The 44094-nt window shown below is 65.3% G+C and carries 35 protein-coding genes and 2 pseudogenes; 21 read left to right on the top strand and 16 right to left on the bottom strand.

Features of this window, described 5'->3' with window-relative positions:
- Positions 1-228: 228 nt before the first annotated feature.
- Positions 229-1347, bottom strand: a complete 1119-nt coding sequence (gene hppD, locus I6F28_RS35550) for a 4-hydroxyphenylpyruvate dioxygenase (protein ID WP_225129939.1) — start codon at positions 1345-1347, stop codon at positions 229-231.
- A 122-nt stretch (positions 1348-1469) separates the two neighbouring features.
- Here hppD and I6F28_RS35545 point away from each other — a divergent pair, with 122 nt between their 5' ends.
- Both I6F28_RS35545 and I6F28_RS35540 read left to right on the top strand, forming a co-directional pair.
- Entirely contained in the window at positions 1470-1949 is a 480-nt protein-coding gene (locus tag I6F28_RS35545) for an Lrp/AsnC family transcriptional regulator (RefSeq protein ID WP_036016121.1), read from the top strand.
- Between the two features lie 74 nt (positions 1950-2023).
- Positions 2024-2335 (top strand): DUF1272 domain-containing protein, encoded by a 312-nt coding sequence (locus I6F28_RS35540; protein WP_057030263.1) that lies wholly within the window; start codon positions 2024-2026, stop codon positions 2333-2335.
- 9 nt (positions 2336-2344) lie between these two features.
- Here the strand turns inward: I6F28_RS35540 and fahA are convergent, their stop codons facing one another.
- The 5 genes from fahA to I6F28_RS35515 all read right to left on the bottom strand — a co-directional run bounded on the left by fahA (position 2345) and on the right by I6F28_RS35515 (position 7958).
- Entirely contained in the window at positions 2345-3613 is a 1269-nt protein-coding gene (gene fahA, locus I6F28_RS35535; protein WP_225143625.1) for a fumarylacetoacetase, read from the bottom strand.
- 140 nt (positions 3614-3753) lie between these two features.
- The gene (gene hmgA, locus I6F28_RS35530) at positions 3754-5100 is read right to left on the bottom strand and encodes a homogentisate 1,2-dioxygenase (RefSeq protein WP_225143623.1); all 1347 of its coding nucleotides are present in this window, start codon (positions 5098-5100) and stop codon (positions 3754-3756) included.
- Positions 5101-5102: 2 nt separating this feature from the next.
- Complete coding sequence (locus I6F28_RS35525; protein ID WP_225143621.1) at positions 5103-6059, bottom strand: MBL fold metallo-hydrolase; 957 nt, start codon at positions 6057-6059, stop codon at positions 5103-5105.
- 22 nt (positions 6060-6081) lie between these two features.
- On the bottom strand, positions 6082-6306 hold the full coding sequence (locus I6F28_RS35520; RefSeq protein WP_025032749.1) for a DUF2783 domain-containing protein: 225 nt from the start codon (positions 6304-6306) through the stop codon (positions 6082-6084).
- Positions 6307-6314: 8 nt separating this feature from the next.
- On the bottom strand, positions 6315-7958 hold the full coding sequence (locus I6F28_RS35515) for an FAD-dependent oxidoreductase (RefSeq protein WP_225143620.1): 1644 nt from the start codon (positions 7956-7958) through the stop codon (positions 6315-6317).
- A 110-nt stretch (positions 7959-8068) separates the two neighbouring features.
- On the opposite strand from I6F28_RS35515, the gene I6F28_RS35510 reads away from it, so the two are divergent.
- From I6F28_RS35510 to I6F28_RS35500, 3 genes and pseudogenes are all read left to right on the top strand, one after another.
- Complete coding sequence (locus I6F28_RS35510) at positions 8069-8611, top strand: MarR family winged helix-turn-helix transcriptional regulator (RefSeq protein WP_225143618.1); 543 nt, start codon at positions 8069-8071, stop codon at positions 8609-8611.
- Between the two features lie 88 nt (positions 8612-8699).
- On the top strand, positions 8700-9419 hold the full coding sequence (locus tag I6F28_RS35505; RefSeq protein WP_036016344.1) for a class I SAM-dependent methyltransferase: 720 nt from the start codon (positions 8700-8702) through the stop codon (positions 9417-9419).
- 37 nt (positions 9420-9456) lie between these two features.
- Positions 9457-9621: pseudogene (locus I6F28_RS35500) on the top strand (MarR family winged helix-turn-helix transcriptional regulator); the annotation flags it as partial.
- A gap of 120 nt (positions 9622-9741) precedes the next feature.
- Here I6F28_RS35500 and I6F28_RS35495 read toward each other — a convergent pair.
- A complete protein-coding gene (locus I6F28_RS35495) occupies positions 9742-10548 on the bottom strand; it encodes an N-acyl homoserine lactonase family protein (RefSeq protein WP_036015983.1) in 807 nt (268 codons plus the stop codon).
- Between the two features lie 347 nt (positions 10549-10895).
- Here I6F28_RS35495 and I6F28_RS35490 point away from each other — a divergent pair, with 347 nt between their 5' ends.
- From I6F28_RS35490 to I6F28_RS35470, 5 genes are all read left to right on the top strand, one after another.
- On the top strand, positions 10896-12464 hold the full coding sequence (locus tag I6F28_RS35490) for a caspase family protein (protein WP_225143616.1): 1569 nt from the start codon (positions 10896-10898) through the stop codon (positions 12462-12464).
- A 147-nt stretch (positions 12465-12611) separates the two neighbouring features.
- Positions 12612-13283, top strand: a complete 672-nt coding sequence (locus I6F28_RS35485) for an OmpA family protein (protein ID WP_036015976.1) — start codon at positions 12612-12614, stop codon at positions 13281-13283.
- A 158-nt stretch (positions 13284-13441) separates the two neighbouring features.
- Positions 13442-14371: an RND family efflux transporter gene (locus I6F28_RS35480; RefSeq protein WP_036015974.1), complete on the top strand. Its 930-nt coding sequence runs from the start codon at positions 13442-13444 to the stop codon at positions 14369-14371.
- Positions 14371-17517: an efflux RND transporter permease subunit gene (locus I6F28_RS35475; RefSeq protein WP_036015972.1), complete on the top strand. Its 3147-nt coding sequence runs from the start codon at positions 14371-14373 to the stop codon at positions 17515-17517. Before I6F28_RS35480 ends, I6F28_RS35475 begins: the two co-directional genes overlap by 1 nt.
- Positions 17518-17578: 61 nt before the next feature.
- Positions 17579-17818: a DUF433 domain-containing protein gene (locus tag I6F28_RS35470; protein WP_036015970.1), complete on the top strand. Its 240-nt coding sequence runs from the start codon at positions 17579-17581 to the stop codon at positions 17816-17818.
- An 11-nt stretch (positions 17819-17829) separates the two neighbouring features.
- Here I6F28_RS35470 and I6F28_RS35465 read toward each other — a convergent pair whose 3' ends face one another.
- Positions 17830-18504: a Crp/Fnr family transcriptional regulator gene (locus I6F28_RS35465; RefSeq protein WP_036044931.1), complete on the bottom strand. Its 675-nt coding sequence runs from the start codon at positions 18502-18504 to the stop codon at positions 17830-17832.
- 250 nt (positions 18505-18754) lie between these two features.
- Here I6F28_RS35465 and I6F28_RS35460 point away from each other — a divergent pair, with 250 nt between their 5' ends.
- From I6F28_RS35460 to I6F28_RS35450, 3 genes are all read left to right on the top strand, one after another.
- Positions 18755-20815, top strand: a complete 2061-nt coding sequence (locus tag I6F28_RS35460) for an AsmA family protein (RefSeq protein ID WP_225143614.1) — start codon at positions 18755-18757, stop codon at positions 20813-20815.
- A gap of 192 nt (positions 20816-21007) precedes the next feature.
- Positions 21008-23455, top strand: a complete 2448-nt coding sequence (locus I6F28_RS35455) for an adenylate/guanylate cyclase domain-containing protein (protein WP_225132175.1) — start codon at positions 21008-21010, stop codon at positions 23453-23455.
- Positions 23456-23673: 218 nt separating this feature from the next.
- A complete protein-coding gene (locus I6F28_RS35450; protein WP_036015956.1) occupies positions 23674-24540 on the top strand; it encodes a hypothetical protein in 867 nt (288 codons plus the stop codon).
- Positions 24541-24683: 143 nt separating this feature from the next.
- Here I6F28_RS35450 and I6F28_RS35445 read toward each other — a convergent pair whose 3' ends face one another.
- From I6F28_RS35445 to I6F28_RS35435, 3 genes are all read right to left on the bottom strand, one after another.
- Positions 24684-24920, bottom strand: a complete 237-nt coding sequence (locus tag I6F28_RS35445; RefSeq protein ID WP_036015962.1) for an AbrB/MazE/SpoVT family DNA-binding domain-containing protein — start codon at positions 24918-24920, stop codon at positions 24684-24686.
- Between the two features lie 74 nt (positions 24921-24994).
- The gene (locus I6F28_RS35440) at positions 24995-26287 is read right to left on the bottom strand and encodes a Spy/CpxP family protein refolding chaperone (RefSeq protein WP_225114579.1); all 1293 of its coding nucleotides are present in this window, start codon (positions 26285-26287) and stop codon (positions 24995-24997) included.
- Positions 26288-26463: 176 nt separating this feature from the next.
- Positions 26464-27537: a LysM peptidoglycan-binding domain-containing protein gene (locus I6F28_RS35435; RefSeq protein ID WP_225143612.1), complete on the bottom strand. Its 1074-nt coding sequence runs from the start codon at positions 27535-27537 to the stop codon at positions 26464-26466.
- Between the two features lie 180 nt (positions 27538-27717).
- On the opposite strand from I6F28_RS35435, the gene I6F28_RS35430 reads away from it, so the two are divergent.
- The 3 genes from I6F28_RS35430 (at position 27718) to I6F28_RS35420 (ending at position 34991) form a co-directional block, all read left to right on the top strand.
- Positions 27718-28410, top strand: coding sequence for a TolB-like translocation protein (locus I6F28_RS35430; RefSeq protein ID WP_225143610.1), 693 nt, complete (start codon positions 27718-27720; stop codon positions 28408-28410).
- A gap of 138 nt (positions 28411-28548) precedes the next feature.
- Positions 28549-31212, top strand: a complete 2664-nt coding sequence (locus I6F28_RS35425; RefSeq protein WP_225143608.1) for a bifunctional diguanylate cyclase/phosphodiesterase — start codon at positions 28549-28551, stop codon at positions 31210-31212.
- Between the two features lie 314 nt (positions 31213-31526).
- On the top strand, positions 31527-34991 hold the full coding sequence (locus I6F28_RS35420; protein WP_225143606.1) for an ATP-binding protein: 3465 nt from the start codon (positions 31527-31529) through the stop codon (positions 34989-34991).
- Here the strand turns inward: I6F28_RS35420 and I6F28_RS35415 are convergent.
- The 4 genes and pseudogenes from I6F28_RS35415 to I6F28_RS35405 all read right to left on the bottom strand — a co-directional run bounded on the left by I6F28_RS35415 (position 34966) and on the right by I6F28_RS35405 (position 37866).
- Entirely contained in the window at positions 34966-37146 is a 2181-nt protein-coding gene (locus I6F28_RS35415; RefSeq protein WP_036015932.1) for a PAS domain-containing sensor histidine kinase, read from the bottom strand. The two genes, I6F28_RS35420 and I6F28_RS35415, sit on opposite strands and share 26 nt — an antisense overlap.
- A 115-nt stretch (positions 37147-37261) precedes the next feature.
- A pseudogene (locus I6F28_RS37960) lies at positions 37262-37438 on the bottom strand (hypothetical protein); the annotation flags it as partial.
- 28 nt (positions 37439-37466) lie between these two features.
- Positions 37467-37589, bottom strand: a complete 123-nt coding sequence (locus tag I6F28_RS37570; RefSeq protein ID WP_260345449.1) for a hypothetical protein — start codon at positions 37587-37589, stop codon at positions 37467-37469.
- 100 nt (positions 37590-37689) lie between these two features.
- Positions 37690-37866 (bottom strand): hypothetical protein, encoded by a 177-nt coding sequence (locus I6F28_RS35405; protein ID WP_156447317.1) that lies wholly within the window; start codon positions 37864-37866, stop codon positions 37690-37692.
- 148 nt (positions 37867-38014) lie between these two features.
- On the opposite strand from I6F28_RS35405, the gene I6F28_RS37565 reads away from it, so the two are divergent.
- The 4 genes from I6F28_RS37565 to I6F28_RS35390 all read left to right on the top strand — a co-directional run bounded on the left by I6F28_RS37565 (position 38015) and on the right by I6F28_RS35390 (position 40761).
- Entirely contained in the window at positions 38015-38146 is a 132-nt protein-coding gene (locus I6F28_RS37565; protein ID WP_260345447.1) for a hypothetical protein, read from the top strand.
- Between the two features lie 141 nt (positions 38147-38287).
- Positions 38288-39415 (top strand): lactonase family protein, encoded by a 1128-nt coding sequence (locus I6F28_RS35400; RefSeq protein WP_225143626.1) that lies wholly within the window; start codon positions 38288-38290, stop codon positions 39413-39415.
- Positions 39416-39483: 68 nt separating this feature from the next.
- A complete protein-coding gene (locus I6F28_RS35395; RefSeq protein WP_167361671.1) occupies positions 39484-39654 on the top strand; it encodes a hypothetical protein in 171 nt (56 codons plus the stop codon).
- 213 nt (positions 39655-39867) lie between these two features.
- Positions 39868-40761 (top strand): efflux RND transporter periplasmic adaptor subunit, encoded by an 894-nt coding sequence (locus tag I6F28_RS35390; protein WP_036015950.1) that lies wholly within the window; start codon positions 39868-39870, stop codon positions 40759-40761.
- A gap of 123 nt (positions 40762-40884) precedes the next feature.
- Here I6F28_RS35390 and I6F28_RS35385 read toward each other — a convergent pair whose 3' ends face one another.
- Positions 40885-41733, bottom strand: coding sequence for a caspase family protein (locus I6F28_RS35385; RefSeq protein WP_036015927.1), 849 nt, complete (start codon positions 41731-41733; stop codon positions 40885-40887).
- Positions 41734-42153: 420 nt separating this feature from the next.
- Here I6F28_RS35385 and I6F28_RS35380 point away from each other — a divergent pair, with 420 nt between their 5' ends.
- Entirely contained in the window at positions 42154-43881 is a 1728-nt protein-coding gene (locus I6F28_RS35380; protein ID WP_036030586.1) for a hypothetical protein, read from the top strand.
- The last annotated feature ends 213 nt before the right edge of the window (positions 43882-44094 follow it).

The raw sequence follows: 44094 nt of genomic DNA, 5'->3' as shown, positions 1-44094 counted from the left end.
GGCAGCCACAAACTGCTCTGGGTGGGCTCGATCCGATCGCCAGCGGCCTGCCGGGGTTGCAGCCCCGGCAGGCCATTCCTCTCGGAACACCCCAATCAATATCCGATTGCGCTATTACAAGGGTGGGCAAAGGCGCGAAGCGCCGTGCCCACGTCTTCGCATCAATTGGGCAGGACGTGGGCACGCTTCGCTTTGCCCACCCTACAGCAGTGTGCGTGACGGCCGCGCCTACGCCGCGTCCCCCACCTTCAACACGCCGCGCCGGATCTGGTCCTCCTCGATCGATTCGAACAGGGCCTTGAAATTGCCCTCGCCAAAGCCGTCGTCGCCCTTGCGCTGAATGAACTCGAAGAAGATCGGGCCGATTGCGTTGGCCGAGAAGATCTGCAGCAGCACCTTGGTCTGGCCGCCATCGACCACGCCCTCGCCGTCGATCAGGATGCCGTTCTTCTTGAGCCGGGCGACATCCTCTCCGTGCTTGGGCAGGCGCGTATCGATCTTCTCGAAATAAGTGTCGGGCGGCGACGGCATGAACGGCAGGCCGGCCTCGCGCAGCCCTTCGATGGTGCGATAGATATCGCGGCAGCCGCAGGCGATGTGCTGGATGCCCTCGCCGCGATAGGTCTCCAGATATTCCTCGATCTGGCCGGACTCGCCGGCGTCCTCGTTGATCGGAATGCGGATCTTGCCGTCGGGGCTGGTCAGCGCGCGCGAGAACAGGCCGGAGGCGCGGCCCTCGATGTCGAAGAAGCGGATCTGGCGGAAGTTGAACAGCTTCTCGTAGAACCCGGCCCAGACATTCATGCGGCCGCGATGGACGTTGTGGGTGAGATGGTCGAGATAGAACAGGCCGGCGCCATGCGGCTTGGGATCGCGCGCGCCCAGCCATTCGAACTCGGCGTCATAGGCCGAGCCCTTGGCACCGTAACGATCGACCAGATAAAGCAGGCTGCCGCCGATGCCCTTGATCGCGGGCACATCGAGCGTCTTCTGCGCCGACGACACATCGGCCGGCTCGGCGCCGAGCGCAATCGCACGGTCATAGGCCGCCTTGGCATCGACGACGCGAAAGGCCATGGACGGCGCACAAGGGCCGTGGGCGGCGACGAACTCATAGCCGTGCGTGCCGGGCTCCTCGTTGACGAGATAGTTGATGTCGCCCTGGCGATAGACCGTGATCTTCTTGGTTCTGTGGCGCGCGACCGGCGCATAGCCCATCAGCTTGAACAAAGCGTGCAAGTCTTGCGGATTGGGATGGGCGTATTCGACGAACTCGAAGCCGTCGGTGCCCATCGGGTTGTCGGCAGTGATCGTGGCCGGCGGTGCATCGTGCGGAAACGGTCCCATGGTGTTCTCCCGAATGGCTGCTGACAGGGAACTATCCTTCATGGGCCACGCAATGAGCGTGCAAACGAGACGGGCTTTGGCTATTCTATGCACGATCCGCGCATGAAACGGATGAAAGACGCATGATTTCTGTTGACGCCTTCGACCTCAGGATTCTCGGCGCGCTCCAGGACGATGGCCGCCTCACCAACCAGGAGCTCGCCGAGCTCGCGGGCCTGTCAGCCTCGCAATGCTCGCGGCGGCGGATGCGGCTGGAGGAGGAGAAGGTGATCGCGGGCTACCACGCCGACCTCTCCAGCGAGGCGCTCGGCTTCGGCGTGATCGCCTTCATCCAGGTGGGACTGGCGACCCACTCGCCGGACAATTCCAAGCGTTTTCGCGCGCTGGTGAACCGGATCGATGAGATCCAGGAGGCGTATTCGCTGACGGGCGATGCCGACTATGTGCTCAAGGCCGTGCTGCGCGATCTCAAGGGCCTGTCCAACCTCGTCAATGACGTGCTGATGCCGCACCAGAGCGTGGCGCATGTGCGCTCCTCGATCGTGCTTGATAGGCTGAAGGAGAGCTCGAAGCTGCCGCTGAAGGAGATCAAGCCCGGCTGAAATCGAGGGAACTATGGCATTCGCGCTGGCAACGCGATCTGCGATGATCGCAGCTCCAGTTGCGGAGATTCAACATGGCGCTCCAGCTGCGACCGAACTGCGAATATTGCGATTGCGACCTGCCGCCCGACGCGACCAATGCGCGGATCTGCTCCTATGAATGCACGTTCTGCGCGGACTGCGTCGAGACCAAGCTGTTCAATGTCTGCCCGAATTGCGGCGGCGGCTTCGCCCCGCGGCCGATCAGGCCGGCGCAGGAATGGCGGCCGGGCGTGTGCACGGCCAGGCAGGCGCCGTCCGACAAGCGGGTGCATCTGAAGTACAGCCTGGAGGATGTCGCGGCGCATTGCGCGCGGGTGCGCGACGTGCCGCCGGAGAAACGGTGATTTGGCCCGCTACTCCGCCGCCACGATCGTTCCCTCGACCTCGCCGAAGCCGACGCGGTAGCCGTTGCCCTGGCACCAGCCGCGCATCACGAGGCTGTCGCCGTCCTCCAGGAACGAGCGCCTGGCGCCGCCGGGCAGCTCGACCGGCTCGGTGCCGTTCCAGCTGATCTCGAGCAGGCTGCCGCGCTGGTTCTTCTCAGGACCGGAGATGGTGCCGGAGCCTAAGAGATCGCCGACATTCATGGCGCAGCCCGAGGAGGCGTGGTGCATCAATTGCTGCACCGAGGACCAATACATGTATTTGAAGTTGGTGCGGCTGATGCTGGCGGGCGCATTGGCGCCGGCGGCGTGCAAGGAGACGTCGAGCGCGACATCGTAATTCTGCGGCTTGGTCTGCTTGAGATAATCGAGCGGGACCGGCTGCTGCTCGGGCCCGTTCAGGCGGAACGGCTCCAGCGCCTCGCGCGTCACCACCCAGGGGCTGATCGAGGTCGCAAACGCCTTGGCCAGGAACGGACCGAGCGGCACATACTCCCATTGCTGGATGTCGCGCGCGCTCCAGTCGTTGAGCAGCACGAAGCCGAAGATCATCTCCTCGGCCTGGCTCTCGGTGAGCATGCCGCCCATCGGCGACGGCTGGCCGATCACGACACCCATCTCCAGCTCGAAATCGAGCCGCTTGCACGGCGCAAAGCTCGGCAGCTCCACATTCGGCGGCTTCAGCTGCCCGCGCGGCCGCTTCACCCTGGTGCCGGAGACGACCACTGTGGAGGCGCGGCCGTTATAGGCGATCGGCATGTGCAGCCAGTTCGGCTGCAGCGCATTGTCCTTGCCGCGGAACATCACGCCGACATTGGTGGCGTGCTCCTTGGAGGAATAGAAATCGGTGTAGCCGGAGACGGCGAAGGGCAGGTGGAGCTTCGCGTCGCGCATGAGAACGAAAGCGCGCGAGCGCAACTGCTCGTTATCGCGAAGCTCCGGATTGTCGTGCCGCAAGAGCTCGCTGATGCGCGCGCGGGTTTTCGACCAAACCTTTGGACCCAGATGCATCAGGGCGTTCAGTCCTCCTGCAAATGTGCCCGGATCGCCCGCACTGATCAGGCCATCTTGCTCGAGCTCCCAGAGATCGAGCACGTAGTCGCCGATCGCTACGCCGAGGCGCGGGGCACGGCCATCCTTGGTCGAGAACACGCCATAGGGCAGATTTTGGATCGGGAAGTCCGAGCCCGGATCGACGGCGATGAAGGAGCGGAGGCTGGGGTCGTTGGGGTGGGGCATTGGTTCCTGCCGAATGTTTATTCACAGTTTCTCCGCCGTCATTCCGGGGCGCGCGGAGCGCGAGCCCGGAATCCATATTCACAATCGTGGTTATGGATTCCGGGCCTGCGCCTTCGGCGCATCCCGGAATGACCAAGTAACTACGGCTTGCCTGGATCGAACCGCTTCTCCAACCCCTTCCAACAATCCGCGTAATCGGCCTGGAGCGTGGCGGCGTTCGCCGCATGCGCGGTGACGCGCTGCGGGTAGCGGGTCTCGAACATGAAGGCCATGGTGCCGGTCAGCTTCACCGGCTTCAATTCGCCGTTGCTGGCGTGCTCGAAGGCGTCGCGGTCGGGGCCGTGCGGCAGCATGCAATTGTGCAGCGAGATGCCGCCGGGGACGAAGCCCTGCGGCTTGGCGTCGTAGACGCCGTAGATCAGGCCCATGAACTCGCTCATGATGTTCATGTGATACCAGGGCGGCCGGAAGGTATTTTCCGCGACCATCCAGCGCTCCGGGAAGATCACGAAGTCGATATTCGCGGTGCCCGCCGTCTCCGACGGCGAGGTCAACACCGTGAAGATCGAGGGATCGGGATGGTCGAAGCCGATCGCGCCGACGGGAGAGAAGGTACGCAGATCATACTTGTACGGCGCGTAATTGCCGTGCCAGGCCACGACGTCGATCGGCGAATGCGGCAACGTGGTCTTGAACAGCGAGCCGCCCCATTTCACGTAGAGCTCGGTCGGCGTATCCTTGTCCTCGTAGTTTGCCACCGGCGTCAGGAAGTCGCGCGCATTGGCGAGGCAATTGGCGCCGATCGGCCCGCGCTCCGGCAGCGTGAAGGCGCCGCCGTAATTTTCGCAGAGATAGCCGCGCGCCGGGCCGTTCGGAATCTCGACGCGGAACTTGACGCCGCGCGGGATCACCACGATCTCGCCGGGCTCTGCATCGATGCGGCCGAACTCGGTGACGAGGCGCAGATTGCCCTGCTGGAGCACGAACATCAGCTCGCCGTCGGCATCGTAGAAATGCTGATCCACCATCGACTTGGTGATGAGGTAGACATGCGCGGCCATGCCGGCCTGCGTATTCACATCCCCCGCCGTCGTCATGGTCCGCACGCCCTGAATGAAGGTGACCTCCTCCTTCGGCAGCGGCGTCGGATCCCAGCGCAGCTGCGCGATCGGCAGGTCGTATTCATGGCACGGCGCCGAACGCCACAGCCCGGCGTCGACCTTCTCGAAGCGGCCGGAATGCTTCACTGAGGGGCGGATGCGGTAGAGCCAGGAGCGCTCATTGCTGCCGCGCGGCGCGGTGAAGGGCGAGCCCGAGAGCTGCTCGGCATAGAGTCCGTAGGCGCAGCGCTGCGGCGAGTTGCGCCCGATCGGCAGCGCGCCCGGCAGCGCCTCGGTTTCGAAAGAGTTGCCGAAGCCGGACATGTAGCCCGGCGTCACCTGGGCCGAGCTGCGGATGATCTGATCAGGCGAGGTATTGATGTTCATGACTATCCTCCTCCTTGCAAGGCGGCCCACATTTCCTGATCGCGCTTGTCGGTCCAGATCACGGGGTCGTCGATACCGGACGCTTCGTCGTAAGCGCGCGACACGTTGAACGGCAGACAGTGCTCGTAAATGGCAAAGCTCGAGAATTTCGGATCCATCACCTCGCGCGTCGCCGCCATCGATTCCTTAAGCGTGTGGCCCCTGGCGACCGAGATTTCGGCCGCGCCATAGAGCGAGGTGACGAAGTCGCGCGTCATCGCGATCGCCTCGCGCACCGTGGCGGTGCCCTTCAGCGCATCGCCGCGGCCCGGCGCGATCGCCTTCGGATTGAAGTTGCGGATCTCGTTCAGCGTCATCGGCCATTCTCGCAGATGCGCATCGCCGCAATAGCAGGCCGAGTGATACTCGATGAGGTCGCCCGAGAACATCACCTCTGCATCCGGCACCCAGCCGACGATGTCGCCCGAGGTGTGGCCGGCGCCGAGCTGCATCAGGCGCACCTCGCGCTTGCCGAGATAGATCGTCATCTCGCCTTCGAAGGTCAGCGTCGGCCAGGTCAGGCCGGGAATGCTCTCCGCATCCTGGAACAGGCGCGGAAAGCGCCCGTACTCGGAATCCCAATCCTGCTGGCCGCGCTCCGCAATCAGCCGATGAGTCTCCTGCGAGGCGACGATACTTTGGGCGTGATAGGCGGAGGCGCCCAGCACGCGCACGGCGTGATAATGCGACAGCACGACATATTTGATCGGCTTGTCGGTCACCGTGCGGACCCGCTCGATCACCTTGTTCGCCATGGCCGGCGTCGCCTGCGCGTCGAACACGAGGCAGCCATCGTCGCCGACGATCACGCCGGTGTTGGGATCGCCCTCGGCGGTGAAGGCATAGAGATCGGTGCCGATCTCGGAGAAGGTGATCTTCTTCTCGGAGAGATCGCCGGTGGATGCGAAGTTCTTCGCCATCAATTCGTCCTTCAGGTCAGGGTTATTGTTGTTGCTGTTGCTGCTGCTGGCCGTCGATCATGCGGCGCTTGGCGAGTCCGATCGCCTCGCGCAGCACGTCGATGTCGCCGATATGGTTGGCGAGGATGAGCACCAGAGCCGCGTCGAAATCGGCGCTCTGCTCCTCGGTCAGGCCGCGATGCGCCTCGACGATGGCGCGGAAGGCATCGTCAGGGCGCGCGAAGTTCGAACTGGTGGAGAGCGGCATGCCAGACCTCAATACAAACCTTCGGCTCGCGCCAGCGCCGCCGCGATCGCCGAACGCGTCGGATGACGGAAGCGCGCCGCGACATAACCGTCGGGCCTCAGCAGGTAGGCGGCACCCGGCACGGCGCCGTAGCGCTTTGCGATTAGGCCCGAGGGATCGGCAAATTCACCGTCGGCGCCAATGCGGATGCCCTTGATACCATCAGGCGCATCGATCGGCGCGCCATTGCTGAACGACAGCAGAGTGAAATCCGTTCCACCTTTGCGGAAGGCATCCGTCAGATAGATCGGCTCGCCGGCGGACGTTGCGGCGGGCGCGTCGAGCATCGAACCGCCGGGCGGGGGTCCACCGCGCCACGCATCCGCATCAAGCGAGGACAGCGGCGTATCGTAGCTGCACGGCACCGACAGCCGACCGCCATTGACCATGCGCTTGCCGAATTCGGTCTCCTTGGCGAGCGACAGCACCGCCTTGCGCAGCCGTGCCTCCTGATGCGAGTTCGGCGCCATGAAGTCGGTCGAGCGGGTGGATTCGCGGATGTTCTCGTCGGCCGCCATGCTGCGCTCGACATGGTAGCTCTCGAGCAGGCTCGCAGGCGATTTGCCGCGCAGCACGCGGTCGAGCTTCCAGGACAGATTCTCTGCGTCTTCGAGTCCCGAGTTCGCGCCACGCGCGCCGAAGGGCGAGACCTGATGCGCGGAATCGCCGGCGAAGATGACGCGGCCATGGATGAAGCGGTCCATCCGCCGGCATTGGAATTTGTAGAGCGAAATCCACTCGAACTCGAACTTGTCATGGCCGAGCATGCGCGCGATCCGCGGCCGCACGTTTTCCGGCTTCTTCTCGAGGACCGGATCGGCATAGCGATTGAGCTGGAGATCGATGCGCCAGACATCGTCGGGCTGCCGGTGCAGCAGCGCCGAACGCCCGGCATGGAACGGCGGATCGAACCAGAACCAGCGCTCGGTCGGAAATTCCGCGGTCATCTTGACGTCGGCGATCAGGAACTGATCCTCGAAGACCTGGCCGGCGAATTCCGCCCCGACCATCTGCCGCAGCGAGGAGCGCGCGCCGTCGCAGGCGACGACATAGCGCGCATTCAGGCGGTAGGCGCCCTCGGGCGTCTCGATCGTCAGCAGCGCGGATTCGTTGCGCTGCTCGAGCGCTGTCACCTTGTTGCGCCAGCGCAGGTCGATCTCCGGCAGCTCGTTGATGCGATCAACCAGATAGGCCTCGGCGTAATATTGCTGGAGATTGATGAAGGCCGGCCGCTTGTGACCGTCTTCGGGCAGGAGATTGAACTGATAGAGCTGCGACGCGCCATGGAAGATCCGCCCCACACTCCACACCACGCCCTTCTCGACCATGCGGTCGCCGACCCCGAGCCGGTCCCAATATTCCAGCGAGCGTTTCGAGAAGCAGATCGCGCGCGAACCCTCGCCGATGCGGTCGGCATCATCGAGCAGCACGACGCGCTGGCCGCGCTGGGCAAGATCGATCGCCAGCGACAAGCCGACCGGGCCCGCACCGACGATCACGACCGGATGCTCCGCAGGGCTCGAGGCGAGGCGGTCCTGATCGGGATGACGGCGGTAGCCGAACTGGGTCTTGGCTTGAGCGGTCTTGGCTTGAGGGGTATTGGCCGGCGCCATACACGAACCTCGGCTCTGGTCAGGACAGGATCGATCTGCTAGATAGTCTCACGTGCAACTATTTTGGACCGGAGCCGGCCGGCCGTCAACTAGAATTCGGAGCGCTCTCCTTGGCGAGGACATCCAGCGACATCGCGCTCAAAGCGCGCGCGGCCGACGAGGCTTCGGCGCGGCCAAAGCCGCGGCTCGATTTGTTCAAGTTCGTGCCGTTCCGCCTCAATCGGCTCGCCGCGGAGGTCAGTTCCGCGCTGTCGGTCGAGTATCAGGAACGCCACGGCCTCGACATTCCGGCCTGGCGCGTCATCGCCACGCTCGGCTTCCGCAATGATGCCTGCAGCGCGCAATACATTTCGCAATGCACCCGCACGCACAAATCCACCATCAGCCGCGCAGTGACGGCGCTGCTCAGCGACGGCCTGATCGAGCGGGTCGAGAACGAAGCCGACCGCCGCGAATTCCGCCTGCAACTGACCAGGAAGGGCCGCGCGCTCTACGAGGAGCTGTTCCCGCAATTGCTGCGGCGAGAGGACGAGATCCTCGCCTGCCTCTCGGCGCAGGAGCGCAAGCAGCTCTCGGCCCTGCTCGGCAAGATCGAGCAGAGCCTCGATCTGATCCAGACCAGCGAAGAGGCGGATGCGAAGCAGGCGTATTAGGGCGCCCCCCATAAGGCGCAGACGTCAGCTTTTGGGAGCCCGGTTGAGAAAGCTTGGTAGGACCGTGACGGCAGCGAGGTATATAGCGATGCTCCTTGTGGCGTTTGCCGCAACTCGCGCATACGCCGCTGACATAGGTTATCTGGCTCCCCCTGGAGTCGCGGCAAACGAGTTTCCCTCACCGCAGCGTCCTGTCGCACGGATCGTCAGCCCGCGCCGCTCCGCCGAAGAGCGCCGCGACGCCCTGAATGAGGCCGGTCAAATCGCACGCGCTCTTGAACTGAAACCAGGGATGACTGTCGGCGACATTGGAGCAGGCAGTGGCTATCACACGGTCAGGCTCTCGCACCTCGTCGGATCCGCCGGCTCTGTCGTTGCCCAGGACGTCACGCGGGACTATCTCGTCGAACTCGCCAGGCGAACAAAACTTCTGAAGTTGACAAACGTGCAATTCGCGCTCGGCGAACCACACGACCCGCGTCTGCCCGCTTCCTCGCTGGACGCCGCAATCCTTGTGCATATGTATCACGAGATAGCCCAACCCTATGCCTTTCTCTACAATCTTGCGTCCGCCTTGAAGCAAGGTGCGCGGGTCGGAATTGTCGATCTTGAGCTTCCGACGTCGAAGCATGGCACGCCAATTGAGCTCTTGCGGTGCGAGTTGACCGCCGTCGACTATCGCGAGATCGCCACATATAAGCTCGCAGGGGGCGGAGGATACCTGGCGGTATTCTCTCCTCCGGAGCTAGCGGCTCGAAAATCTCCCCACGATATCGTTGCTTGCGGGGATCCTGCCGGTGCTCGTTGACATCGCGCCCGCCTCCCGTCTCAACCCATCCGACGAACTCTACGAGGAGCTGTTCCCGCAATTGCTGCGGCGAGAGGACGAGATCCTCGCCTGCCTGTCGGCGCAGGAGCGCAAGCAGCTCTCGGCCCTGCTCGGCAAGATCGAGCAGAGCCTCGATCTGATCCAGACCAGCGAAGAGGCGGATGCGAAGCAGGCGTATTAGCCACCGCTGTCATTCCGGGGCGCCGCGCAGCGGTGAGCCCGGAATCCATCGCGACATCAGCTGCGTCGACAGATGGATTCCGGGTTCGCGCTTCGCGCGCCCCGGAATGACGCTACGGTGTCACTTTACAAACGACCGCGACGGCGGCAGATGCAGCGCCCAGGCATCGACCTCATCGCTGGCGCGCGGATAGATCTCCGTCACGATCGGATCGTGGCCGGGGATGAACCTGTCGGGATGACCGGCGAGGCGCTCGATCGTGTCCCAGCCTTGCGCCATGTCGCCGACATTGTAAACGATTGGGAACGGGCTCTTGCGCTGCAGATTGGCGTAATAATGCGCGGCATCTGAGGCCAGCACCACGGCGCCGCGCGCGGTCTCGACCTTCACCACCTGCAAGCCGTCGGAATGGCCGCCGACGCGGTGCACGGTCACGCCGGGAGCAACCTCGCCATCGCCGGAATAGAAGGTGACGCGCTCGCCATAGACGTGGCGCACCATCAGCGTGACATGCTCGACCGAGAACGGGTGGCGCAGCAGGCCGTTGCACATGCAGCGTCCGGTCGCGTAGGCCATCTCGCGCTCCTGCAGATGGAAGCGCGCGTTGGGAAAGCGGTCGAGATTGCCGGCATGGTCGTAATGCAGATGTGTCACGATGACGTCACGAATGGCTGACGCCGCGACGCCGAAACGCTCTAGCGCATCGACGGGATTGAGCGTGAGCTTGCGCGCCCGCGCGCTCGCCTCCTCGGCGTTGAAGCCGGTATCGACCAGAATGTCGCGGCCGTGCCCTCGAATCAGCCAGACGAAATAATCGAGGTCCTGCGCCGCGCTGTCATGCGGGTCGGGCAGGAGGAAGTTCATGTGGGGGGTGCGCGGCGACATCGTCGCATAGCGCAGGGCGTAGATCTCGTAGACGTTTCCCATGGGCTCGCTTTTTTTAGAGTTGGATCTTGGACGATCGCGCACACCAAGCCACCACCGGCAGGAAAGGTCAAACCCGGAGGCGAGGCTGCAATGTGAGATCGATCACGTCTTCACCCGCCCTGGCCGCGCTAAGGTCCGCCGGACAGCATCGAGGTACCGAGAACCGTCATGATAACCCCATCCATCCCTCTCGCGGCATGCCCATCCGCTGCGGTCCATCATCGGGATAAGGTCGAATCTCCAAGCGGTTGACGCCCTCCGTCCCCGGTTTGATAATGAGGTAAGCGTAAGTTAAGGTCGCCGCGGCGCAAGCTGGAACGGCGCCTTTTGGCTGGACCGCGCTGATTATGAAAATTCGCTTCTTTTTTCTTCTGCCCTTGCTGATCTCGCTCGTCCCGACGGCCCCCTCGCTTGCGGCCGGCGACCGTTTTGCGCTGGTCATCGGCAACGCCAAATATCCGGATGCGGATGCCCCGCTGAAGGAACCGATCAACGATGCGCGCGCCGTCGCCGACGAGCTCAAGCGCGACGGTTTTTCGGTCGAGCTCGGCGAGAATCTGACCGGCGACGCCATGCGCCGCGCCTTCGACAAGCTCTACGGCAAGATCAAGCCGGGCTCGGTCGCGCTGGTGTTCTTCTCGGGTTTCGGCATCCAGTCCGCGCGCCAGAGCTACCTGCTGCCGGTGGATGCGCAGATCTGGACCGAGTCCGACGTGCGCCGCGATGGTTTCAGCCTCGAGACGGTCCTCGGCGAGCTCAACACCCGCGGCGCCGGCGTCAAGATCGCGCTGGTCGATGCGTCCAGGCGCAACCCGTTCGAGCGCCGGTTCCGCAGCTTCTCAGCGGGCCTGACCCCGGTGATCGCCCCGAACGGCACGCTGGTGATGTACTCGGCGGCGCTGGCCTCGGTGGTCTCGGACGCCGGCGGCGACCGCAGCCTGTTCGTCCAGGAGCTGCTGAAGGAAATCCGCGTTCCCGACCTGATGGCCGAGGAGACGCTGAACCGCACCAAGATGGGCGTCACCCGCGCCTCGCGCGGCGAGCAGGTGCCGTGGATTTCCTCGTCATTGGCCGAAGATTTCTCGTTCATTCCGGGCGCCGGCGGATCGCGTCCGGCAACGCCGCCGCCCGCGCCTCCTGCTGCGCCGGCCGTCGTCGCCAACAACCCGCCGGCCGCCCCTCCCGCACCGCCGACACCACCACCACCGCCGAAGCCGGCCGACAGCGCGGCTGCGGCTCCCGCTCCTGCGCCTCCGCCACCTGCGGCTCCAGTCGCGGCGCCGGCACCGGCGCCCGCGCCTGCTCCCACCCCGAGGCCGCAGATCGAGGCCGCCCTGCCCCCGCCGCCACCGCCGGTGAAGCCGGTTGATCCCGTTCCTGCGCCGAGCACGGACGGTGGGCCGAGCGCTGCCGCCCTGGCTGACGATCCCACGATCAAGAGCCTGACTGCCAAGATTGCCGCCAACCCTGACGACGTGAACGCGCTGTACCGCCGCGGCCAGGTTTATGCCAGCAAGGGCGCCTACAGCCTCGCCATCAAGGATTTCGACGACACCCTCCGGATCAATTCGAAGGACGTCGAGGCCCTCAACAACCGCTGCTGGACCCGCACCGTGGTCGGCGACCTCCAGGCCGCGCTGAAGGATTGCAACGAGGCGCTGCGGCTGCGGCCGAACTTCGTCGATGCACTGGACAGCCGCGGGCTCGTCAATCTGAAGTCAGGCGCGGTGAAGAATGCGATCGCCGATTTCGACGCGGCCCTGAAGATCAACCCGCGCCTGACGTCCTCGCTCTACGGACGCGGCCTTGCCAAGCAACGCAACGGCTCGGCCCAGGAGGGGGCGCTGGACATCGCCAATGCCAAGGCGATGGATCCGAACATCGTTCAGGAATTCGCAAGCTACGGAGTGCGCTAGTATTTGTTTGAGTTGGGCCCCCGTCCAAGGCTCGAACCTTGAACAGCCCTGGGAAGACCAATGGGCGGATGCCGCAACAGGCCTTTTCGGGGGCGTGTTGCTTGAATTTTGAGAGCACGTGAGCTGGCTGCGCAGGAGGGACTGGGAATGAGATCGGCTGCAAATTGGCTTACCGCGATTCTGTCCATCATCACCGTCGGCGCCGCGCTGTCACTGCCGACCTCGGCTGCATATGCGGGCGATGACGGCAACAGCAAGAACGTCACCGAGGACGAGATCGTCCGCGCGCTGGCGCCGGCGCCGAAGAAGCCCTTGACGCGCGGCCTCTCGATCGGCCCGCAGACCGCCCCTGCACCGAGCGCGACCGACTCCAAGCTGATCCAGTCGGTGCGCGGCCGCTCGACGCGTTCGCTGTCGTCGACCGAGCGCGAGGAAATCGCCTTGGCCGCCAAGGACAAGCCGAACATCGATCTCGAGATCACGTTCGACTACAACTCCGCCAATATCAGCGCCAAGTCGCTGCCCTCGGTGCAGGCGCTCGGCCGCGCCTTGACCAGCCCGGACCTGAAGGGCTCGACCTTCGTGGTCGCCGGTCATACCGACGCCGCCGGCGGCGAAGCCTACAACCAGGACCTCTCGGAGCGTCGCGCCGATTCGATCAAGCGCTACCTGGTCGAGAAGTACAGCATCTCCGCGACCGATCTCGTCACCGTCGGCTACGGCAAGAGCAAGCTCAAGGACCCGAACCAGCCGCTGGCGGAGGCCAACCGGCGCGTGCAGGTCGTCAACATGGAAAACAAGACCACCGCATCGAAGTGAGCACGACGAATCCATTGCCAGTGACAAGTCGTGATGTCGTGTAAGGTCTCGTTTCCAAAGCGCGTCCCGCAGCCTTGCGGGACGCCGCTTCATGTCAGAAAAGCGCTCCGTTTGGGCCTCGCGCGGATGGCCGTGAGCCAGGTCAGGATGATCCGGCGATGAATTTGACTGAATACCTCAAGCCGGCCGGAACCGTGCTGTTCGTCGCCGCGCTCGGCATCGGCTATTATCTGTTCGAGCATCGCAAGCGTCCCGAGCCGAAGGAGACGCAAAGCGAGGCGCTCGTCATCGTGACGAAGTCAACCAATGCCTGCTTCTCCGATCTGGTGCGGGTGACCGGCTTCTTCGTACCGCGCCGCGAGGCGGTGGTCGTTGCCGATCAGGAAGGCTCCAGGGTCACCGACCTCCTGGTCACCGAGGGCACGATCGTCGCCGACAATCAGGAGCTAGCGCGCCTGACCGCACCGCCGCAGATTCCGGGCCAGCCGCAGCGGCCCGGCCCGCAAGGCCCGATCTCGCTGAAAGCCCCCGCGCCGGGCCTTGTCACCGAAGTCCGCACCATCGTCGGCGCGCCGGCCTCGCCGCAGGCCGGTCCGATGTTCCGCATCGCCGTCAACAACGAGATCGAGCTCGACGCCCAGGTCCCGGCGGTGCACATGTCCAAGCTCACCTCCGGCGCCACCGTGCGGATCAGCCGCGACGATGCGCCCGACCTGATCGGGCGGGTCCGGCTGGTTGCACCCGAGATCGACCGCGCCACGCAACTCGGGCGGGTCCGCATCAGCGTCGCCAACAACCCCTCGCTCAAGGTCGGCGTGTTCGCTCGCGCCTCGATCGACGCCAAGCGAAGCTGCGGCGTCTCGATCCCGAAGACCGCGATCGATCACCTCACGGTGCAGGTCGTCAAGGGCAATGTCGTCGAGACACGCAAGGTGCGGGTCGGATTGTCGTCCGACAGCGCGACGGAAATCCTGGAAGGGCTGCAGGTCGGCGAAATCGTCGTGGCCGACGCCGGCTCTTCGCTCCATGACGGCGACCAGATCAAGACCATGTTCGCCGATGAACTCGATCGCACGCGGGTACGCTGATGGCTCTCAATATCTCGGCATGGTCGATCCGCAATCCGCTCCCGTCGGTCGTCTTCTCGATCATCCTGCTGGTCCTCGGCTGGGTGTCCTTCACCAAGCTCGCGATCACACGGCTGCCCTCGGCCGACATCCCCGTGATCTCGGTGGCGGTATCGCAGTTCGGCGCAGCGCCGGCCGAGCTCGAATCTCAGGTCACCAAGACGGTTGAAGACGCGGTCTCCGGCGTCGAGGGCGTCAGGCACATCACCTCGTCGATCACCGACGGCCTGTCGGTCACCACGATCCAGTTCGCGCTCGAGACCAACACCGACCGCGCGCTCAACGACGTCAAGGACGCGGTGACGCGCGTGCGCTCCAACCTGCCGCAGAACGTCACCGAGCCGCTGATCCAGCGCGTCGACGTCATCGGCCTGCCGATCGTGACCTATGCCGCGATCTCGCCCGGCAAGACGCCGGAGCAGCTCTCCTATTTCGTCGACGACGTGGTCAAGCGCGCGCTGCAGGGCGTGCGCGGCGTCGCCCAGGTCGAGCGCATCGGCGGCGTCGAGCGCGAGATCCTGGTCTCGCTGGATCCCGATCGCCTGCAGGCGATGGGCCTGACCGCGGTCAATGTCAGCCAGAGCCTGCGCGGCACCAATGTCGACGTCGCCGGCGGCCGCGCCGAGATCGGCAAGAACGACCAGGCGATCCGCACGCTCGCCGGCGCCAAGACGCTTGGCGATCTCGCCGGCACCATGATCCCGCTGTTCGGCGGCGGCGAGGTCCGGCTCGACGATCTCGGCACCGTCACCGACACCATCGCCGACCGCCGCACCTTCGCCCGCTTCAACGGCGAGCCGGTGGTCGCGCTCGGCATCAAGCGCTCCAAGGGCGCCAGCGACGTGAAGGTCGCCGAGGCCGTGCAGAAGCGCATCGACGCGCTGAAAGCCGCCTATCCCGACGTCGACCTGAAGGTGATCGACACCTCGGTCGAATACACCAACGGCAATTACCACGCGGCGATCTCGACCCTGTTCGAAGGCGCGATCCTCGCCGTGATCATCGTGCTCTTGTTCCTGCGCGACCTGCGCGCCACCATCATCGCCGCGATCTCGCTGCCGCTGTCGATCTTCCCGGCGTTCTGGGCGATGGACCTGCTCGGCTTCTCGCTGAACCTCGTCAGCTTCCTCGCCATCACGCTCTCGACCGGCATTCTTGTCGACGATGCCATCGTCGAGATCGAGAATATCGTCCGGCACATGAACATGGGCAAGTCGCCCTACCGGGCCGCGCTCGAGGCCGCCGACGAGATCGGCCTCGCCGTCATCGCGATCTCGCTGACCATCATCGCCATCTTCGCGCCTGCGAGCTTCATGTCCGGCATTGCCGGACAGTTCTTCAAGCAGTTCGGCATCACCGTCTCGGTGCAGGTGTTCTTCTCGCTGCTCGCCGCGCGCTTCGTCACGCCGGTGCTGGCCGCCTATTTCCTCAAGCACAGTACGCACGAGGAGCCGCCGCCCGGTCCCATCCTGCGCTCCTATCATCGCATCGTGGCCTGGTCGGTGAAGCACTATTTCATCACGGTGCTGATCGGGCTCGGCGTCTTCGCCGCCTCGATCTGGAGCATCACGCTGCTGCCGCAGGGCTTCCTGCCGGCCCAGGACAGCGCGCGCTCGCTGCTTGCGCTCGAGCTGCCGCCGGGTACCCAGCTCGCCTACACCGAGAAGGTCACCGAGGACATCGTCGCGCGCCTACGCAAGCGGCCCGAGGTCAAGAGCATCTTCGTCGACGGCGGCCGCGTCCCGCCGGGCACCCAGGAGGTGCGCCGCGCCGCCCTGATCATCAATTACACGCCCAAGGACAGCCGCGACATCACCCAGCGCGAGCTCGAATTCTCCATCAGCCAGGAGCTGGAGAACGTTCCCGATATCCGCTTCTGGTTCCTGGACGAGAACGGCCTGCGCGCGATCTCGCTGGTGGTGACCGGCGTCGACCCCAACATCGTCAACAACGTCGCGAGCGAGCTTGCGACGCAGATGAAGCGCATTCCCACCATCGCCAACGTCATCTCGGAAACTTCGCTGGAGCGCCCCGAACTGCGCATCGAGCCGCGCGCCGATCTCGCCGCACGGCTCGGCGTCTCCACCGAAAGCCTGTCGCAGACCATCCGTGTCGCCACCATCGGCGACGTCGGACCGGCACTCGCCAAGTTCGACGTGGGCGACCGCCTCGTGCCGATCCGCGTGCAGCTCGAGGACGCCGCCCGCGGCGATCTGAAGACGCTGGAGCAGCTCCGCGTGCCGCTCGGCGAGCGCGGCGAGAAGGGCGGCGTGCCGCTTTCGGTCATCGCCGACGTCAAGCTCGACCAGGGTCCGACCAGCATCGGCCGCTACGATCGCGAACGGCAGGCGACCGTTGCCGCCGACCTCGTCGGCTCCGCCGCGCTCGGCGATGCCACCAAGAAGATCTACGACCTGCCGGTCATGAAGACCCTGCCGAAGGGCGTGAAGGTCTCGCCCTCGGGTGACGCCGAAAGCCTGAACGAATTGTCCGAGGGTTTTGCGACCGCCATCACGGCGGGGCTGATGATGGTCTATGCGGTGCTGGTGCTGCTGTTCGGCACCTTCCTGCAGCCGATCACCATCCTGTTCTCGCTGCCGCTCTCGATCGGCGGCGCGATCGCGGCCCTGCTCGTCACCGGCAAGCAGCTCACCACGCCGGTGTGGATCGGCATCCTGATGCTGATGGGCATCGTCACCAAGAACGCGATCATGCTGGTGGAATTCGCCATCGAGTCCATCAAGGCCGGCACGCCGCGCGAGGAGGCCATGATCGATGCCGGCATGAAGCGCGCCCGTCCGATCGTGATGACCACGATCGCCATGGCCGCGGGCATGATGCCGAGCGCCCTGGCCGTCGGTGCCGGCGGCGAATTCCGCTCGCCGATGGCGCTCGCGGTGATCGGCGGCCTGATCTTCTCGACCCTCCTGTCGCTGGTGTTCGTGCCCGCGATGTTCATGGTGATGGACGATTTCGGCGCCCTGATCTGGCGCTTCGCCAAGCGGCTGATCGTGCACAGCGAGGATGCGGAGACGGACCATCATGGGGCTGCGCCGGCGGAAGCCAGGCCGGCGGCGACGAGCATCGCACGACCCGCGGCGGAGTAGGGTCCACGCCAGCTTGGAAGCCCACGGTGGCGCAAGTCGTTTGCGCCCGCTAGCCTATGGCATGGCCTTCGCGCGCATCACGATGGACCCTGCCGTCTGCACTGGCAAAGCTTGCATTCGCGGGCTGCGTTTTCCGGTTGCGCGGCTGCTCGGCCTGCTGGCGGCCGGCGAGACGCGCGAATCGATCCTCAATGAATATCGGTATCTCGAGCGCGAGGACATCGATGAGGCACTGCGATACGCGGCGTTCCTCGCCGAGGATCTAGCCGTCGATCTGTCTCCACCCGCCGAGCAAGAGTGAAACTGCTCGCCCTACTCGTTCCGCGCGATCGCGGTCAGCTTGGTCATGTTCCGCAGCAGGATCCGGCCGCGCTGGAGATCGAGGATCGCTTCCTTGCGCCAGGCCTGGAGCTGGCGGTTTACGCTTTCGCGGGCGGCGCCGACGAAGACGCCGAGTTGCTCCTGCGAGATGTGGACCTCGGAACCGAAATCGGCGGCGAGCGCGCAGAGCCGCCGCGCCAGCCGCACCGGCAGCGGCTGCAGCATGGATTCTTCCATGCGCTCGCTCTGCCAGCGGATGCGCTGGCACAGCAGCGCGATGATTTTGATCGCGACCTTGGGCTCGCGCTCGAGGAAGCCGAGGAAGTCTTCGCGCCGCAGCACGAACAATTCGCTGGCCTCGCCCGCGGTCGCGTCCGCCGTCCGGTTCTGGCCGTCCAGCACCGCGACCTCGCCGAACAGGTCGCCCGGCCCCATGAAGTTCAGCGTCAGCCGGCTGCCGTCGGCGGCGCCGGTCTCGATGCGGACCTGGCCGCGGCGCACGCCGAACAGCGCATTGCCGGGATCGCCCTTCTGGAACAGCACCTCGCCGCTGGCCAAATGCTGGGTGTGGCAGAGATTGGACAGCCGCTGGAGCTCGTCTGCGCCGAGATCGGCGAACATCGGGTTCATCTTCAGGATGACCGCAAATTCGGCCTGCTTGCTCATGTCAATGTCCTTGTGAACGTGCTGGTCATCGTCTCTTGGCAAATCGTCTTGGCAAATCGCTTGAAACCATCAACCTCAGGATCGCGTAAAACAGCGCCAGAGAAGTGTGTCATAAGTCACATAACTTTGCAGCACCCCCTGACTATTTTTGCGCGCTTGGAGCCGCTTCCCGTCCGGGGATAAACTCCGGGCGCAAAGGACGGGTGATCGGCCGGGTTCGGCGCGGATTGTCCGTTGCTGGAAAGTCGACATGAGAGCATTGAAATTCGTCGGCGGGGCTTTGGCCGCCGTCATCGTCGTGATCGCACTTCTGCTCGTGGTCGGGATCCCCTCGGGCTTCCTGACCTCGACGATCGCCTCGCGCCTCGAGAGTGCGACCGGCTATCGGCTGTCGATCGACGGCACCACCAAGATCAGCCTATGGCCGACGCTGAACGTCACGCTGAACGACCTCACGCTGGCCGACCCCAAGGACCGCAGCGGCATCACGCGCCTGACGATCGATCGCGTGCAGGCCGACATGTCGCTCGCGAGCGTGTGGTCCGGCAGGCCCGAGATCAGCGAGCTCGTCGTCACCCGTCCCGTGCTCTACCAGCCGCTGCTGCGCGAACGCCTGCCGAATGCGGCCGCGCCTGCGAAGCCGCTCGCGCTAGACACCAAAGGCGCCACCATCGACCGCATCAAGATCACCGACGGCGAGGTGGCATTCTCGCGCCTGCGCGACCGTGTCGAGGGCCGCATCAGCGCCATCAACGCCGACGCGACCCTGGACCGCGACCGCAAGGTCAACATCACCGGCACCGCGCGCGTCGGCGATCACCCGACCAAGTTCGACATCAAGGCGGCCTCGCCGGCCGAACGGCCGGCGTTTCATGTGGATTTCGCTATCGATATGCCCAGCGTGCTGAAGTCCCAGCTCACCGGCCAGGCCGAGATGCGGCTGAGCGGCAATGTCGTGATGATCAACGGCGTGAACGGCAGGCTCGGCGATGGCGCCTTCAATGGCTGGGCTTCCGTCGACATCGCGAGCAAGCCGCTGGTCAAGGTCGATCTCGACTTCCATCGGCTCGCCATGCCGCTGGCGAAATCGCCGGAAGGCGTGTCCGGGCAGCCCTGGAGCAATGCGCCGATCGACGTCTCGGGGCTCAACTATGTCGATGCGCAAGTGCGGATCTCCGCCAACGAGGCGGTGATCGGCGATGCGCGCATCGCGCCGCTGGCGCTCGACGCCAAGCTCGCCGGCGGCGTGCTGAAGGCCGGCACGGCCAATCTCGGCGCCTATGGCGGCCAGGTCTCGGGCGAGGTGATCCTGGACGCGACGACCGGCGCGCCGAGCTTTGCCATGCATTCCGACCTCGTCGGCGTGCGCGCGCTGCCGCTGCTCCAGAGCCTTGCCGAGTTCGATCGCATCGACGGCAAGCTGCAGGCCAAACTCGCCCTGCGCAGCGCCGGCAACAGCCAGCGCGCGCTGATGGCGAACATGCAAGGGACGGCCTTCGTCAATTTCCAGGACGGCGCGATCCGCGGCATCAATGTCGCGCAGATGATCCGCTCGCTGACGACGAGCACGCTCTCCGGCTGGCAAGGAAACCAGAATGGAAACCAAAACGGAAACCAGGACCCGAGCCAGGAGCAGAGCACGGATCTGTCGCAGCTCTCGGCCTCCTTCCGCATCGACAAGGGTCAGGCGGTGACGACCGATCTCAACCTGATCGGGCCGCTGGTGCGCGTCACCGGCGCCGGCACCATCGCGCTCGACACCAAGATGATGGGCTTTCGCGTCGAGCCGAAGCTCGTGATGACGACCGAAGGCCAGGGCCGCACCTCCGAGCCGGTCGGCTTCGGCATTCCCGTGATGATCCAGGGCTCCTGGTCGCAGCCGCGGATCTATCCCGACATGGCCGGCATGCTGGACAATCCCGACGCCGCCTATGCCAAGCTGCGCGAGATGGGCAAGGGCCTGTTCGGCCCTGACGGCGCCGGGCTCGGCAACATCCTGGGCAGCCTCGGCCTTGGTGGCACCGTCGCGCCGGGCGGCAATGCCAATCCGCAAGGCCAGCAACCGGGGCAGAACAATCTGCTTGGCGGCCCGCTCGGGGAGGCGATCGGCAATCTGATCCAGCATGGTCTCTCCAGCGGCGCGGGGAGCGGCACTGGCACCGGCACCGGGCGCAACCGCAGCCTGCCGGCAACGCCCTCGACGCCGGCGCCGCAGGCCTCCCCTGCGGCCCCCGCCCTGGAGGATCCGCCGGCCGCGCAGCAGGACAGTCAGCCAATGAACGACGTGCTGCGGCAGCTCTTCAACCGCTAAGCTCCCTCCTTCGAACAGATCGGGCTGCGACCATCGCCGCCCGTCCACCTGCCCAGGAGGCCACAGGGGGTAACCACACCGGCCGGTCCCCGGCCGCGCGACGGCCCTTCGGTCCAAATTGTGCTAGAACGGCTTGGAAGGGCCTGTACGGCCCATAGCGCGCAGCGTCAGTGGCGGCGCGAGAGGATCGGGATGGCAGGAGCGAACGACAAGACACGATCTCTGCGCGAGGGCCTGTTCGCCAAATACGTCGTCTCTCTCGTCGGCCTCGTCGTGTTCGTCCTCGCCGTCAACGGGGCGATGGAGACCTGGATCTCCTACCGCGCGACGCGGACACAGCTGACCGACGGCCTGGAGGACAAGGCGCAGGCGGCCGCCCGGCGCATCGAGCAGGCGATTTCGGAGCTCGACCGCCAGATCAGCTGGGTGACGCGCGCGAGCCAGGACACGCTGGAGAAGCGCCGCGCCGACTATGCGTCGCTGCTGCATCAGGTTTCCGTCGTCAACCAGCTGTTCCAGCTCAACGGCGACGGCCGCGAGGTGCTGCGCGTCTCCAGGCAATCGACCACGACCGGCGGCAATGCCGACCTCTCCCGCGACGTGCGCTTCACCGACGCCGTCGCCCGCGGCGTCACCTACGCGCCGGCCTGGTTCGCCGACCGGACGCCGTTGATGTCGATCTCGGTGGCGCATTCCGGCTTCAATGCCGGCGTCACCGTGGCCGAGATCGACCTCGGTTTCCTCTCCGACTTCCTGTCCGACGCGCAAGTAGGCAAGGCCGCCTTCGCCTATGTCGTCGATCCGCGCGGCCGGGTGCTGGCGACGTCATCGAAAGGGCCCGAGATCGGCAAGGACCTCTCCAAACTGCCGCAGGTGGCGGCCGCGATCGCGCCCGGCCACGAAGCCGAGACGTCGGGCACCGACTTCAACGGCCATGCGGTGATGAGCGCCGCGAGCATCGTGCCGAAGCTCGGCTGGAGCGTGCTGTTCGAGCAGCCGACCACGCAGGCCCTGATGCCGATCCGCGACCAGCTGGTGCGCATCGCGCTTCTGATCGGCATGGGCCTGATGGTCGCGATCCTCGCCGGCACGCTGCTCGCCCGCCGCATGATCATCCCGATCACGGCGCTGCGCGACGGTGCGCATAAGCTCGGCGAAGGCGATTTCAGCCACCGCATCGACGTGCACACCTCCGACGAGCTGGAAGACCTCGCCGGGCAGTTCAACCGCATGGCCGACCAGATCCAGGAGACCTATTCGAACCTGGAGAGCAAGGTCGAGGAGCGCACCCGCGATCTCGCGCAGTCGATCCACGAGCTCAAGGTGCTGGAGGAGGTCGGCCGCGCGGTGGCCTCCTCGCTCGATCTCAACGCGGTGCTTGCAACCATCGCCGCCCGCGCCATCGAGATCACCCGTGCCGACGCGGTGCTGATCTACGGCTTCGACGCCGAAGCGCGCCGCTTCAACCTGGTCGAGGCCAACGGCATCGACAAATCCGCCGAGGGCGCGCATGTCACCATCGCCCAAGGCGGCAACATCCTGAGCGATGCCGCCGACAGCGGCGCGCCGATCGCGCTGGCCGAGCTTGGCGATGCCGCCGAGCAGCCGCTGCGCGAGGCCGCGCTCGCGGCCGGCTTCAACTCGGTGCTGGTGGTGCCGCTGATCGACCAGCAGGGCACGCTGGGCTCGCTCGTGGTGCTGCGCCGCGCCACCGGGGCGTTCGCGCCCAGCATCATCGGCCTGATGCGCACCTTCGCCAACCAGGCCGTGCTGGCGATGCGCAATGCGCAGCTGTTTACCGAGGTCGACCACAAGAGCCACGCGCTGGAGGCGGCGAACACGACCGTGCGCGCGCAAGCCGACAAGCTCCGCGAGCAGACCGAGCAGCTCAAGGACTGGAACAAGTCGCTGGAGGAGCGCGTCCGGACCCAGCTCGGCGAGATCGAGCGCATCCGCAAGCTCGAGCGTTTCCTGGCGCCGCAGGTGGCGCAGCTGATCGCCTCCTCCGACAGCCCCGAGGGGCTGCTGACCAGCCAGCGCCGCGAGGTCACGGTGGTGTTCTGCGACCTGCGCGGCTTCACCGCGTTCACGGAAGCGACCGAGCCGGAAGAGGCGATGAACGTGCTGCGCGAATATCACGCCGCACTCGGCCAGCTGATCTTCAAGTACGAGGGCACGCTGGACAAATATGCCGGCGACGGCGTGATGATCCTGTTCAATGCCCCCATCCAGTTCGAGGACCACACCAAGCGCGCTGTGAAGATGGCGGTGGAGATGCGCGACACGATCGGCCCCCTGACCGAGCGCTGGCGCAACCGCGGTCATAGCCTCGGCTTCGGCATCGGCGTCGCGCTCGGCTATGCCACGCTCGGCCAGGTCGGCTTCGAGCAGCGGCTGGAATATGCCGCGATCGGCAGCGTCACCAACCTCGCCTCCCGCCTCTGCAGCGAAGCCAAGCCCAACCAGATCGTGGTCAGCCGCCGCGTCTACGGCATGGTCGAGCCTTTCGTCGAAGCCCGCGCCCTCGACGATCTCCAGCTCAAGGGCTTCAATCACCCCGTGCTGGCGATGGAGATCCTGAGCTGGCGCGAGGAGGTGGAGAACGTGGTGGATGCGGCGGCGGTGCGGCGAAGGGGGTAGCCGCAAACAAAACTGCGAAAACAACCCCATGCACAGTAGGCAGGGGCTTTGGGATCAATGACTTACGGCAGGCCTCGGCCGCGTGCCGCGCAATTTGACACGTCGGGCAAAACACCGGCAGATTGGCAGCATCCCAGCTCCCTCTCACGAACCACATCCCTCCTCCCCGCGACCAACCATCGCCTCAACGGCGAGGCGGACTTCGTGGGAGACGATTCGTGACGCTTGCCCTGCCTTCGCGTGCCTATGATTTGCAGATGCTGGACCGGCCCGCGGATCGCGCGCGTGATCAGGGCTGGGTGTTTGGGCTGCCGCCGGGCATTGCATCCGAGCAATGGCCGCTCGATCCCGTCACCGGCTATCCCTTGATGCACGGCTTCACGCTAAAGCTGCCGGAGGATTACCGGGTGCATGGCGCGGACATCGTCGCGTTGTCGTTCTTCGCCACGGCGCCCGATCACAATGACGGCGGCGCGCCCGACGATCCCGAGATTCGCGAGGCGGTGCTGGCGCGGCCGTCGCATCCGCGCCTGTCGCGCATGACCGACATTCTCGACTACGCCTATGCCGCGCTGCTCTTGACGAAGGCCGAATATGACGGCGCGTTCGCCGCGCCGCCGGCGCCGCTTGCGCTGGCAACGGTGGAGCGGCCGCGCTGGCTCGATGTCGGCGGTGCCAGCGCCTTCTTCGAGGCCGCACCTAGCTACGCCAAGAAGATGTTTGCAGCCCCGCCGCGTGCCGATCTCAGCGAGACGCGCGCGATCGCGCTGTCGCCGCGCGCTGATGATCCCAACGCCGGCAAGGGCCCGCAGGATGAGCACGTGCGCGAAAATCCGCCGACCGGCTATCAGCCATATTACTACTATGTCGGCGGCAAGCCGGGCCGCGACAATTTCCGCCTGCACGACTGGGCCAAGGATCACGCCCACAACCACCTAGGCGGCACCATGCGGCCCTGCCAGGCCGTGCCGGAGATGAGCCCGTTCTATATCGAGTTCGAGGAATATTTCGGCGGCTACAATTTCGGCGGCGGCAACGCGCAGCTCGACTTCAAGGACATGAAGTTCGACTGGGCGTGCGGGTGATCATGGAAGCCGCGCAAGGATCCGGACTTTGCGATGATGCGAGCGTTCACGGAGCCATGCCGAGGAACGGATTGACGATGGTGAGCCCGCCGATGCTGCGGCCGCGCTGAAGGTCCCAGAATCACCGCTGTCAAAGAACGCGATCACCGCTCGTTCGCCTCGTCCCGATCGAATTTGTAGCCGGCGGGCAAGGCCGCCCAATTGCGCGCCTCCATGTTCTCGATCGCACGCCGACGCTGCTCCGCCTTGGTCTCGATTTCGATCGCGCCTTTGCGAGTGGCCACGATATCGATTTCGTCGCCCTCCTTGAGGCCGAGTTCATCAACTAGCGCTTTGGGCAGGCGCACTGCGAGGCTGTTGCCCCATTTGGAAACCAGCACCAGCACCCTCCGTGATGTGCATCCCTATCTGCATATCATAGGGAGATATGATGGCATTCCAAGCTGGCGTCCCCTCACGCCCCTCGCTTTGGCCCGATCGCCTCGAATCCGGCCTTTTGCTCGTCGCTGAGATCGGCCTGGAAATCGTCGAGCGCGTCGGCGATGGCGCCGACGGCTTGCAGCATGGTCTGCAGCCGCGCCTTCACGGCGGCGAGGCGGGCCTGCGCCGTTGCAGCGGGTTCTGTCGGACAGGCGCTGAGCGTCTGCATGGTGCGGAGCGTGGTGTCCTGCAGCACCTCGAAGCGGGCGCGGGCGACCTCGTCGAGGTGGAGCGTGGCCGCGATTTCGGCGGCGGGCCATTGCTGCTGGAGCAGTTGCTCGTATTGGCGCTGCGCGTTCTCGTCGGAAATAGGATCGTAGTCCGCCTGGCAGGCCTTGGCCGCCTGTGCGTCCTTGGATGCGTCCTTGCCCGCGTTCTTGTCAGCGTTTTTGGACTGGTAGGACGCCAGCGCGGCGCGACGCTCATTGGCTAAGGCGTTGAGCCGGGCTTTCTGGTCGTCATTGAGCAGGCCGACGAATTTCGACAACGGCGCTTCCATGGTGTCGATGGCCTTGATCATGGCCTCGACACGCTCGCGCATCAGGCCGAGGCGCTCCGCCGCATTCGCAGGGGTTTGCGCCGGGCAGGCGGTGCGGATGGTGTCGCGCGCCGCATTCCAGGCGGATGAGAGCTCGTCGAGCGCGGTGCGCTGAGCTTCGTTCGGTGCAACGGCGCTCGCGATGCGCTCGACCGGCAGGCCGCCGGTGTCGCTGGCCTCGCACAGCGTCTCCGCGGTCGGGACTTTTCGCGCGCGACGGCCTTGCGGCACGGTGTAGGCGGCAAGCTCGGTGGCGGCATAGGGCGTGAACAGCGCGGCATAGATATCGCCGTAGCCGTAGAGCGAGAGGCTGGTGGTATCGCCGAAGACGATCGCATTGGTGAGATCGTCATGGGCGAACGGCCAGAACACCGGGCCGACCCAGCCATAGCTGCCATCGGGATGACGCCACCAGCCCTGCGGGCGGCGGCCGCCTTGCCAGCCCGCCAGCGCAGCCTGCGCCGTGAGGGCCGCACGCATCACGTAAGGGTTCGACAGCTGGCTGCGGTCGGCCCCGCGCGGGTCCTGCGACCTCAGCGCAGCTGACCGGTAGCGGCCGCCGCGCACCGCCATGCGGGAATGGCGCAGGCGCGACAGGCCGATCACGTGGCCGACGGCGAAGCGCGCAACCCCGACCGGACCGCCGCGCAAGCCGAACTGCGCCTCGGCTCTGTCAGGCAGCAGCACTGTTGCAACCACCAGGACCGCGCCAGCCAGCGCCAGTCCCATGCGCCCCGAGAGGATTTTTGACCTGACGACTGGTTTGGCCACGTCTTGTTCGGCCACGTCTTGGCCCTCCCTCCCGCGCCAAGTGCGCAATGCGTCGCATCACGAAGACGCGCGAGGGAACCGAATGTTCCAGAGAGACACAGGACAATGCGTCGCAACGCGCCGGCTGTGCCGTGTCACTCCGCCTTTTGCGGCATCACGAAGGTCTGGCCGGGATAGATTAGATTGGGGTTTTGGATCTTGTCGCGGTTGGCGTTGAAGATCACGGCGTAGCGGGAACCGTCGCCGTAAGCGAGCCGGCTGAGCGCCCACAGGCTGTCGCCGCGGGCGATGATCCGGCTGCCGCCGGCCTCGGCCGGCGCGGCGGTGAGCGCCTCCGCCGGCGAGGCCGATGCAACCACGGTGGCCCTCGGCGCCTGCGCGAAGGCCTTGGGTTTCGGTGCTCCGATCAGTTTCGGCCGGGCCGCTTGCCTGTCGGGCACCGACGCCAGCCGCGGCGAGGCCGACGGCAGCGCGGCGACGACATCCGATTTGTCGTCGGGCTTCTCGGCCGGCTTGGCCTCCTGCTTCGCAACCGGCGGCATGCGCACGGGCGTCGGCGCCGCCGCGGCGATTGTGACCGGCATGGTCCGGCCGGATTCGGTGACCGTGCCGTCCGGCGCCCTGGCGCGGAGCGTCAGGTCATATGAGCCGGCCGGCAGCTGCGGCGGGGTCATCACGAATTGGCCCGAGGCGTCGGCGACCACGCTGTCGAGCGGCTTGCCGTCGCGCAGCAGCTCGACCCGCGCACCCGGCGTGGCGCGGCCGGCAATCACCGCCGCCTCGCCGTGATCGTCGATGCGGGCGACGTCGAAACGGGGGCCGGCATCTGCAGCCGGCGCCGGCGGCTTGACCGGCACGAGGTCACCGAGCGCGGCCACCTGCTTCTGGGTCTCGGCCAGCGCGCCCGCCTTCGGCTCGGGTGCAGGCGGCGCGCTGTCGACGAGCTTCGGCTGTTCCGGCTTCAGCTCTGGCTTGGATTCAGGCTTGGACTCAGGCTTGAACTCCACCTTGGGCTCGACCTTGGCTTCAAGCTTGGGCTCGACCTTGGCTCCGACCTGGGGTTCGACCTTGGCCTCCGGCTTGGCGGCGACGGTGACCTTCGTCCCATCAGGCAGCAGGCGGCGCAGCTCGGTCGGGCCGATCACCAGCGCGGTGCCGACCAGCGCGAGCAGACAGAAGGCAATGAAGGCCTTGGAGGCGGTGATCATTTGAAAAGGACCTTGGGTGGCAAATCAGCCGAGGCCGGCAAGGTGCGCCGATTTGGCTGCCGCAGCAAGACTGTCGATAGGATTATGCTTCCGTCCAGGCGCGCGGGATGAACCGGCGCGACCACGCGGGTGTCCAAGTATCAAGGCCGCCTGGCGGCATTCTTCAAGGGAATTCCTCCCGTGACCGTATTCTCCCGTGCCGCGGGATCCCTAGCGGTTGCTCTGACGCTGGCCGCTGCACCCGCTTTGGCCGCCTCCGGCCCGCCGCCCGGCTTCACGCTTTCCGACGATGCCGATCTCGCCTTCACCTCGCCCGACGGCGCCACCAGGCTCGAGCAGTATATGAAGGAGGACGAGGATTTCGACATCAAGTGGCAGGTCTGGGCGCGACGCGGCGGGGAGATGCGCGAGTTGAAGCCCGAGCAAGGCTATCCGGCCGGCTTCCGTTTCACGGCCGACTCGCAATGGCTGGTGCGGATGCAGAAGACCGGCTCGGGCGAGCAGGACCTCTTCCTCTATCATTTCGAGAACGGCAGCTTCGTCAACGCGACCAAGACGTCGCTCGGCGATCTGGCCTGGGCCTACTTCCGCAGCCGGCCCGACACCAAGAGCATGAAGCTCGACTATCACATCACGGCGAATCTGGTGAAGGGCACCGAAGATGCGTATCGCTGGCTCGGCGTCGACTGGACCAACAACCGCTATCTCCTGATCTCGCTGTCGGGCGAGACGGACAAGCATCCGAAGAACGTCGCGGTGAAGGGCCTTGCGGATTGGAAATGCCGCTATGACCTCGCGACCGGCAAATTCGATGTGCCGAAGATGTTCGCCAAGGGCAACGCGGAAGCCTTGAAGTGGAAAATCAGGCGCTGAAGGTCCTGCGGTCTCGCCGCGGTCTCCTGTACGATGGAACCAACCCTCTGATTCCATTCCGATTCATATTTTCCTAACCGTCAATGGTAACCGGGTCTTGTCGGTTTTGCTGCATCTTGCGTCCCACGGGAGGGCTGGATGGGCGCATCGATCCGATGGACCGCGCGAACGCGCGCGTTGCTCCGCCGTTGGCGCGGAGCGCCGCTGACGTGGCTGATCGCCGGCGGCTTCGTGCTGATGCTTGCGACCGCCATCGGCACCGCGCTCACGGTCGACCGTTTCCGGCAGAATGCCATCGAGAGCGGTCGCGACAGCCTTGAAAACGCCGTCCGCATGCTCGCCCGGCATTTCGACCGGCAGTTCGAGGACTTTGCGGTGCTGCAGAAGAGCATCATCGCCGAGCTCGAGAGCCACGGCATCCAGTCCGCCGAAATCTTCCGCAGCGAGATGGGCACGCTCGCCGTGCATGAGGTGCTGCGCGCGAAAGCCAGCGGCTGGTCCGACGTCGCCGGCGCCAATGTGTTCGATTCCAGGGGCGTGCTGATCAACTCGTCGCGGCAATGGCCGGTCGCCGATATCTCGATCGCCGATCGCGGCTATTTCAACCGTCTCAAGGACGATCCGGCCGCACAGGAGGAGGTGGAGGTCGTGCCCGGCCGGTTCGGCAACGGACCGGCGATCGTGTTCGCGCGGCGCATCTCCGGCCCGCACGGCGAATTCCTCGGGCTGGTCTCGCGCGCGATCACGCCCGAGCAGCTCGAATCCTTCTTCGCCTCGACCGGGCTCGGCGAGGATTCCTCGATCGCGATGCACCACCAGAACGGCCAGCTGCTCGCCCGCATTCCACACGTCGAAGCGATGATCGGGCAGAACTTCCGCACCGGCACGCCGGAGCAAATGGCGGTGTTCGAGCGCACCTTCGTCACCACCCAGCTCGCAAGCCCGATCGACGGCAAGGACCGCATCGTCGCCTCGCGCCTGCTCACCGGCGAGCCGCTGGTCGTGGTCGCGACCAAGTCGCTCGATGCGACGCTGGCGACCTGGCGCACGCAGACGAAATTCTTCGTCACCATTGCCGCGCTGTCGATCGGCCTGTTGGTGCTCACGCTGTTTCTGATCTTCCGCCAGGTGACGCACCGCCTGTCGCTCGAGAAGCAGCGGCTCGACATCGCGATGAACACGATGACGCAGGGCCTGTTGATGTTCGATCAGGACGAGCGGCTGATCGTCTGCAACCGCCGCTACATCGAGATGTATGGGCTCTCGGTCGCCGTGGTGAAGCCCGGCGTCCACTTCCGCGACGTGATCCGGCACCGCCGGGACACCGGCTCGTTCGAGGGCGACATCGATGCCTATTGCGACGACATCCTGAGCAATGTCGGCCGCACCAAGAGCGCGATCGTCGAAACCGCCGACGGCCGCCTGATCGAGATCAAGAACCAGCCGGCCGCTGCCGGCGGCTGGCTCGCCACCCATGACGACGTCACCGAGCGTATCCGCGCCGACGAGCGCATCGCCCATCTGGCGCATTACGACGCCCTCACCGATCTGCCCAACCGCGTGCTGCTGCGCGGGCATCTGGAACGCCGCGTCGCCGAGCTCGCGCAAGGCAAGCCATTCGCGATCCTCTATATCGACGTCGACGAGTTCAAGGGCGTCAACGATTCGCTCGGACACGAGGTCGGCGACGAACTGCTGCGCCAGGTGGCGAACCGCCTGCGCGCCTGCGTCAGCGGCAACGACATGGTCGCGCGGCTGGGCGGCGACGAATTCGCCATCGTCAAGGCCGGCACCTCCGATCCGGCCGAGCTGACGGCACTGGCGGAAACCATCCTCAAGGCGTTGCGCGCACCGGTGGATTGCAGGGGGCACGAGGTTCCGACCGATGCCAGCATCGGCATCGCCGTCGCGCCCGATCACGGCGACAATCTCGACGATCTGCTCAAGCGCGCCGATCTGGCGATGTATGCGGCGAAGTCGGAAGGCCGCCGCACCTTCCGCCTGTTCGTGCCCGAATACGACGCCAAGGCGCGCCAGCGCCGCCAGCTCGAACTCGATCTGCGCCAGGCGCTCGCGCGCGGCGAATTCGAGGTGCACTACCAGCCGCTGGTCGACCTCACCGCCAATGTCGTCACCGGCTGCGAGGCCTTGCTGCGCTGGCGCCATCCCGAGCGCGGCATGGTTTCGCCGGCGGAGTTCATCCCGGTCGCCGAAGACACCGGCCTGATCGGCGAGATCGGCGAATGGGTGCTGAAGCAGGCCTGCGTCGAGGCTGCCTCGTGGCCGGGACGGATTCACATCGCGGTCAACGTGTCGCCGGTCCAGTTCCGCTCGCGCACGCTGGCGCTCAAGGTCGCCGCCGCCCTCGCGGAGTCCGGGCTCGCGCCGGGCCGGCTCGAGCTCGAGATCACCGAGACGGTGCTGATCCGCGACGACGAGGAGGCGCTGGCGATCCTGCAGCAGCTGCGCGAGCTCGGCGTGCGCATCGCGCTCGACGATTTCGGCACCGGCTATTCCTCGCTCAGCTATCTGCACCGCTTCCCGTTCGACAAGATCAAGATCGACCGCAGCTTCATCAGCGACATCGGTCAGTCCGAGGACTCCTCGCCGATCGTGCAGGCCGTGGTGCGCATGGCCGCCGCGCGCCATATGGCGACCACCGCCGAAGGCGTCGAGACCGAAGCGCAAGCCGAGGTGCTGCGCCAGCTCGGCTGCAGCCAGATGCAGGGCTGGCTGTTCAGCCCGGCGGTACCGGCGACGAAGCTGAAGCAGCTGCTGGCGGCGCAGGCGGTCGCGGCCTAGCCGGCGACGCCACGTCTGGCCCGGATGTCCGCTGCGAGGAAAGCGGCGCCGCTGAGTGTTCGGTTCGAAGTCGTGCGGCGATTTGACAATCAGCGACCGACAGCTATCAATTCATTGAATTCTGCGCACCTGGCTCGTCGAAATGGTGAGCCGCCGATCCGCCTCATTTTCGAGACGCGGGCAAGAAACGCTCAAAATACCGATGGTTTGCCTCCATTGGCCGCCGCAACGAAGAGCCGCATCGAGTCCCCATCCAAGCGCAAACCACAGGCATTTTGGAGCCGCTCAGCGCAATTTGAACCAGGGATTTCCGCATGCCGAATGATGAGTCGAGGACGGGGACGGAGCGTCTGAGACACTGGCTTGAAAGCGTTGGGCTCAGCCAATACACGGACCTCTTCGTCCGCCATCGCATCGATCTCGACATCCTGCCCCACCTGACCGAACCGGATCTGGCACAGATTGGACTGCCGCTCGGAGACCGCAAGCGGCTTCAGCGTGCAACGGCGTCCCTTTCCGGAATGGCCGCGCCAGCCGCGGGCCACACATTGCCCGCTACGGCAATCGTTGCGGAACGTCGCCAGCTCACCACGATGTTCTGCGACATGGTCGATTCCACCGCGCTCTCCGCACAGTTCGATCCCGAGGACGTGCGTGACATGATCGCGAGCTTTCGCGAAACCTGCGTGGGTGTGGTCAAACACTATGAAGGATTTGCCGCCCGCTTCGTCGGCGACGGCATCCTGGTCTATTTCGGCTACCCGAAGGCGCATGAGGACGATGCCGAGCGAGCGGTGCGGGCTGGTCTCGAGATCGTGCGGACATTGTCGACCGCGCCTGCGATCGAGCCGCTGAGTGCGCTCAACCAAGCGCCCGCCGTCCGGATCGGCATCGCGACGGGACTGGTGGTCGTGGGCGACTTGGTCGGCCAGGGGACCGAGGAGCGCGATTCCGCGGTCGGCGAGACCGTCAATCTGGCGGCGCGATTGCAGGGCCTGGCGCCGCCGAACGGGGTGGTCATCTCGTCGTCGACGCAGTCGCTGTTGAAGGGAAAGTTCGACTATCGCAATCTCGGGGTCCATGCACTCAAGGGCATAGCCGGAAGAACACAGGCGTGGCATGTGGTGCGGCCGTCGCGCGTGGAGACCCGCTTTGCCGCAGCCATCGGCTCCCGGCTGACGCCACTCGTCAATCGCGACGACGAGATCACGGTTCTGCTCGGCCGCTGGGAGCAGGCCAAGGCGGGCGACGGCCAAGTCGTGGTGCTGTTCGGGGAGCCGGGCATTGGCAAGTCGCGCATCGTCCAGGAAATCTTCGTGCGGATTGCGGGGGATCGGCACGGGCATGTCTCGTTCCAGTGTTCGCCCTACTACAGCTCGACGGCGTTCCATCCCTTCATCGAGCAGCTCAAATTTGCCCTGGGCCTCGACCGCGACGATGCTTCGGCCTCGTCTCTGTCGAGTCTCGAGCGGACCGTTGCGGCCGCGCATGGCGACATCGAGCAGATGACGCCGCTCTTTGCGGCGCTGCTGTCGATCCCGACCGGAGGTCGCTATCCTCCGCTCGATCTGTCGCCGCAGCAGCAAAAGGACGCCATCGTCTCCGCCCTCATCAATCATCTCCTGGGCCTCGCGCACGATCAGCCGCTGGTGATCGCCTTCGAGGACGCCCATTGGATCGATCCGACATCCCGGGAGGTCATCGATCTGCTGGTGGAGCGGGTCCAGTACACGCCCATTCTCGTCGTCATCACTTGCCGTTCCGAATTCAAGCCGAGCTGGAGCGCTCACTCTCACATCACGACGCTGGTGCTGAACAGGCTGAGCCGGCAGCAGCGGACGACCTTGGTCGAGCGGGTTGCCGGCAGCCGCAAAATGCCGAAGGAAGTCGTCGAGGACATCATCGTCAAGACCGATGGCGTGCCGCTGTTCGTCGAGGAGCTGACCAAAGCCGTTCTCGAAAGCGACCTTCTGACCGAGGAACGGGGAAATTATGTGCTCTCCGGTTCGTGGCGACCGCTGGCAATCCCGGCGACTCTGATGGATTCGCTGATGGCGCGTCTGGATCGGCTGGGCCCGTTCAAGAGGGTCGCACAGATCGGAGCCACCATCGGCCGGCAGTTCTCCTACGAGATGCTGAACGCTGTCGCCTCCGTACCAGCCGACCAGATCGAGGCGGCGCTCGATCGCCTGGAGGAGGCAGGGCTGATCGTCCGGCTGGGCCATCCGCCGGATGCGCTCTACTCGTTCAAGCACGTGATGATCCAGGATGCAGCGCATGCGAGCCTGTTGCGCAGCGAGAGGAGACGGCTCCACGCGCGGATCGCGTCGGTGCTGAGTCAGAACTATCCGGAAAAGACCGAGCGCGAGCCGGAGCTTCTCGCCTATCATCTGACCGAATCCGATCAAAGCCAGCCGGCTGCAGCTTCCTGGATCAAGGCCGGCAGGCACGCCGCAAGGTTGGGAGCCTATTTGGAAGCGATCGGCCACCTGCGCCGTGGCCTAGCGGTCGTCCTCGGCAGTCCCGAGATGCCCGACCGCGATGAAATGGAGCTGGAGCTTCGCATTGCGCTGGGTAACGCGCTGATCGCTGCCAAAGGTTACGGCACACAGGAGGTGGAAGACAATTTTGCCCGAGGCCTCGAGCTCGGACGGCAGCTCGATGATGAAGACAAGGTGCTAGCGGCGATAAGAGGCCTTTGGATGCACCACTTCATTCGGGCTGACCTGACCAAGGCGCACGGTCTGAGTGCCGCACTCCTGAAATTCGCCAAACGGGAACGTCCGAGCGAGTTGCTGTCGAAGCAGACCCTGTACCTCGTGGAGGCCCACAGGTCGATCGCGGCGACCATGCTTTACCGCGGGCGGTTTCTGGCGGCGCAACATCATCTTCGTCGCTCCATCGAACTCGATGATCCGGTTCTGCATCGCGGTTCGGCGGAAAGGCTCCTCAATCCAGGCGTCATGTCGATGTCGTACCTCGGATACCTGCTATGGTTCCTGGGGCAGCCCGACACCGCGCGGCAGCACAGCGAGCAGGCGATTTCCGATGCCGAGCAAATGCGCCATCCTTTTACGCTGGCATTCGCGCAAGTGTTTGGCGCATACCTTTGTCAGCATCTGCGCGACGTCACGGGCACCAGAGATTATGCCAGCCGCGCGATGACCATTTCATCGCAACACGGCTTTCTGCATTGGAAGCAACAGGCCACCATTCTGCATGGATGGGCGCTGACCGAGCTCGGGGACATGGATGCAGGTCTGAGCGAAATGCGCACGGGCGTCGAGGGTTACGAGGCGCAGAATTCCTGGCTCGCCAGTTGCTGGTTCAGATGCCTCCTCGCGCAAGGCTATGCGAGGGCCGGTCTGTCGGAAGCGGCCTTGCGCGCGCTCGATGGTGCCTTGACGGTCGCGAAGAGGACGGGCGATCACTTCTATCTGGCGGAGATCTACCGCCTGCAAGGGGAGTTCATCCGGGCCCATGCCGGACCAGCGGCCGACTCCGAGGAATTGTTCGTGCAGTCGCTGGAAGTCGCGCGCGGACAGAATGCCCGCTCGTGGGAGCTGCGGACAGCCGTCAGCCTGGCCCGCCTCTGGCGAGATTCCGACAAGCTTGAGCAGGCGATGGACCTGCTTGTGCCTGTTGTCGGCAGGCTCCGTGAAGGGCTCGTCACGCCGGACGTGAAAGAAGCCATCGCGCTCGCAAACGAGCTCGATATGCTGTCATCCAGAGATCAGCCATGGATCGCGCGAATCAATTCGATCCGACAGTGCCCGTGACCGGCATCGACATGCGACAGCGCACGCCGCCCGGTTCGAAGGCGAGATCGAACTCGCCGCCGAGGTCCGCCTCGACACAGCGCTCCATCAGCCGCGTGCCGAAGCCGCGGCGCATGGGCGGCGTGACTTTCGGGCCGCCGGATTCCACCCATTCATAATCGAGAATGGTGCCGTGCCCGGCATTCCGCAGGCTCCATCGCATCAAGAGCGTCCCATCCGGCGCCGACAAGGCACCGTACTTCGTCGCGTTGGTCAGGAGCTCGTTGAGAACCATCGTAAAGCTGAGCGCCGAGCGCGCATTGAGCGCGACGGGTGGACCTTCCATCCTGATCCGGCCATCCTCCGCAACAGCCGCCGTGATGTCCTCGACGAGCCGCTGGAGCGGAGCGTCCTGCCACTTGCGCTCGGTCAAGAGATCATGCGCACGAGAGAGCGCCAGCAACCGGCCCTCGAAGGTTCGATTGAAGTCGTCCAGACTGCTGGTATGGCGCGCGGTCTGGCCGGCGAGCGATTGCACCATCGCCAGGGTATTCTTGACGCGATGATTGAGCTCATCAATCAGGAGGGTTTGCGCCATTTCCGCGCGCTTGCGTTCGGTGATGTCGACCAGCATGTTGACTGCACCGATCAGCCTGCCCCCCGAATCGAATAGCGGCGTCGGATAGGGAATGAACGGCACGCGCGTGCCGTCCGGTCGCTCCGCGACAGCCTCCACTCCACGCACGGGCCGACCCTCCCGGAGCGCGATCGCCATCGGACATTGGTCGTGCGGCAGAGGCGTGCCGTCGGGCCAATAGAGCTTCCAGGTCACGCACCATTCGTCGCCGGGCAGCGGCGTGCGCCCGGCCATCTCGACGGCGGTCTTGTTGTAGAAGGTGATGCGGCCGTTTGCGTCGGTGGTGTAGAGTGCGGCGGGCAGCGCCTCGAGCAGATCGCGCATATGCTGCTCGCTCTCGCGAATCCGATCCTGCAATCGCTTGGCTTCCGTGACGTCGTGACTGACGCGAACGCCGTAGCGGAAGCGTCCCGCGCTGTCCGTGACCGAAGAGCTGAAGATCTCGAGATAACGCACGCTGCCGTCGGGGCGCAGGGCGCGCTTGCGGCAGGTGTAGCTTGGAATCTCGCCACGGACCTGTTGCTCATAGAGGGCAAGATCCGCGGCGCAATCGTCGGGATGAGTATAGTCGGAAAAGCTCATCCCCAGCAGCTCCTCACGGGATCTCCCGGTGATCTCGCTCAGATAATCGTTGACCCGGAGCAGCCGCCCATGTTCATCGGCCTCGGCGATGCCGACCTTGGCCGCTTGGTAGGTTGCAGCGAGGCGAGTCTCGCTCGCCTCGCGCGCCAGCTCGGCCACGCGCAGCCCGGTGACATCAGCTGTAAAGCAGCGCGTGCTGACGAACTTGCCGTCCTCGACACGACTGTTGGAGGTGATCAGTACGTGCTTGATCGAGCCGTCCTTCGCGCGCAGGCGGGCAGGATAACGGTCCAGCCTTTCGCCGCAGGACAGTCGGTGGAGAATGTCGCCGATGACGGGGGCGTCCGCGTGAAATTCGGCCACATGGTGACCGATATACTCTTCGGCGCTGTAGCCCAGCAGATCGAGCTCGGCCTGATTGGCCCTGCGAATGATGCCGTCGCCACCCACGATATGGAGCCCGACCGCACTGTTCTCGAAGAAGTCCTCGAGATCCTTGGTCTTTGCACGAACCTCTTCCTCGATCTTCTTGCGATCTGAAACGTCCTGAAAGCAATTGATTGCGCCCTGGATGCGGCCGGCATGATCGCGCAGGGGACGGATGTTGACGAGCGCTGTGATCCGCGAGCCGTTCGGCTGTTCGATGGTGACCTCCGTGTTGCGCGTGGGAAGACCGAGCCGGACCGCATTGGCCATGGGGCACTCCGAATGCGGAAGCACGGTGCCGTCCATCCTGTAGAGACGATGCGACCCGCAGAACTTCTCGACGGAACCAAGCTCTGGAGTTCTGCCCCACAATTCCGCGGCTTCGCGGTTGTAGGTCACGAGCCCGCCTTCGCTATCGCAGACATAGACCGCGCCCGGAATGGCCTCGAGCGCACCCGGAGCCGCCGCTACCAGGGCCTCGAACTCGGTCAGCTTGCGGGCAGAGAGCGGAAATTCCTCGACATTCGACATACATAGCCCCGACGTGCCGCAGGCGGGCGCCTACGCAATGAGCTTGAACGCATGGAAGCCTGGAGCGTTCCAAGGTCGCCAACCGCTGGTTGAGACCTGGCGGCGCCGAGTGCGGTTAAAGCGTCCGCGAGCGGCGCTTCGACAGTCGGGCCTCCCCCGAGGGGAAGATAGGGATCAAGCCTCGGAGCTCGCGGTTATCGCCTCGCTGAGACGGTCGGGAACTCCGGCCGACGGGCCCTAGTCGACATTGCATCACGCGCCCCTCAGTCGGCTTTTCGCCGGCGCTGTGACGCGCGCGTGCATGAAACGGTAAGAGAAGCTCACATCGATTGTCGGGCCGCCCGCACTTCGGCGAATTCGGCGTCGGGGTGGCTGACGATGGTGGCGACCATGATGCCGCTGATGATCAGCGACCACGCGGTGTTCCAACAGATCCAAAACACGAGCCAGCCTCCCTTTTCCCTCTCTCACGCCCCGAGCTAACGGCAGAGCGATGCCGCCGTTCCCGGCGCGGGGGCCTGCCGCGAGGGCGGCGGCAAGGTACTATTTTGGTTTGGTCGGCGGCGCCGCCCGATCGGTTTGGCCGGTGTGGCGCTTTGCCACGACATCCGCATCGCGCTCGCCCTCGTGCGGGCGCGGCGGAAGCTTGGGCTGGCCGGCTTGACCGCCATGCTTGCCGCCCATGTCGGGCTTGCCTTCGAGATCGTTTGCGCGGGACATGTCGGTTCAATGCGTTCGCAGCGCATTGGTTCGCGACAGCATCGGCCGTTTTCGCCCTGTGAACGGCCTCATAGAACCGCCGCTCTTTGCAGTGCAGGATCGCTGACGCGGCCCTTGGCCTCGCGGCTTGCACCGATGGATTGGCCTGATGCGAAAACGACTCATCCTCTGGACCCTCATGACCTCCGCCCTGGTCGCGATCACCGTGTGGACTATGCTCGGGCCGCCGGACCAGCCGTCCGGGTTGCGTCTGCCCTCCCGAACCGCAGCGGCGCGCTGACCCGGCATCCCGCGACCGATGCGATTTCGGCATCGATCGATCCCCATTGGATTTTGGTGCGGCGTCGCTCCGCCCGCTATGCTCGCGGCAAAAACGATAATACCGCGAGCCAGCTTTCAGGAGGAGCCCATGTCGAGACCGATGTCGAGACCGATCCGACGCATCGCATCGCGCGCGCCACGCGCTGCGATCGCCGCCGCCCTGTTCGCTTCGCTTGCCCTCATTTCTGGAGTCCGTGCCGGTATGGCCGAAACCTTCGCCTATGTCGGCAATGCCGACAGCAACGACATCAGCGTGTTCAAGATGAGCGAGAGCGGCGAGATGACGCTCGTGCAGACGGCCGCCTTCAAGGGCGTCGAAAAGCCGGGCTCCTCGACACCGCTCGCGATCACGCCCGACCACCGTACGCTGATCGCCGGCATCCGCTCGCAGCCCACTCTCGCGGTGAGCTTTGCGATCGATCCCAGGAGGGGCGAGCTCAGCCATCTCGGCAACGGACCGCTCGCGGACAGCATGGCCCATATCGCCATCGACCGCAGCGGCAAGTACCTGTTCAGCGCCTCCTATGGCGGCAACAAGGTCGCGCTGAATCCGCTGCTTGGCAACGGCGTTGCCGGCGAGCCCAAGCAGGTGATCCCGACCGGGCTGAACGCCCACGCCTTCCTGCCATCGCCCGACAACCGCTTCGCATTCGCGACCAATCTCGGCTCCGATCAGGTGCTGGCCTTCGCATTCGATGCCACGACCGGCACCCTGACGCCGAGCGATCCGCCGGTGCACAAGGTGCCGGAGAAATCGGGGCCGCGGCACTTCGTGTTTCACCCCGGCGGCAAGTTCGTCTATCTCCTCCACGAGCTGAACGGCGATGTCGCGGCCTTCACTTATGAAGCCAGGAGCGGCGCGTGGGACGAGATCCAGCGCACCACCGCGCTGCCGGAAGGGTTTTCGGGAAAACCTTGGGCGGCCGACATCCACATCACGCCGGACGGCCGCTTCCTCTACGCTTCCGAGCGCACCACCAGCACGCTCACCGCCTACAGGGTCGATGGCTCGAGCGGCAAGCTGACCACGATCGGCAGCGTGCCGACCGAGAAGCAACCGCGCGGCTTTCAGGTCGATCCAAGCGGCCGCTATCTCGCCGCGGTCGGCGAGCTCTCCGACAGCATGACGGTTCATGCCATCGACCAGGGCAGCGGCGCGCTGACCAAGCTGAAATCCTACCCCACCGGCAAGAAACCGAACTGGGTCGAGTTCCTGAAACTGCCGTGAGGAGCCATCGCCGACCTACGTAAACATCCGTAATTTCGCGAGGCCCGGCTTGGCGTCATATCTCGGTCATGGACCGGCAGATTGTCTTCAAATGCCCCCAGACGGGCCTGAACGTGCAGCATCGGCTTACCGACGAGCCGAGCGATCGCACGCACGTGTCGGTGTCGTGTCCGGCCTGCACGCGGCTGCATCTGATCGAGCGGGCCAGCGGCAAGCCGGTGGGTGAGCGGCGCCGCTGACGCCCGCCGCGCGCGACTCGAGCTCTTCGGAGCGAACCTGTTCTCCAATCCCGCGACTCATCAAAGACTTGCTTGTCAAAGACTTGCTTGCCGCGACTGCCGGCGGCGGCACGGCGTCCTGTTTCGGGACGACGCGGCCGTAGTGCGGGCGGCGGCCATCTGCTATCGATTGGAGGCATAGCCCAAGTGGAATTTACCCAATTGGAATTTCCGATGCGTCATTTGCCCCGCGCCGTTGTTCGAAACCTGTGCCCCGCAGCCGTCGCCGGCCTGCTCGTCCTCAGCCCCCATCCGGCCGGTGCCGCCGATGACGACGCGCCGAAGGGGCCGGCGGTCACGGTGCTGAAGGTCGCGAAATCCTGCTTCTCCGACGTCGTCGAAGCCACCGGCACGATCATCGCGCGTGAGGAAACCTCGGTGCGGCCCGAGCGGCCCGGCCTGAAGGTCACGGACGTGCTGGCGGAAGCCGGCGACACCACCACCGCCGGCCAGGTGCTGGCCCGGCTGGCGCTGCCCGAAGGCGGCACGCTTCAGGTCACCGCGCCCGTGGCGGGGGTGATCGCGACCTCGACCGCGCAGATCGGCAACTTCGCCTCGGCCAAGGGCGAGGCGCTGTTCACGATCGTGGCGCGCAGCGAGTACGACCTCGTCGGCCTCGTGGCCACCACCGATGTGCGCAAGCTCGCGGTCAATCAGCAGGCCACCGTGCGGATCCCAGGTGGCGGCGACATCAGCGGCAAGGTGCGCCGCATCGGACCGACCGTCGAGCCGAACATCCAGCAGGGCATGGTCTACATCGGCATCTCCTCGCAGAAGCGGCTGCTGCTGAATGGGAGCGGGCGCGCGCTGATCAAGACCGGGCAGAGCTGCAACGTGGCGGTGCCGCTGACCGCCGTGCAATATTCGTCCGCCGGCACCGTGGTGCAGGTGATCCGCCGCAACCGCGTCGAGACCAAGCGTGTCGAGGTCGGCTTGATGTCCGGCGGCAATATCGAGGTCCGCGACGGCCTCAGCGAGGGCGACGTCGTCGTCGCCCGCGCCGGTGCCTTGCTGCGCGAAGGCGATCCGGTGCGTCCCGTGATGGCGAGCGCGGAAGCGGCGAAGTAGGAGCAACGTCGTAGGTACAGGGTGGGTTAGCCGAAGGCGTAACCCACCTCTTTGCTTTCCAAGCTGACGCGAGAGAAGCGGTGGATTACGCCTTCGGCTAATCCACCCTACAAGAGCCGCGAACTAACCGCCGGCTTCGCCGAAACGGACGTCTTCGAGCAGCGACGACGATACGGTCGGGACCTGGTCGCCTTCGCTGGCGCGGGAGATGGCGAGGCGGGTCTTGTTGAAGACGCTCTCGGCGCTGCCGGGCTTGCTGAGGTTGTTGAGGAACTCGCTGACCAGCACGCTGTGCTCGCCCTTCCCGTCGTCGACGACCTTGCCGGGCGAGGCGGAGGTGAGGATGAGCGCATTGTCGGACGCGCTGATCGGCGCGAGACCGTGGCTGTAGGAGCGGAAGCGGCGCTCGTAGGGATTGCGGCGGGAGGCGTCGACCACGACGAGCTTGGCCTTGGCGCCCTGCTCCTTCATCATCTCGAGCACGCCCTCGATCGACACGCCTTGGCGGCGGACGTCCTTTTCCTTCCAGATCACGGCATCGACCGGCAGCATGTAGCTCTCGCGGCCGGCCTGCACGCCGTAGCCGCCGAAGAACAGCATGACGACGCTGTCGCGGGTGATCCGCGACTTCAGGCGGCTCACGGCGCGGACCATGTCGTCGCGGGTCGCATCTTCCACCATGTCGACGTCGAAGCCGTTCTTGCGCAGGGACGAGGACAGCGCACGGGCGTCGTTGATCGACTGCGTCAGCGGCGCGCTGGCGTCGGGGTAATGTCCATTGCCGATGACGAGCGCCAGGCGCGAGCTCTGGCCGATCGAACCGGTGATCTGATCGGTCGAGACCGCCTTGGCGGCATCGATCGCACGCATGTTGAGAGCAGCATGGGCGCCGATCACCAGCGACACCGTGCCGATGAGGGCCGCGGCGAGGGCGATCGTACGTCTGGAAAGGTCGAGCTGCTTTAGATTCATCTCGCTTCGTTTCCTGTGCCAAAGACCTACCAAGCGCGCGCACACTGTTTGAGTAGCGCGATAGCGGCTTTAGGTTTGAGGGATTGGCCGGGGATGTGACCCCGAATTGCGCGCAATTTGCGGCGCCGCACCAAACAAACCCTTAACCGGATATAGGCCCTGGGGCAATAGATTGCTCAAAATTTGAACTAAGCGTCTGAATATACTTGATAATTCTCCGATCCAAATTGCCGCCTTTACGGCTTCCCCGTAGCCTTCCGGAGAGCGATCATGCAGCCTTCGTGCCGGCTTTTCCGTGACTTCCATCACATTTGTTTTTCCCGCGAATCCGGGTAGCTTTTTCAACGACTTGCAGGGGGTGGCGCGCAGATGGCAGCGTGCCTGATGTCCCCGACCAAGGCCCCCGCGACCAGGTATTTCATGAGCTTTCATTATTTTGCCGGCGCCGCCTGCCGGGCGCTGACGGCGCGGAAGGACGGCCCCTCGCTTTACGACGTCTGCGATCCCGTATTGTCGGATACGGCCAGCGGCGATCCGCATCTCGCCAAATTCTACAGGACCGCCCTCGGCAATCCCGCGCTGCGGATCCTGCTCCGCCGCGCCGGCCTGCCCGAGCTGCGCGACGAGGGGATGCTGACGCGGCTGCGCGCGGCCCTCGCCCAGGCCCGCGACGAGGCCGAGCCCGACTGGGCGGCGGTCGGGCAGCCGATCGCCGATCTCGTCGACAGCATCGCGCTCGACCACCCCAAGCCGCCGCCGGTGCCGTTCACCGCCACCATGCCGCAGAGCGCTGAGATCGACGGCGTGATCCGCGATTGCGCGCAGCATCTGCTCGGCTCGTACCGCCGCAACGGCTTCCTGCCGACCTACGCCGCCTTCAACCTGATCGGCGATCCTGATGTCCGCGGCCGCGAGCTGATCATGGCGCTCACGGGCCTCAACGCGCGCGGCTACAAGAATTCCTCGCTGCTGTTCAACCTCGCCCGCGTCTTCATCGCGCGCTCGCCCGCGCGCGCCGTGGTCAATCCGCCCTGGAAAGGCATTGCCGAGCCGATGTGGGAGCCGGTGCAGATCCGCCACCGCTCGGCCTATTACGACGCGTTCTTCATCGAGGCCCTGCTCGGGTTCGTCGAGACCGGGCTCGCCTCCCCGGCCGACAAGGTCGCGGCGGAGCGCGCGATCGCCGACATGGTCGATTTCTGCGTCAACATCAGTCGCGAGGAGGTCGAGGGCTTGGGCGGCGCGCGCTTCAACGTCGTCACCGCACTGGCGCCGGCGCCGCATCCGCGCTTCTCCCGTTACTTCGCGCAGATCAAGCAGGACCTCGGTTTCGGCATCTACGTGCCGGATTGCGACACCACGGCCTGCTCGATCTCCGCGGCGACGCAGGCCGGCTGTACCGACGCGATCATCGACCAGCCGCTCCTGGACTTCTATGCGGGCTATCAGGTGCGCGCCGGCGTCAACGAACCGCGCGTGACCGTGCCGCTCAACGACAATATCGACTATGAGGGCGGGGTTGCGACCTGGATCGACAATCTCAAGGGCGAGCGCCCTTACGGCAACGATCTCGATCCGACGCTCAATCTCGACATTCTCGAGGTAAGCTTCCGCAACCTTGAGCGCTGGAAGGTGCTGGAGACGCCGTCGCGGCTTGCAACATTGCACCGGATCATCGGCTTTCAGAAGCGGCTGGCCGCCAGCGGCGCCTTCGCCAATCCGCGCTCGCACATCTATTATCTGCCGGAGCTCTACAGCGCCTATTTCGGCCGCTGCTATGCCGCCTTCCTGGCGCTGCCGCTGGCGGCGCAGGCCGCGATCGATCCCGCCGGCGATTTCGATTTCATCCGCCATCGCGTGCTGTCCTACGTCAAGGGCGAGCTGATGGCGGCCGAGATGAACGTGTTCGACGCCGCGCTGGCGCTGATCGCGCTCGGCCATCTCGGCGCCGACCCGCGCGCCTTCGCACCGGCGCTGAACGTGATCGTCGCCGGGCTCGGTGAAGGCGGCCGCCGCGGCCCGTTCCGCGCCTATGAATGGAACAAGATGAAGACGCCGACGCGGATCCTGGTCGGTGGCCCGGAGGTGACCTCGGCGTTCGTGCTGATGGGGCTGGCGGTGGCGAAGCGGGCGATGGCGCGAGGGTGAGGGGTCTCGTAGGGTGGATTAGCGAAGCGTAATCCACCATCTAACCTCCGCGGATACGAACAGTGGTGGGTTACGCCTTCGGCTAACCCACCCTTGTAATAGCGCAATCGGATATTGATTGGGGTGTTCCGAGAGGAATGGCCTGCCGGGGCTGCAACCCCGGCAGGCCGCTGGCGATCGGATCGAGCCCACCCAGAGCAGTTTGTGGCTGCC

The organism is Bradyrhizobium sp. NBAIM14, from assembly GCF_020193895.1.
GTDB classification, from domain to species: domain Bacteria; phylum Pseudomonadota; class Alphaproteobacteria; order Rhizobiales; family Xanthobacteraceae; genus Bradyrhizobium; species Bradyrhizobium yuanmingense.
The sequence above is the reverse complement of the archived record's forward strand: the minus strand, read 5'-3'. Positions and strand labels throughout refer to the sequence as shown.

What these genes read in the sequence shown, in the direction of transcription:
- hppD (WP_225129939.1), bottom strand. Translation starts at nt 1,347, where the DNA reads ATGGGACCGTTTCCGCACGATGCACCGCCGGCCACGATCACTGCCGAC.
- I6F28_RS35545 (WP_036016121.1), top strand. Translation starts at nt 1,470, where the DNA reads ATGATTTCTGTTGACGCCTTCGACCTCAGGATTCTCGGCGCGCTCCAG.
- I6F28_RS35540 (WP_057030263.1), top strand. Translation starts at nt 2,024, where the DNA reads ATGGCGCTCCAGCTGCGACCGAACTGCGAATATTGCGATTGCGACCTG.
- fahA (WP_225143625.1), bottom strand. Translation starts at nt 3,613, where the DNA reads ATGCCCCACCCCAACGACCCCAGCCTCCGCTCCTTCATCGCCGTCGAT.
- hmgA (WP_225143623.1), bottom strand. Translation starts at nt 5,100, where the DNA reads ATGAACATCAATACCTCGCCTGATCAGATCATCCGCAGCTCGGCCCAG.
- I6F28_RS35525 (WP_225143621.1), bottom strand. Translation starts at nt 6,059, where the DNA reads ATGGCGAAGAACTTCGCATCCACCGGCGATCTCTCCGAGAAGAAGATC.
- I6F28_RS35520 (WP_025032749.1), bottom strand. Translation starts at nt 6,306, where the DNA reads ATGCCGCTCTCCACCAGTTCGAACTTCGCGCGCCCTGACGATGCCTTC.
- I6F28_RS35515 (WP_225143620.1), bottom strand. Translation starts at nt 7,958, where the DNA reads ATGGCGCCGGCCAATACCCCTCAAGCCAAGACCGCTCAAGCCAAGACC.
- I6F28_RS35505 (WP_036016344.1), top strand. Translation starts at nt 8,700, where the DNA reads ATGCTCCTTGTGGCGTTTGCCGCAACTCGCGCATACGCCGCTGACATA.
- I6F28_RS35495 (WP_036015983.1), bottom strand. Translation starts at nt 10,548, where the DNA reads ATGGGAAACGTCTACGAGATCTACGCCCTGCGCTATGCGACGATGTCG.
- I6F28_RS35490 (WP_225143616.1), top strand. Translation starts at nt 10,896, where the DNA reads ATGAAAATTCGCTTCTTTTTTCTTCTGCCCTTGCTGATCTCGCTCGTC.
- I6F28_RS35485 (WP_036015976.1), top strand. Translation starts at nt 12,612, where the DNA reads ATGAGATCGGCTGCAAATTGGCTTACCGCGATTCTGTCCATCATCACC.
- I6F28_RS35480 (WP_036015974.1), top strand. Translation starts at nt 13,442, where the DNA reads ATGAATTTGACTGAATACCTCAAGCCGGCCGGAACCGTGCTGTTCGTC.
- I6F28_RS35475 (WP_036015972.1), top strand. Translation starts at nt 14,371, where the DNA reads ATGGCTCTCAATATCTCGGCATGGTCGATCCGCAATCCGCTCCCGTCG.
- I6F28_RS35470 (WP_036015970.1), top strand. Translation starts at nt 17,579, where the DNA reads ATGGCCTTCGCGCGCATCACGATGGACCCTGCCGTCTGCACTGGCAAA.
- I6F28_RS35465 (WP_036044931.1), bottom strand. Translation starts at nt 18,504, where the DNA reads ATGAGCAAGCAGGCCGAATTTGCGGTCATCCTGAAGATGAACCCGATG.
- I6F28_RS35460 (WP_225143614.1), top strand. Translation starts at nt 18,755, where the DNA reads ATGAGAGCATTGAAATTCGTCGGCGGGGCTTTGGCCGCCGTCATCGTC.
- I6F28_RS35455 (WP_225132175.1), top strand. Translation starts at nt 21,008, where the DNA reads ATGGCAGGAGCGAACGACAAGACACGATCTCTGCGCGAGGGCCTGTTC.
- I6F28_RS35440 (WP_225114579.1), bottom strand. Translation starts at nt 26,287, where the DNA reads ATGGGACTGGCGCTGGCTGGCGCGGTCCTGGTGGTTGCAACAGTGCTG.
- I6F28_RS35435 (WP_225143612.1), bottom strand. Translation starts at nt 27,537, where the DNA reads ATGATCACCGCCTCCAAGGCCTTCATTGCCTTCTGTCTGCTCGCGCTG.
- I6F28_RS35425 (WP_225143608.1), top strand. Translation starts at nt 28,549, where the DNA reads ATGGGCGCATCGATCCGATGGACCGCGCGAACGCGCGCGTTGCTCCGC.
- I6F28_RS35420 (WP_225143606.1), top strand. Translation starts at nt 31,527, where the DNA reads ATGCCGAATGATGAGTCGAGGACGGGGACGGAGCGTCTGAGACACTGG.
- I6F28_RS35415 (WP_036015932.1), bottom strand. Translation starts at nt 37,146, where the DNA reads ATGTCGAATGTCGAGGAATTTCCGCTCTCTGCCCGCAAGCTGACCGAG.
- I6F28_RS35405 (WP_156447317.1), bottom strand. Translation starts at nt 37,866, where the DNA reads ATGTCCCGCGCAAACGATCTCGAAGGCAAGCCCGACATGGGCGGCAAG.
- I6F28_RS37565 (WP_260345447.1), top strand. Translation starts at nt 38,015, where the DNA reads ATGCGAAAACGACTCATCCTCTGGACCCTCATGACCTCCGCCCTGGTC.
- I6F28_RS35400 (WP_225143626.1), top strand. Translation starts at nt 38,288, where the DNA reads ATGTCGAGACCGATCCGACGCATCGCATCGCGCGCGCCACGCGCTGCG.
- I6F28_RS35395 (WP_167361671.1), top strand. Translation starts at nt 39,484, where the DNA reads ATGGACCGGCAGATTGTCTTCAAATGCCCCCAGACGGGCCTGAACGTG.
- I6F28_RS35390 (WP_036015950.1), top strand. Translation starts at nt 39,868, where the DNA reads ATGCGTCATTTGCCCCGCGCCGTTGTTCGAAACCTGTGCCCCGCAGCC.
- I6F28_RS35385 (WP_036015927.1), bottom strand. Translation starts at nt 41,733, where the DNA reads ATGAATCTAAAGCAGCTCGACCTTTCCAGACGTACGATCGCCCTCGCC.
- I6F28_RS35380 (WP_036030586.1), top strand. Translation starts at nt 42,154, where the DNA reads ATGAGCTTTCATTATTTTGCCGGCGCCGCCTGCCGGGCGCTGACGGCG.